Genomic DNA, 43,637 nt, shown 5'->3' with positions numbered 1-43,637 from the left:
GCGATGGCGATATCGAAGACGCCATCGCCGGCAAGCCGTGCTCCTACAAGTGATGGGCGAATCGAATTCAAAAGTAGTGGGGTTGTGATGAACGGTCAGGCTGAGTAACGTGGCGGCACTTGTCTGGAGACTCAAAGATGCGTGTTGCCCGTTCCTTAGTCCTTGTTGCCCTGCTTCCATTGTTTGCCGCTTGCCAGTTGCTCGACGGCCCGCGTGAAAGTGCCTCCCACGTGGGCCAGACCCGCATGCAGGGCCAATTGACGGCGGCCGACGGCAAGCTGTTGTTCCAGCCGTGCAATGAACAGCGCAGTTATGTAGTCAACGACACCGGTGGTACCAGCCTCCTGCAAGAGGCTGCGACCCTGGCCGATGACCAAGGCAAGCTGTTTGCTGACGTACGCGGGCGGGTCGTCGACAGCCGTCTCGACCTTGCGCAGCTGTACCGCGTCGAGCGCTCGGGCACTGCATGCAACGATCCGAATTTCAAAGTGCTGATTCTGCGCGCTGCCGGCCATGGGCCTGAGTGGAACGTGAAAGTCAGCGGCAAAGGCATGGTCATCGAGCGCGCCGGTCAGCCGCCATTGGCCGTACCCTACGTTGAAGAGCAACTGGGCGATGGCCGCTTCAACCTCAGCACCGAAGCCAATAACCAGCACATCGAACTGTGGGTCGCGCCGCAACGTTGCGTCGACAGCAGCACCGGCAGTGTCCAGCACATGAGCGCCGAACTGCGCATCGACGGCCAGGTTCAGCGTGGCTGCGGGTATTTCGGCGGATCGCGTAACGACTGATCGTTTTAGCCTCACGGGAATCATTCGTTGAGGCTTATAATCGCGGGCTTCAAACGCCTTGGCGCAGTTGTGCGCCCCGCGAACCGGATCCTGTCATGTTACGAATCACCGAACTCAAGCTGCCGATCGACCATCCCGAAGAAGACCTGCGTCCTGCCATCGTGCAGCGCCTGGGCATCAGCAGTGATGACCTGCTCGATTTCACCTTGTTCAAGCGCAGCTACGATGCGCGCAAAAAGTCCTCCGAGCTGTGCTTCATCTACACCATCGACCTCAACGTTCGCGATGAGGCGGCGGTGCTGCGCACGTTCGCCGATGACCGTAACGTCAACGTGGCGCCGGATGTCAGCTACAAAGCGGTCGGCCAGGCGCCGGCTGATCTTGAGCAACGTCCTGTCGTCGTGGGCTTCGGTCCGTGCGGGATTTTCGCCGGGCTGCTGCTCGCGCAAATGGGCTTCAAGCCGATCATCCTCGAGCGCGGCACCGAAGTGCGTCAGCGCACCAAGGACACTTGGGGTCTGTGGCGTAAAAGCGTGCTTAACCCGGAATCCAACGTGCAATTCGGTGAAGGCGGCGCGGGGACGTTCTCTGACGGCAAGCTTTACAGCCAGATCAAGGACCCGAAATTCATCGGTCGCAAAGTCCTGCACGAGTTCGTCAAAGCAGGTGCTCCAGAAGAAATCCTCTACGTCAGCAAACCGCACATCGGTACGTTCCGTCTGACCGGTGTTGTGGAAAACATGCGTGAGCAGATTCGCGCGTTGGGTGGCGAAGTACGCTTCCAGCAGCGGGTGACCGATGTGTTGATCGAGGATGGCCAACTGGTCGGCGTCGAGCTCAATGGCGGCGAGCAGATTCACTCGAAACACGTGATTCTGGCCCTCGGCCACAGCGCTCGGGACACCTTCCGCATGCTGCATGGCCGTGGTGTGTTCATGGAAGCCAAGCCGTTTTCGGTCGGTTTCCGCATCGAACACCCGCAATCGCTGATCGACCGCGCACGCTTGGGCAAGTACGCCGGCCACCCGAAACTCGGGGCCGCCGACTACAAACTGGTGCACCACGCCAGCAACGGACGTTCGGTCTACAGCTTCTGCATGTGCCCGGGCGGTACCGTGGTGGCGGCGACGTCCGAGCCGGGCCGCGTGGTCACCAACGGCATGAGCCAGTACTCGCGTAACGAGCGCAACGCCAACTCCGGGATCGTCGTCGGGATCACCCCGGAAGTCGATTATCCGGGCGGCCCGCTAGCGGGTATCGAGTTGCAGGAACGCCTGGAATCCCACGCCTTTGTGTTGGGCGGCAGCAACTACGAAGCGCCGGCGCAACTGGTCGGCGACTTCATTGCCGGCAAGCCGTCCACCGAGTTGGGCAGCGTCGAGCCGTCCTACAAACCGGGAGTTGCCTTGGGTGATCTGGCGTTGGCCTTGCCGGCGTTCGCCATCGAAGCCATTCGCGAAGCGTTGCCGGCGTTCGAGAAGCAGATTCGCGGTTACTCGCTGCACGACGCGGTGTTGACCGGGATCGAGACCCGTACGTCGTCGCCACTGCGGATTACCCGTAACGAGTCGATGCAGAGCCTGAACGTGAAAGGCTTGTTCCCGGCGGGTGAAGGCGCGGGTTATGCGGGCGGGATTCTGTCGGCGGGTGTCGACGGGATTCGGATTGCAGAAGCCGTGGCCCGCGACATCCTCGGCCTCGAGGCCTGATACGCGACGCCTGAAACAACGCAATACCCTGTGGGAGCGAGCCTGCTCGCGATAGCGGATTAACATTCAACAGAGATGTTGACTGATTTACCGATATCGCGAGCAGGCTCGCTCCCACATTGGTTTTCAGCGTGTCAGATATTGGCGCGCAGCACGCTGGCCGGCAACGGCTCGCCGCGCTCGACACTCGCCGCCACGGCATCCATCAAACCGCTCAACTCATACCCCTGGCCCTTGAGCCAATCCTGATCGTAGTAAGTGGTGGCATAGCGCTCGCCGCCATCACACAGAATCGCCACGATTGACCCCGACTCCCCCGCCGCCGCCATCTGCTGGGCCGCCATCAACGCGCCGATCAGGTTGGTCCCGCTCGACCCGCCGACTCGACGTCCCAAACGCTGCGCCAGGTAATGCATGGCCGCCAGAGACAACGCGTCCGGCACTTTGACCATCGCATCGATCACTTTGGGCAGGAACGACGCTTCGACCCGAGGCCGGCCAATGCCTTCAATCCGCGAACCACAATCCAGGCGCAGGCTGGCGTCGCCGGTCTGGTAGTAATCGAAGAACACCGAGCGCTCGGCATCGGCGCAGAGCACGCGGGTGCAATGTTGTCGGTAACGCACGTAACGGCCCAGCGTCGCGGTGGTACCGCCGGTGCCGGGGCTGGAGATCAGCCAGCTCGGCTCGGGGTGCAGTTCGAAGCGCATTTGCTGGAAGATCGACTCGGCGATGTTGTTGTTCGCCCGCCAGTCGGTAGCGCGCTCGGCATAGGTGAACTGGTCGATGAAATGCCCATCGTGTTCACGGGCCAGGCGCTCGGATTCGGCGTAGATCTGCGTCGGATCGTCGACCAAATGACTCTTGCCGCCGTAGAAAGCGATCTGCGCGATTTTCTCTTTGGACGTGCTCGCCGGCATCACCGCAATGAACGGCAAGCCCAGCAAACTGGCGAAGTAGGCCTCGGAAATCGCCGTCGAACCGCTGGACGCTTCAATCACCGGCGCCCCGGGCTTGAGCCAGCCGTTACACAGCGCATACAGAAACAGCGAGCGCGCCAGGCGGTGCTTCAGGCTGCCGGTGGGATGACTGGACTCATCCTTGAAATACAACTCGATGCCCGGAAAACCCGGCAGCGGCAAGGGAATCAGGTGGGTGTCGGCGCTGCGCTGGAAGTCGGCCTCGATGATCCGGATGGCTTCGCGGGCCCACTGTCGGTTGTCGCTCATGGTGGTTTTCTCGTTGAGTCGGCCTTGTTGCAAGGCTCAGCTAACAAGCTTAGGAAAAAACCTACAGCACGCACAGGTACAGCTGACGTTCAATACGCCCGACAACTGCTAGGCTCAGGTCCCTGCTGATCGTTCACGTTGTAACGGCATATAACAAAAAAGAATATAACTTTTGTTTTAACAACTAACGGTACGGGTTAGGGTGTGCCACCTTTTGAATTCATCGATGGAGAGCGACCTTGCCTCTGCGTAGCACTTTCACGCGTTTCTTCCAGTTGGAAGCTGCCAGCGGACTGTTATTGATCGCCGCTGCTGCCCTGGCGTTGATCATCAACAATTCCCCGCTGTCGTGGCTTTACAGCAGTTTTCTCGACACTCCGGTCGTGGCGCAGGTCGGTGCGTTGCAAATCGCCAAACCGGCGCTGCTGTGGATCAACGACGGCCTGATGGCCCTGTTCTTCCTGTTGATCGGTCTGGAAGTGAAGCGCGAAGTCCTCGACGGTCAACTGTCGAAACCGTCGCAAATCGTCCTGCCCGGCGCGGCGGCGATTGGCGGCATGGTGGTTCCGGCGTTGATCTACTGGTTTCTGAACCGCGATGACCCGGCAGCCCTGGGTGGCTGGGCCATCCCGATGGCCACCGACATCGCCTTCGCCCTCGGCGTACTGGCCCTGCTGGGTAAGCGGGTACCGGTGTCGCTGAAGCTTTTCCTGATGACGTTGGCGATTATTGACGACCTCGGCGCAATCATCGTCATTGCGATCTTCTACTCGGGTACGCTCTCGACCCTTTCTCTGTCCCTGGCCGCGACGTGCATCGTGGCACTGATCGCGATGAACCGGCTCGGGGTGGTCAAGCTCGGGCCGTACATGATCATCGGCCTGATTCTTTGGGTTTGCGTGCTCAAGAGCGGTGTCCACGCGACACTGGCCGGTGTGACCCTGGCCTTCTGCATTCCCCTGCGCACGAAAAACGCCGAACCTTCGCCGCTGCTGACCCTCGAACATGCCCTGCATCCATGGGTGGCCTATGGCATCCTGCCACTGTTCGCCTTCGCCAACGCCGGCCTGTCCCTGAGTGGCGTGACCGTCGAAAGCTTCACCCACCACGTACCGATGGGCATCGCAGTCGGTCTGCTGCTGGGCAAAACCCTCGGCGTCTTCGGCCTGACCTGGCTGGCCGTGAAAATCGGCATTGCCGCCCTGCCCCAAGGCGCCAACTGGGGCCAGGTAATGGGCGTGGCAATCCTCTGCGGCATTGGCTTCACCATGAGCCTGTTTGTCGGCTCCCTGGCGTTTGTGCCGGGTGCCAGTGAATACGCAGGGATGGACCGGATGGGGATTTTGACCGGTTCGATACTGGCAGCATTGATTGGTTATGCGGTGACGGCGGCGGCGAGTCGCAAGAGTGCCACTCTGCAATCCTGATAAACAGAGACAACTCTTAGCGTCATTCAAGACTCGTCCTACAGCCACGATCAGCCTCGTTCGTTAACGTCGCACAGCCCCTTTGTTGGGGGCTGTCGATGTTCGAACGCAAGGAAGATCAGTGGCTGGCAATAAGGACATTCCCCGGGTCAAGAACCCTCCGTCAGGCGACGGTCATCACGTCACTCACCGCTTTATGACGGCCACCGAACTGGCCGCGCGGGATGCCCGACAAAACGCTTACGACGCCATGCTCGCGAGGCAAGACGCCTTCGAACGGAGTCGTGAGGTCGTCGCGAAAAAGCACGAAGCCGTTCGCGCGGGCTGCGTCTTCGCCAAGTCCTGCAAGCTTCCCGACGCCATCATCGATTACTCGAATCCTTCGGGGATGGTGCCCACCGACAACCTCAAGGACTACGGAGAAGTCGCCTGGCTCGGTGCTCGCGAGGCAGACGAAGCCGGGCTGCTGAATCTTGAAACCATCAGCGGCAGTACCGTTTCGCTTGGTATCGGCCGAATGGCTCTTCGCGCCCCGGCTATCGCTGTTCCCACCGCAGCACTCGGTGCTGCTGGAACCACCCTATTGGCCGGCCTGGTCGCGTTCTTCTGGACGCCGAGTCTCGGCGATAGCGCGCTCTATACCGAAGATCAGTTACGCGCCCTGAAACAGGCTCGAACTCGTGTTCGGCTAAGAGTCGAGCAACAGGCTGACGGCAGTCTCAAGGGATACGGTTTCTACACCGGCAAGAACCGTGATTGGGAAATGGTTGATGTCGTGCAGTTCAGCTTGCGCGGCAGTCAGCAGGTGGCGGATCTGGGGGATGGTGTTGAGCTGATCTGGACACCGGCTGTGGATGGTTCCGACATCCTTGGTATTCCAGCGCTGGAAGCAGCTCCGCAAGCGCCGCACATTTGGGTTTATCCGCCGACGAAAGCGGCGGATAGCATCATCGTGAATCCGGTTTACCCGCCGGAGTACAAGGATTTCATTCTTGTGTTTCCGCTGGGTTCAGGGGTAAATCCGGTTTATGTAGTGATGAGCATGCCGGGGGATCATAAGTACTACGATGATCCAGAAACCCTCCCAGGCTTCCCTGATGCACTCCCCGTAAAACCGAAGGTTTCAGTTCGAGGTGGAGGTAAAAAACGAGCCCGATGGCTAGACCGCAGAGGCCGTATATATGAATGGGATTCCAAAAGCGGTGCTGTAGAGCTTTACGATAAATTCGGAGTGCATTTGGGCGAATTCAATCACGTAACTGGCGAGCGAACTAAAAAGGCAAAACCTGGTAGAAAAACCTCAAGAAACTGAAGAGAAAACTATGCGCTATCTATCCATCACCGGTTTTTACCCTGATGAAAAACAAGATGATTCATTGCAGTTCCAACTGACCATCAAAGACTATGAGATGAACCAGGCATTGGCTCAATTGACCGAGTCAAAAAAACTGGAAGAAATAGAGCCTGGAGAACTGGAACTGACAGGTGCTCAAATCCTACAGGTTGCAGAACTATTAGAAATCGACTTCCCCGAGGGGCTGGAATATTTTATAGGCCCCCGCACCGCGCAGTGACAATCCTTAACAAACAAAACCCCGACCAGTCACCTGATCGGGGTTTTCTTTTACCCGTATTCCCGCTTAGTGCGAAACGCGGCTCGTCCCATCAACAGTAGCAATCCGCACACGTTCGCCAACACGGAACACTTCATTTTCCTGAACCTGTTGCACGTAGGCGCGCATGCTGCCGTCGTCTTCGCGCACGGTGATTTCCACGCCCTGAGTGCGGGTCAGGCCTTCTTCGGCTGCAGAACCTGCCAGGCCACCGGCGACTGCGCCGATAACGGCAGCAACGATGCTGCCGCGACCGCCACCGATGGCGCTACCGCCGACACCGCCCACGACGGCGCCAGCCGCGCCGCCGATTGGGGTTTTGGTGCCTTCGATTTTGACCGGCCGCAGGGATTCGATGGTGCCCATGCGAACGGTCTGCACGCGACGCGCTTCGTCACGGGAGTAGGAGTCACCGGTCAGGCTCGATTGGCAGCCAGTGAGCAACATCGCCATCGTGGAAAAGGAAGCAACCAGCAGAACAGACTTACGCATAGCATCAACTCCAAAGGACAAGTATTCATTAAACTCCGCAGCTTGACGCCTGTCACGGCCTCGCCCGGATAAAATTGGTTTGATTCAGGCCCGGTACAGGCACCTCCACGAACTCACCACACAGTAGCGGCAAATTCCGGAATCTGCGCCGCTGCCCCAAGGATTGTCATGGATTACTTCATCATTGTCGTCACTACCGTTGCCGGATTGTATTTCCACTGGTGGCTATACGTGCGGATCAAACGCTGGATGGACCGCGATCTGGCGTTGTCACTGGCGGGTAAAGACGAGCAGAAAAAGGCGTTCATGCTCCAGCAACTGGCGAACGCTCAAGCGCAGAAGATCAAGCGCCGAGACCTGCCGCAGTGGCTTGAAGCCGCTGCGGCAGGCTATCCCGATCGGTAGATGGCTTAAGGTGCCAGACGTTCAAGAGTCCAGTCGGCGCCCTGAAAGCGGTAGTTGAGGCGATCGTGCAGGCGGCTCGGACGGCCTTGCCAGAACTCGATGCGCTCCGGTAACAAACGGTAACCACCCCAGTGCTCAGGGCAATGAGGTTGTGTGTCGCTGAAACGTTGCTCGGTGTTCTTGAGCAGCGCTTCCAGCTCGGCACGATCGGCGATCACCCGGCTCTGGGGCGAAGCCCAGGCACCGAGACGACTGCCCAGCGGCCGAACCTGGAAGTAGGCGTCGGACTCCTCGGGCGTAACCTTCACCACCCGCCCTTCGATGCGCACCTGACGCTCCAGGGCCGGCCAGAAAAAGGTCATGGCCGCGAACGGGTTCGCGGCCAGGTGCTGGCCCTTGGCGCTGTCGTAGTTGGTGAAGAAGGTGAAACCCTGCTCGTCCAGCCCCTTGAGCAGCAGAATGCGGCAATGCGGCCGACCGTCCTGATCGACGGTGGCCAGGGTCATGGCGTTGGCTTCCACCGGCGCCTGCTCGGTTTTCACCGCGTCGGCGAACCACTGATGGAACAGCGCGAACGGCTCGGCCGGGGCTTGCGCCTCGGTCAGGCCATCACGGGTGTAGTCGCGACGCATATCAGCCAGGCCCTGGGTCATGGCGCATTCCTTTTGGTTAACGAATCACTTTTTTACAGTATCGGCGGCGTCGGCGACTTTTTTCGTGTCGGCAGCGGCTTTGGCCGGGGCAGTCTTTTTCGCCGGCGTTGCAGTTTTAGCCGGCGCCTTCTTGGCGGCGGCTTTCTTGGCCGGGGCTTTTTTCGCCGCAGGCACATCGGCTTTCTTCGCGGCTGGCGCCGGGGTGACCGGTTTGACTACTGGCTTGACGTCCTGGGCAGCGACCAATTTCACTGGCGCCGGGGCCGGCATGTTGTACTTGCTCAGCAACGCGACCATGGTGTTTTGCGGAGTCACCAGCAGTTCGACGCGACGGTTCAAGGCACGGCCTTCATTGCTGTCGTTGGCAGCACGCGGGGCTTCGCCACCCATACCGCGCAGCATCAGGCGATCACGCTGCAGACCGCTGAGGCGGAAAATCGCTGCCACGGCCTGGGCACGCTCCTGGCTCAGTTTCACGTTGGCCGGTGCGGCACCCGACGTATCACTGTGGCCCAGAATCAGCACGGCAGTTTTCGGATCGACTTCAAGAATTTTCGCGACGCGAGTGAACGGGCCGAGGGTCACCGGCAGCAGCATGGCCGGACGGTCAGGGTTGAACGAGCCTTCTACCGGCGCGGTCACCACCAATACGTTTTCACGGCGTTCGAGTTGCAGGTTGCTGCCCTTGACCGCTTCGCGCAAGCGCGGCTCGTAGTCGTCGAGCCAGGCTTGGGTAACTTTAGGATCAGGCATCGGCACGGCTTTGGCAGTGCTTTGCTCTTTGCCGCCGAACGGCCACCACCAATTGCCACCTGCATCGGCCTCAGCCTTGGCCTTGGCCACCTCGACCGGTTTGGCTTCGGGCTTGGCTTCAGCTTTCACCTCTGGCTTCTTGTCGAGAACTTCATCGGAACCGAATGGCCAGTACCAAGGGTTGGAGCTTTCAGCCTTGGCCACCGGAGCGGTCGCGGCAGGCTTCAAAGGTGCCGGGGCTGGGGTCGGAGCCGGAGCCGGGCCTTTAGCGGCGACTTTGTCGGAAGAGCCGAACGGCCACCAGCTGCTGCCATCCGAGTCACTTTGTGGAGTTTGTGCGCAACCGGTAATAGCGAAGCACAGAGCCAAAGCGAGGGTTTTATTGGAAGACATTGGATATCCACAAAATGAAGTAATTAACTATCAGGCCGGATTGACCCGGATAAACAGACGCTTGGAAATCAAAAAGGCCTTGGGGTTCCGGCCCTGGAACCCCTGAGCGCGTTTTACAGACAAGTGGCCAGTGCTCGCACAAGCTTTTGTGCGCGCGGATCCATCAAGACGTACGGTCCCAAGGTATTTGTCACAAAGCCGAAGGCCACATCGTGTTCCGGGTCAGCAAAGCCGGTGGAACCGCCCGCCCCTGGATGACCGAACGCACGAGGGCCGAGGCCGTAGGTGGCGTTGGGGACGTCCGGTTGATCGAGCATGCAACCCAGGCCGAAACGGGTCCGGGTCAGTAAAGTCTTGTCCTCGCCGAGGCTGTGCTCGCGGGTCAGTTCCTCGAGCATTTCGCTTTCCAGCAAGCTGCCATCGAGCAGACCGGCATAGAACCCGGCCAGGCTGCGGGCATTGCCGTGGCCATTGGCGGCCGGCTGCTGCATGCGTCGCCACTCGGGTTTGTTGGTGCTGGTCATGATCGACGGCGGGTTCGTGAACGCCCTCGTGGTCATGGCCGTCGGCTCGCGCAGGGTCACTTGCAGCAAGCGCTGGGCGGCGGCATCGCCGACATTGCCCTTGCCACGGGCGATGTGCGCCACGCGATGGAACTCTTGATCCGCCAGGCCGACGTGAAAGTCCAGGCCCAAAGGCTTCGCGACTCGCGCCACGATGGCCTCACCCGGCCCACGACCGTCGGCACGCCGCAGCAACTCACCGATCAGCCAGCCGTAGGTGATAGCCGCATAACCGTGACCATTTCCCGGCGTCCACCACGGTTCTTCGGCGGCCAGGGCGTCAACCATGGTTTGCCAGTCGTAAAGGGCTTCCGGGGCCAATAGCTCACGCAGCGCCGGCAGACCGGCCTGATGGCAGAGCAATTGACGCAAGGTCACGGACTCTTTGCCGGCGGCGGCGAACTCGGGCCAGTAGCGGGCAACCGGGGCATCCAGTTGCAGCTTGCCTTCGGCTACCAGTTGCAGGGCGGTCACCGCGGTAAAGGTCTTGGTGCAGGAGAACAGATTGGCGATGGTGTCGCTGTGCCAGGCTTCGGTGCCGTCCTTGTCCGCGCTGCCGGCCCAAAGGTCGACCACGGTTTCACCGCCGATCTTGACGCACAACGCTGCACCCCGTTCCTGAGGATCGTCGAACAGCGCCGCGAAAGCTTCACGCACCGCTTCGAACTTCAGCTCGTAAAAACCCTGAATCTGCACCCGCAACTCCTCTGGATAATGTTCTACAAAGTGGCCGCATTGTTCCAGCCCTAGAGGGTTTTGGGAACTATGGCGGGCTGGGCGGTCGCCCACCTATGGATTGGATCAGATCTTTAGCGTGCCTTGGCGGACGCCTTCGCGAGCAAGCCCGCTCCCACATTCGACCGAGTTCTTTCAGAAAGAATGCGATTGAATGTGGGAGCGGGCTTGCTCGCGAAGAACGATGACACTGTTTCAGCTATTTAATGCCCATTACCGGAATGCCCACCCGCATGGCCAGCGCCCTGCCCTGCGCCTTTGCCAGCCTCGCCTTTTCTGCCGCCCTGAGCTGCTTGCCCGGCTTTATCCGCCTCAGTCTTGGCCTTCTCGGCCTCTTTACCGAGATCGACGGTCTGCAAATTGCTCTTGCGCACGGTATCGACGAAACCCTGGAACGGCAAATCGGTAATGCCCACCAGCCCGAAGTGACCGTTCTCGCCATCCAGCAGACGACCGCTAACCGGTTGGTCAAGGTATTGGAACCAGTGAACGCCGACGATCGACGGTTCGCTCATCGCCTGTTTGAGGAAATTGGCGTAAGCGGGCCCACGGTCTTCTTCCTTGGGCAATTGCGTCACACCGCCCCAGAACGGGCCACGATCGGCCGAGCCGAAGTTAAACTCGGTAATCAGCACCGGTTTGTCCAGGCTGCGCAGCTTGGCGAAGTCGTAACCGTCCTGCGGTTGCAGGGTGTACATGTTGAAGCTCAGCACGTCGCAATACTGAGCGCAGGACTCAACTGCTTCGGGGGTGCTGATGGCAAACCGGCCGCCCAGCAACAGCTGATTCGGCGAGTGCCACTTGAGCGAGTCGGAAATGGTCTTGAAGTAAGTGTCGGCGAAGACCTTCTGGAAGTATTTGAAGTCGGCTTCGATTTCCGGGTGCTCGGCACTTGGCAGCGGCGCTTCGAAGCCCGGATCTTCCATCAATTCCCAGGCTGGCAGGTCAATGCCCCAGGCTTTCGACAGGCCTGCCTGGTTGCGGTACTTGTCGCGTAATTGCTTGAGGAACGCGCGTTTGGCCGGCACGTCGGTGGTCATTTTCAAGGTGCCGTAGGCCAAGGCGTAACGGGCTTTCGGGTCGTCGCCGGGACCGGCCCAGGCCAATTCGTTGTCGGCAAAGTAACCGATCAGCCATGGATCATCGCGATGGTCGCGCGCGGCGATGGCCACGGCACGTTCGGTGGCCATGGCGAAACGCGGGTCGAACGGATCGGGCATGCCGCCCCACCAGTCGGTGCCGGTGCTGATGCTGGCGTAATCGCCGACGATCGACAGCGGCAAGGTGTACGGCACGCGATCAGCGTTGGCCAGCGCCGGGGCGCTCCAGTTGCCGATAGTGTTGAAGCCCCAGGCTTGCAGGCGATCAAGGGTGTGGCTGGCCCAGCGCTGTTCATCAACCGCCGCTTTGCAGGGTTCGGCAGGCGTTTGCTCAGCTGCTTTCGCGGCGGTCGCTTCAACAGCGTCGGTCTTGGCGGCTTCGGCGATACCGGATTCGGCCGTCGAAGGAACGACCGGTTGCTCAGCAGCCTTCTCCACCGTTGCCGCAACCGCGTCAGCCTTGGCCGCTTCGGCGACACCGGCCTTGGTGTCGCTGGTCACCACACACGGCGGACCATACAGACGCTGCAAGTTGGCGCCATAGAAGTCGTACCAGCGACCGGCATTGTAGCCTCGGCCCTGATCGACGCCGTTGCCGCCACGGTTATCGCCTTCGCCATAATGGCTGGCCAGCGGCTCGTCCGGTTTGGGCAGGGACTCGAACATCCACTCGCGGCCGGCGACGTAGGTCTGGTCGACATCCGGGGTGATGGTGTTGACCCCGAGCGAATAGAACGGATGGCCTTCCGGGGTCACCAGGTACCAGCGACCGTCGCGCTTCTCCGTGCGAAAAAAACCGCTGGCCTTGAATGACGGGCCTTTGTTCCAGCCACCAAACTTGTCCAGGGACGACTTCTCGCGCTCGGCCAGCCAGGTTTTCAGTTGCTGACGTTCCTTGGCGGCCGCGCTTTTCAGTTGCTCGTCGCTGCTGACTTTCTCTGGCCATTTGGTTCGGGTCGACTGACCGTAAGCATCTACAAGCCCGCCGAAAGCCGCTTGGGTAACCGCATCGCCGTCCTGCACGCCAAAGCGTTCCAGCAGGATGCTCTGGGCGACTTTCGGCTGATCCATCGACAAGGTCACCGACACCACCTGGCTGCGCTCCAGCTCTCCGGCGCTGCTGGCCAGCAATACGCGTTGGCCATCGAACGTCATCGGCATTGGCGGGCCGGCTTTCAGGCCCAGGCTCAATGGCGTAAAGGGTTGCAGCGGCACCAACAAGGTTTGCGCAGGGCCGGCCGGCAAGTCGACGCGGCTGACCAGCGTCTTGCCATCGTTGCTCTGGATTTTCACGTACAGGGTCACGGCCCAGTCCATTGCGCTCTGAATCCGCAAACTCATGAAGCCCGATTGCGACCAGTCCCAGGCGCCCGTCTGCGGGGTCAGACGCAAGTTCGGTTGTGCCACCGGGTTGAACGTCACCCGACGCAGCACTTCGCCTTCGGCCGTTTGCTCGGCGTTGGATTGCGGCAGGCTGGCGTCCTGAGTCGCCACCTGGACCACATCGGCGGGGCGCACAAAGTTGAACAGCGTCTGTTGGCCGGCAGGAGCCGCCAGCAAAGGGGCTGCGAACATCAGAGCGAATACAGCGGGCAACGAACGGCGAATCATGAGAACGAAATTCTCCCTAACGACCAACAATGGCCAGTGGAAAAGCGATGGTAGAGAGATAGACAACGGGTTGGGCAAAATTGCCCAGCCCTGTATCAGGAAATTTCACGTCGGAAGGGTGGCAACGCATTGAGGATTGCCTTGCCGTAACGCTGGGTGACCAGGCGTCGATCGAGCAAGGTGATGGTGCCGCGGTCTTCTTCGGTACGCAGCAAGCGACCGCAGGCCTGGACCAGCTTCAGCGAAGCATCCGGCACGGAGATTTCCATGAACGGATTGCCACCCCGAGCCTCGATCCACTCGGCCAGGGCCGCTTCGACGGGATCATCGGGCACCGAGAATGGAATCTTCGCGATCACCACGTGCTCGCAGTACGCCCCCGGCAAGTCCACCCCTTCGGCAAAACTCGCCAGGCCGAACAACACACTGGAATCGCCGCCATCGACCCGCGCCTTGTGCTTGTTCAGGGTTTCCTGTTTCGACAGGTTGCCTTGAATGAACACTTGCTTGCGCCAGTCGCGGTCGAGGCCGTCGAACACGTCCTGCATCTGTTTGCGCGAGGAGAACAGCACCAGGGTGCCGCGCGAACCTTCCACCAAGGCCGGCAAGTCGCGAATGATCGCTGCGGTATGGGCCGGCGCATCACGCGGATCGGCCTTCAGGTCCGGCACCCGCAGCACACCAGCGTCGGCGTGATGAAACGGGCTCGGAACCACCGCGGTCACGGCTTTTTTCGGCAGGCCGGCGCGCATGCGGAAGCGGTCGAAAGTGCCGAGCGCGGTCAGGGTCGCGGAGGTCACCAGAGCGCCGTAAGCCACGTTCCACAAATTGCGACGGAGCATTTCCGCCGCGAGGATCGGGCTGGCGTTGACCTCGATGTCGAACAGCGAGCCGCTTTCGGCCAGGGTCAGCCAGCGGGCCATCGGCGGGTTGTCTTCCGGGTCTTCAGCGGTGAACGCGACCCACAACTCCCAGTTGCCCGAAGAACGGGACAACAGACTGCCGAACAGCGGGTACCACTCCTCGGCCTGGTTGCTGGCGATGCCGATGTTGACCTCGCCGTCCATGCCTTCCTTGAGCAGTTCGGTGAGACGGGTAAACAGATCGGTCAGACGGGCGAAACCCTTCTTCAGCTCGACACCCATTTCACGCATGTGCTCGGGAATCACCCCACCGACGAAGCGATGACGCGGCCGCTCGCGACCTTCGACGTCTTCACCCGGTTTAAAATCGGCGACCTGCTCGCAGGCGCTGAACATGAATTGCTGCTGGGTCTTGATCTCCCGCGCGAGTTCCGGCACCTGCTCGATCAACTTGCCCAGGTCGCCCGGCAGCGGATGTTGAGCCAGCAACTTGGTGAGGTTCTTGGCGGTGGTTTCCAGCCAGTCGGCGGTGGAACGCAGACGCGTGTAATGGGCGAAATGGCCGATGGCTTTGTCCGGCAGGTGGTGGCCTTCGTCGAACACGTAGATGGTGTCGCGCGGGTCCGGCAACACGGCGCCGCCGCCCAGTGCCAGGTCGGCCAGTACCATGTCGTGGTTGGTGACGATGACGTCGACCTTGCCCATGCCTTCCCGGGCCTTGTAGAAGGCGCACTGGCCGAAGTTCGGGCAATGGCGGTTGGTGCACTGGCTGTGATCGGTGGTCAGTCGCGCCCAGTCGGCGTCTTCCAGGGCAGTGGACCAGCTGTCACGGTCGCCGTCCCATTTATTGCCGGCGAGTTTCTCGATCATGCTGGTGAACAGCTTCTGACTGGCCTCGTCGACCTCGATTTTGAAGCCTTCTTCTTCAAACAACTGCGCCGTGGCGGTTTGTGCGTGACCTTCCTGGAGCAACATGTCGAGCTTGGACAGGCACATGTAGCGACCGCGCCCCTTGGCCAGGGCAAAGCTGAAATTCAGCCCGCTGTTGCGCATCAGGTCGGGCAAATCCTTGTAGACGATCTGCTCTTGCAGGGCCACGGTGGCCGTGGCAATCACCAGGCGTTTGCCGGCAGCCTTGGCCGTGGGGATGGCGGCCAGGCTGTAGGCCACGGTTTTGCCGGTACCGGTGCCGGCTTCCACCGCGACGATCGCGGGGTCGCCACTGCGCCGGCCTTCGTCGTCGGTGTCGATGTCACCGAGGACCTTGGCAATTTCGGCGATCATCAGGCGTTGGCCGTAGCGCGGCTTGAGGCTCTTGGCTTCGAGAAAACGCGAGTAGGCGCCCTGGATCGTGGTTTTGAGTTCAGTGCTGATCATGGATTGTCGGGCGCAAAAAACGCTGGATAAATTTTCAGTGGTTCGGTTCGGCGGCTATCATACCGCGCTAATTAATCCCGCGCAGAACGGAGTACCCCAATGACACCTTTTGGCCTTGTTTATACCCTGCATGTACTGTCAGCCCTGGTGTGGGTTGGCGGCATGTTTTTCGCGTGGATGGTCTTGCGGCCCGCGGCGATGAAGGCACTTGAAGGCCCTGCCCGCTTGAAGCTGTGGGTAGAAGTGTTTCAAGGTTTTTTCCGCTGGGTCTGGGTCGCGGTGGTGCTGTTGCCGATCAGCGGTGTGGGCATGATTCATTTGCAGTTCAGCGGTTTTGAAGCGGCACCGCGGTATGTGCAGGTGATGATGGGGTTGTACGTGGTGATGACGGCGCTGTTTATCCGGATTCAGGCGTTGTTGTTGCCAGAGTTGCGCACGGCAGTGGCGGCGCAGGATTGGCCGACCGGGGCGGCGACGCTTGGGAAAATTCGCAAGTTGGTGGGGATTAATCTGATTGTCGGGTTGGTGTTGGTGGCGATTGCTGCGGCGCGGCCGATGTTTTGAGGCGACGGGGCTGACCCTATCGCGGGCAAGCCTTGCTCCTACAGGTTTAATGTCGTTCATAAAAGTTGTGAACAACGCAAAATCTGTAGGAGCAAGGCTTGCCCGCGATAGCGATCGATCAGACGACACACATTCCAGAAACCTCTTACAGACGCTGCACGGTCACCGAACCTGCCGCACCGGCAGGCCCCGGCTGGCCATCAGCACCTGGACGACCATTTTTTCCGCCATCGGCCTTGTAAACGAAACAGCCCTTGGCCTTGCCACCCGCGCCCGGTTTACCGCCAGGCCCGGCCACACCGCCGTCACCCCCGGCCACCTGAACCTTGATCAGCTCCGCCGGGTAATCGCGTGGCACTTCCAGACGAACCATTGCACCCGGCGCGCCGGGCTGACCGTCGCTACCATCACTACCATCGGCACCACGACCGGCCTGGCCCCAGGTACAACCCGGAGCCTGACCGTTGGCCCCATCGAGACCGACGAAACCCGGTGCGCCCGCACCGCCACGAGCGTCCACCCACAATTGCGGCGCACTCAATGCCTTGATCTGCAAGTTCAGGTTACGCCCGGAGCGGGCTGCCTTGAGGTAAGTCCCCGGCGCACCGCGAGCCGTGATCTGGCTGCCTTCCGACAATTGCGCACGACTGACCTTCAGCTCAAGCGGCTGTTCGCCGGGTACGATGGCGATCCGCGCTTCACGACCCAGACGCAATTCACCGACAGAAACCTCCGTCACGTTCGAGGGAATCAATAACGTGCCGTAGTCGGCCACTTCCAGGCGTTCCAGCTGCAAGGTGCTGGCGGTGTTGGGCAAACGCATCAGCGAGTTGGTTTCGACGCTCACCACCTGGGCGCAGGCCAATGGGCTGATGAGTGCAGCGAGCAGACAGAGTTTACGCATGGGAAGCCTTAGGAGCGGTCGGAGCCGGGAGGGTTTGCAGGTGGAAAACGCCGAAAAAGAGGATATTCAGGCGATCAAGCCAAGGGTGAGCGCGACCTCTGAGGCTGCGGAAACAGAACACCGCCTCAAGAAGATGAAGGCAGGCCAGCAGGCCGCCGGCCAGATCCACCAGCAGATGCAGAGGATTGACAAACGGCATGAGCTGATTGGTCAGCACCACCAGCCAGAACAGCAGGGTCAACAACTTCCCCAGCCCCCAAAACACGTTCATACGCTCCCCCGCTGAGAATTATTCTTTGCGCGCACAGTACCGGCTTACACGCGGGTTAAGCCAGAGGGCAACGGAAAATTCTTCATGAAGGCCGCCGAATGGCCGTCAGACCGACTTCAATTGTGGCCCGACGGCTCTATCACGGGGCTCAGCGATTGATGTGCAACTCCACCCGACGGTTTTTCGCCCGTCCTTCTTCCGTTTCGTTAGCGGCCACCGGCTGACTTTGGCCCTTGCCCTCGCTGGTGAGCTTGTTCGGCGCCAGGCCCTGGCTTAACAGGTAGGCCGCCACGCTACTGGCGCGGCGTTCCGAGAGTGCCTGGTTATAGCTGTCCGAGCCGACGTTGTCGGTATGACCGACCACCTTGACGCTCACCACATCGGCGCTTTGCAGTTTGGGCATCAGCGAATCCAGCTTGCTCTGCGCGGCCGGGGTCAGTTCGGATTGATTGAAGGCAAACAGCACGTCGCCCGCGTCGTTCAGGGTGATGACCTCCGATTGCGCAGGTTCAGGTTTCACGCTGGCCGGGTACTGCGGCAATGGGCAACCATGATGTTCGACGGGAGTATTGGCGGGCGTATCAGGGCAGCGATCACGTCGATCGAAAACTCCATCATCGTCTTCGTCGCCATCCTGGGCATAACAGATCAAGCCACCGGTCAAGATACCAAGCGCCGCGCCACCGGCCGCCCAACCGCCATTTTGGAGAGCACCCAGACCGCCACCGACCAGGCCGCCGATAACGCTGCAGATTGGCCAGGTTCGTTGATTGAGGGGGGCGGTGCCATCGCTGTGTGTAGCGCAACCGGTCAACAGGCTGCCCAGCAGCACAACCGGCAAGACGGTCCGTGTGAGAACACTCATGGTGAAAGCTCCTGTGTTACCGGCCAATGCCGGTCACACAGGAGTAAAGACGCGCAACCGCGACTGCACAAGCCGCGGAGTACGAGAGGTTAGCGGTTGATTTTGATTTCCGTGCGACGGTTCAACGCGCGGCCGTCAGCGGTTTTGTTATCGGCAACCGGCTGGCTCTCCCCGGCACCGGTCACAGACACGAATTCACTGCGGGGTACGCCTTGGGAAATCAGGTACTCAACCACCGCGTGCGCACGACGATCCGACAGCTTCTGGTTATAGTTATCGCTGCCCACGCTGTCGGTGTAACCGGTTACAGTCAGTTGGGCCGTGCTCGATTCCTGCTTCAGGCGAGTGGCGATTGTGTTGAGTACCTCTTTATCGGAAGGGGTCAGTATGGCCTTGTCAAACTGGAAGTGAACATCGCGAATGACGATGACTTCTTCTTTAACCACGGCCTTTTCTTCGACCACTGGCGCAGGCACCGGTGGAGGGCAACCGTCGGCATCGACCCGTACGCCTCGAGGTGTTCCCGGGCACTTGTCGCGGCTATCCGGCACGCCATCGCCGTCTTCGTCGCCATCACCGTGAACCCAGCAATAGGCCGCAGCCGTGCCGCCGACAAGCAGCGCGCCATACCCCGCCCATGCCGAGCTCTCGGTCGCGCCGAGACCGGCACCCACGACGCCACCGACCGCCGCACAGGTCGGCCAGTCGGTTTTCTGCAAACCTGCGCAACCAGTCAACACACTGGTTAGCAGAACCAAGGGTAATGCTGTGCGAACTATGCTCATCTAGTTTTCTCCTGAGGGGATCGGCTTAAAACCGATTTCAGGTAGTAAAGACCCGAGTTTTAATCTCCGCCAGCAATAGGCCATTGCAGTTTTGTCCTGTGTTCACGGTAGATCGACGCTTTTGCGACAAACCACCTCTAGGCCCGGCCCTTTGAGCAGGCTAGTCTTGGCAGCTCTGATTGAGGATCTTCGATGATTGCAGGTATTTCTTCGCGCACGCCCCAGCAGGCGTTGGCCGCTTTGCTTGATCGTTACGCCCCCGCGCGCCTGTTGCTGATTGGCGCCAGCGAGTTCCCCGCGCTGGAGGCCTTCAAGCTGGCGCACCCGGAAACATGTGTGGCCCATGCAGCACCCGGAGTGTTGCCGGCCGAACTGGCGGCGCGCCGGTTTGACCTGGCGCTGGTGGTCGATTGCCTCGAACACTTGCCCAAACGCGAGGGCCTGAACCTGCTGGGCGGGATCCGTAACCTCAACGCCAGTCGCATCGCGGTGCTGGCGGACTTGCCGGCCAGCGGCTGGCAGGAAACCGATTTTTTCTCCCTGGCCCTGCAAGCCAGTGAACGCTTCCAGCGCGACGATCAAGTGCTGACCCTGTTCACCTATGATCTGCTTGACTACAAACAAGTCCCCGACTGGCTCAACTCACGGTTCTGGGCCAATCCGGAAAACTTCGGGAAATATTGGTGGTAACGCCATGAGTACATCCATTTGCCCCTGCGGTAGCGGCATCCCGCTTGATGCCTGCTGCGGCCATTACCATGCCGGCCATCCGGCGCCGTGTGCCGAAGCCTTGATGCGTTCGCGCTATAGCGCCTACGTACTGGGGCTGATCGATTATCTGGTGGCGACCACCCTGCCCGCACAACAGGCAGGCCTGGATCGGCAGTCCATCCGCGACTGGAGCGCCCAAAGCACCTGGCTGGGCCTTGAAGTAGAAAGCTCCGAGGTCTTGGGCGGTCAGCCGGAACATGCATTCGTGACATTTACCGCGCGCTGGCACGACGGCAGCGGTGAACACAGCCACCGCGAACGCTCGTCGTTCGTGCAGAACGCCGGCCACTGGTACTTCATCGACCCCACCGTACAACTCAAGGCCGGGCGCAATGATGCGTGCCCTTGCGCCAGCGGACAAAAGTTCAAGAAGTGTTGTGCGGGTTATTTCAGCAGTTGAGGTAATCGCAAGAGACTAGACTGGGCATCAAAGGGAGTCACTCCATGCTCAGTCAGCGGCGCGTCTTACAGATGCTCACCTTGTTCCTTTTTCTGGGGCTTGGCGGTTGTGTGTCCTGGTTCAGCGATGATGAACCGGAACCGCAGGTGCATCTGGTCAAGGTCGAAGTGGTCCAGGCCAAATTGATGCAGCAAAAATTCTTGCTGCACTTTCGCGTCGACAACCCCAACGACAGTGACCTGACGGTGCGAGGCATCGAGTACCGCATTCACTTGGGCGACATGTTGCTGACCGAAGGCGAGCACGAACATTGGTTTACGGTCGGCCCCAAACACAGTACCTACTTTAAAGTGCCGATCCGCACCAACCTGTGGCCCAAGGTGCGGGATCTGGTGAAACTGCTGAAAAAACCCGACCAGCCCATTCCCTATCGTCTGGAAGGTGAACTGGAAACCGGTTTATTCATCGCGCACTACGTGCACCTGGCGCGCAATGGCGTGATAATCCCCGCCGATTTAATTCCGGAGCAAAACCGATGACCCAGCAACCCCATGTCCATGGCCCTGACTGCAACCACGATCATGACCATCACGACCACCATGATCACGACCATGGCCATGTCCACGGCCCGAACTGCGGCCACGCCCACCAGGAACCGGTGCGCAACGCCCTGAAAGACGTCGGCCGCAACGACCCTTGCCCCTGCGGCAACGGCAAGAAATTCAAGAAGTGCCACGGCGCTTGATGCTTCGGGCGAAGAACTTCTTCGCCTGTTGAGCCGCCTTCGCGAGCAAGCCCGCTCCCGCAGGGTTTTGCATTGAACACAAACTATGTGAACACCCGAATTCCAATGTGTGCGGGCTTGCTCGCGAATGCGGTCCGTCAGGCACCACCATTCAAGGGCTGTAATACCCGACAGCCACAAGAAAATGCCCGACCTTTTTCAGGTAGGCATGTTTGTCCTCAACCTTGCCGGTCACCGGGTTTTTCCAGCGGTACTCGTATTCGCCATCGTCCTGCCTGGCCATCAGCGCCAGGATCGGCTCCCCAACCGGCTTGCCTTCCGGATCCTTGATCTTGCTGAAATCGGTATTGATCAACCGCAGGTTGGTGCCATGGGCGACATAACGCTGGTTATCCAGGTCGACGACGAAGACGTACAGGTCATCCTGCAAGTAACCGCCCTTGAGGGAGTTGATGGCCGTGAGCGTGCCCTTCTCGTCCTTGGCCAGATCGGCCGCCGCTTTGTTCAGCAACGCCATCGCCTGTTCCGCTGAGGCCCGTGGCAAGTAATAACCGACCGCCAGGATCCGCTGACCGACGCGCTGGTAAAACACATGCTTGCGTTCGACCTTGCCGTCAGACCAGTTCTGCCAGCGATACTCGGCTTGCTGGATGCCATTGCCCTCCGGCACTTTCAAGGCGTCTTTGAAGGCTTTCTGCAAATCCGGCCCGAGCACATCGGACACATCACGGCCAATCAACGCCGAAGACGGCCCGCCGCTGGCGAGCATCACGCCTTTGGTGTCGACCACGAACACGTAACGATCCTTGTCGACAAACTCGCCCTGACGGCTGAAAGCAGCGAAGGCCTTGTCGCCATGGTCGTGGTAGTACGCCAGGGCTTTTTCCAGCAAGGCTTTGGCAGCCTGGCTGTCGTCCTTTTCCGTGCCGGCGGCTTGAACCTGGCCCAGACACAGCAAAAGCATCACGCCCAGCAAGGCCAACCTATGCAAAAACCCCATTGCGCATCCCTCGTTCTTGTTGGTGTTTCAAGAGCGTAGACGGCTTGGGGATATGTATGAATATTCAGGAAAGCACAGAACATGATCATGCAGCCTGCGGGGCGGGGTGAGGTGTGGTGAGGGGATTTATCCCCGTTCGGCGGCGAAGCCGTCGTAATCCATTGGACGCGGTATGGTTGGAAAAACAGGGGCCGCTTCGCAGCCCAACGGGGATAAATCCCCTCGCCACAATCCCCCTCTTCTCACCTCACCTCACCTCACCTCACCTCACCTCGCCAGCTGCTAAAGCAGCTTGGTGTAGCTGGTTGGTTCTTACGGCCTTGCGCGCAGCTGCTGCTGCAGATTCTGGATCTGCGCTTGAAGGGAGTTGATGGTGCGGGTGACCTGGCTACGGAAGGCGTCGAATTCGGCGGTATTGGTCCCGCCCGACGTCGCGGCCGAGCGATTGTCCTGTTGGCTTTTGAGGATAATGACTTCCTGCTCCAGGCGCTCGATGGCGGCGCTCGGGTTGCCTTGTTTCTTCAGGGCAACGATGTCGGAGCCAAGGCTTTTAAGTTGCGCGTCGAATTTGTCGGTGTCCGTCAGGTTGCTTTTCAGCACGGCTACATCGCTGTTCAAGACTTTGACCTGAGCCTGCAATTGAATGGTGGCGGTCTGTTGTTCGCTACCTTGCCCGGTTATCTGCGCCAGGCGCTTATCCAGCTCGGTGGTCTGTGCACTCATCTGCGCCAGGCGCTTGTCCAGATCGGTGGTCTGGCCGACAACGCCCTGCTGTTGTTTGCTTTGATCCTGGAGTTTGCTTTCCAGCTGTTTGATTTGCAGTTTCAAGGCTTCGCTGTCGCTGTTGACGTTGGTCTGACTGGCGACAACCTTGCCGGAAATGTCCTGCAAGCGCCCCGCCGCTTCTTCACTGATACGCGCGAAACTTTCCTGGGTCGCCACCAATTGCTGTTCCATCAGCGAGAGCTGCTGAAAGCTCCACCAGGCCAGGCCTGCAAACGCAAAGAACAAGGCGCCGACCAGCGCCCACAGCGGGCCGGTGCTCGAACTTTTGACTTTGACGACTGGCGTGGTCCGCGAATGCACGGAGGTGCGAGCGGTGGTCGGAAAATCATCGTCGTCGAGGCTGTCGGCACGCAGGCTCGGCAGATCGAAGTCGTCGTTGGCATCGTTACGCATGGACATTGAGTCAACCTTTGTGGAACGCGGTGATGGCTTGATGCGGCGCAGTATAACTCCCCACTGCCGCATCGATTGACCCTCAACCCCGAACTCGGTTCAGTGTGGCGGCGCTAACCCGTGCGTCAGCGGATGTCCTGGGCCTTCCACCAGCCGCAGAATTCATCGAGGGCGGTCCAGAGACTGACTTTGGGATCGTAGTCCAGATAATGCCGGGCGCGGCTGATGTCCAGGGTGAAATTTTTGTTCATCACCTGCATGCCCAGGCGCGACAGGGTCGGCTCGGGACGACCTGGCCACAGTTTGCACACGCCCTCATTGAGCGCCGCCACGGTGTAGGCCAAACCGTAGGAACGGTGGCGCGTGACCTGTGGGACATCCATCTTGCGCATCACATAATTGATCACGTCCCACAATGGCACCGGCGTGCCGTTGCTGATGTTGTAGGCCTTGCCCAACGCCGAACCGCTGGCCAGCAAACTGCTGAGCAATGCTTCATTGAGGTTTTGCACGCTGGTGAAATCAACCTTGTTCAGGCCGTTGCCGATGATCGCGAGCCGTCCTTTGCGCTGCATTTTCAGCAGCCGCGGAAAAATGCTCATGTCGCCAGCCCCCGTCACGAAACGCGGGCGCAGGGCCAGGGTTTCGAGGCCGAACTCCTGAGCGCCGAAAACCTTTTGCTCGGCCAGGTATTTGGTCGCGGCGTAGGGATGCTTGAAGCGCTTGGGCACCTGTTCTTCGGTCAGTCCCAGGTGATCGCGGCCATCAAAGTAGATCGACGGCGACGACAAATGCACCAGTCGCCGAACCCGCTGTTTCAGACAGGCCTCGACCACGTTTTCCGTGACCTGCACGTTGCCTTGATGGAAATCCTGATAACGCCCCCACAAACCGACCGCACCGGCGCAATGCACCACGGCTTCAACGTCTGAGCACAGGTCACGTGCCAGTTCCGGGTCGCTCAAGTCACCCTGGATGAACTCGGCGCCACGGCGCACCAGATGCTCCACACTTTCGGCCCGGCGACCGTTGACCCGCACGTCCAGGCCCTGCTCCAGGGCAAAACGCGCAAAGCGCCCGCCGATGAAGCCGCTTGCGCCGGTAACCAGAATCTTCATGAATTGCTCCGAATATTTCGTTTTGCGTTTTGCATTTTGCGTGAGGTCTTGACGCTGCCCGTCAGTCCAACGGCACCAGCCATTGCTTCGACGAACGCACCAGCTGATCAGTGAGCAGCCCCAGCAACTGACCGCCATTGCGCCAATGATGCCAGTACAGCGGCACATCGATCGGCTTATCGGGCAAAAGCTCTACCAATACGCCACGTTCCAGTTGCTCGCGCACCTGCAGTTCTGGCACCAGGCCCCAACCGAGTCCCGCTTCCGTGAGACGGATGAAGCCTTCGGACGAGGGGCATAGATGGTGTTCGAATCCGCCATCGACGCCAAGGGACGCGAGGTAGCGATGCTGTAGGAAATCATCCGGGCCAAACACCAGCGCGGGCGTTTTCGACAACAGATCGGCGCGCACACCTTCAGGAAAATGCCGGGCGATAAATGCCGGGCTGGCCAACGCACGGTAGCGCATGGCCCCCAGCAAAACGCTGCGTGCGCCGGCCACCGGTCGCTCGCTGGCGCAGATGCACGCGGCCACTTCGCCAGCGCGCATGCGTTTGAGGCCCACCGTCTGGTCTTCGACGACCAGATCCAGCAGCAGGTGTTGCTCGGCGCAGAAATCACTGACGGCTGCGGCCCACCACGTGGCGAGGCTGTCGGCATTCAAGGCGATGCGCAGACGTTCCGGCAGACCTTCTTCATCGAGTGCCGGCACCAGTGTTTGCAGGTCCCGTTCAAGTAAACGCACCTGCTGCACATGGTTGAGCAGCCGTCGGCCGATTTCGGTCGGGGCCGGCGGTGTCACCCGCACCAGCACCGGTTGGCCGACCCGCGCCTCCAATAATTTGATGCGCTGGGAGATCGCCGATTGCGACAAACCCAGCACCTGAGCCGCACGTTCGAACCCGGCCTGCTCGACCACCGCGGCCAAGGCAGAAAGCAATTTGTAGTCGAACATCAGTTTTCCTAATGAGCGATCAGCATGATTGGTTTTTCTTATACAGCCTGACACCGGAGAATGGCCAGCAAGAACTCTTGAACAAGGATCATCGACATGGCTGGCGAAACTTCATTGGCAACCCTGCTGCGCAGCATGAGCCCGCAACTCAATGCCGGCGAATACGTGTTCTGCACCCTGCGCGACGGCAAATTGCCGGCAGGCCTGGAGATCGTCGGCAGTTTCCGCGAACAGGAAGGTCTGACGGTAATTCTGGAACGTTCCCACGCCGAGAAGGCCGGTTTCAGTTTCGATTACGTCGCGGCCTGGATCACCTTGAACGTGCATTCGGCCCTCGAAGCCGTCGGCCTGACCGCCGCGTTTGCCACGGCATTAGGCCAGGCCGGCATCAGTTGCAACGTGATCGCTGGCTATTACCACGACCATTTATTCGTCGGCCAGGCCGATGCTGAACGCGCCCTGCACGTGTTGCGGGATCTGGCGGCCAACGCGGAGTAAAAAATATGTGGCAAAGCTATGTGAACGGCCTGCTCGTGGCCGCGGGGCTGATCATGGCGATCGGTACTCAAAATGCATTCGTGTTGGCTCAGAGCCTGAGACGTGAACATCACCTGCCGGTGGCGGCGCTCTGCGTCACCTGCGATGCATTATTGGTCGCTGCCGGCGTATTCGGCCTGGCGACGGTGCTGGCGCAGAACCCGACGCTTTTAGCGGTTGCCCGTTGGGGTGGCGCCGTATTTCTGATTTGGTATGGCAGCCAGGCACTGCGCCGGGCCTGCTCGAAACAGAGCCTGCAACAAGGTGAAAACCAGACCGTGCGCTCGCTGCGCGCGGTGATGCTCAGTGCTTTGGCCGTAACGCTGCTGAACCCGCACGTTTATCTGGATACCGTGTTGCTGATTGGCTCTCTCGGTGCCCAACAAACCGAGCCCGGCGCTTATGTCGTGGGCGCGGCCAGCGCGTCGTTGCTGTGGTTTTTCACCCTGGCGCTCGGCGCGGCGTGGTTGGCGCCGTGGTTGGCCCGACCGAGTACCTGGAGAATTCTCGACCTGCTCGTGGCAGTAATGATGTTCACAGTGGCGGCCCAACTAATCACCAGCGCCTGATTTATTCCAAAAGGCTCTGGAACCTCTATCCCACACAGTTGTTGCGTGGTTATGCCGCACCCCCGGTGCTATGATCCGGTCCGATGCGCCGCAAAGAGTACAAACTCCCCGGCGCTTGTCTGGCCGCCCGTGATCGGCCTTGCGCTCACCGCAACTGACCTGATTAGGAGAATCATCATGGCTTTCGAATTGCCGCCGCTGCCTTACGCACACGATGCCCTGCAGCCGCACATTTCCAAGGAAACTCTGGAATACCACCACGACAAGCACCACAACACCTATGTCGTGAACCTGAACAACCTGGTGCCAGGCACCGAGTTCGAAGGCAAGACTCTGGAAGAAATCGTCAAATCTTCCTCGGGCGGCATCTTCAACAACGCCGCTCAGGTCTGGAACCACACTTTCTACTGGAACTGCCTGGCGCCAAACGCCGGCGGTCAACCAACCGGCGCACTGGCTGAAGCTATCAACGCAGCCTTCGGTTCGTTCGACAAGTTCAAGGAAGAATTCAGCAAGACTTCCATCGGCACCTTCGGTTCCGGTTGGGGCTGGCTGGTGAAAAAGGCTGACGGTTCCCTGGCCCTGGCCAGCACCATCGGCGCCGGCAACCCGCTGACCAACGGCGACACCCCGCTGCTGACCTGCGACGTCTGGGAACACGCTTACTACATCGACTACCGCAACCTTCGTCCAAAATACGTCGAAGCGTTCTGGAACCTGGTCAACTGGAAATTCGTGGCTGAGCAGTTCGAAGGCAAAACCTTCACCGCTTAAGATCGACGCCAGTCAAAAAAAACCCGGCTTTTGCCGGGTTTTTTATGGGCGAGGAAAAGTCTTGGGCCGGCAGTTGGACTGCCTTCGCGAGCAGGCTCCCACACAGGGATTTCAGCCAGGCTGCAAAATCTGTGTTGTGCTCACGACCGTCGCATACTCGCCATGCAAATTCCCTAGCGACATCGCATGCACTTCCTCGGCTGTACGGGCTTTACCAAAGTAGTCAGCCTTGTCGAAGGTAAAACACGCATCCTCCACGACCCACGTTTCAAACCCCAGATTCCCGGCCGTTCGCGCCGTGGATTCCACTGAGTTGTTGGTCGCTACGCCGACAATGACCAACTGATCGATCCCCGCCGTTCGCAAACTTTTCTCAAGCCCCGTCGCACAAAACGCATCCGGCACCTGCTTTTGAACAAGCTGCTCATCGGTCTGTGGCTGAAACCGTTCCTGAAATTCCACCCCCGACTGCGCCGGCCAGAACACCGATTCCGGCGACCGGGACAAGTGCTGCACATGAATCACCGGTCGCCCGGTTCGACGCCAATGCCCTAGCAAATCGAGGATTCGCTGCTCGGCCTGAAGATTATTTCGGCGACCGAGTTTGGGATGCAGGATGCCTTTTTGTTGATCGATGATGATCAGCGCCGCGTTTGTTTTGAGCTCCATGCCGGTTTTTCTCATGCGGGGTCATTGAATTTCCCGCACTTCAGCATCACCTGTTCCTACAGGCAAGCTATCGAACGCAAACAGGACGACCTGATGCCGGCGTTTGCTGTCCGCAAGTAACGACATCTTTTGATTTGGAGTACTCCATGATCGACCTGTATTACTGGACCACCCCCAACGGCCACAAAATCTCGATATTCCTGGAAGAAGCCGGCCTGCCCTACAACGTGCACCCGATCAACATCAGCCAGAACGACCAGTTCAAACCCGATTTCCTGAAAATCTCCCCGAACAACAAAATTCCGGCCATCGTCGATCCCGAACCGGCCGATGGCGGTGAGCCGTTGGCACTGTTCGAGTCCGGGGCGATTTTGTTGTACCTGGCAGAGAAAACCGGCAAGTTTTTGCCCAAAGACCTGCGCGGTCGCCAACAAGCGCTGCAATGGTTGTTCTGGCAGATGGGCGGCCTGGGGCCGATGGCCGGGCAGAATCATCACTTCAGCCAATTCGCGCCGGAGAAAATCCCCTACGCAATCAAGCGCTACATCGACGAAACCGCCCGCCTCTACGGGGTACTCGACAAGCAGTTGGCCGATAAAGACTTCGTCGCCGGCAGCGAATACAGCATTGCCGACATGGCGATCTACCCGTGGATCGTTTCCCACAAGTGGCAGAGTCAGAACCTGGAAGACTTCCCCAACGTGCTGCGCTGGTACAACCACATCCAGAGCCGTCCGGCGACGGTGAAGGCGTATGCGCTGGTGGCCAAGGTCAATCCGCCTAAATCCTGAAAAACGACGCACTTTCCTTGTGATGCTTTCAATGTGGCGAGGGGACTTGTCCCCGTTGGGTCGCGAAGCGCCCCCGGCATTCTTTCAGACAAACCACATTGAAAGTTGACGACTGCTACGCAGCCGAACGGGGACAAGTCCCCTCGCCACAGGGATGCATTGCCCAAGAAATTGTATTTATCGGACAAATCTTGAAATAACCCTATACCCCCGCTTGCGCGGGCACCTCCTGCTCACTAACGTAGCGCCTTTAATGACGCTACCCCCCCGCAGGAGCTTTGCCATGGCCTCGCCAGCCCTTACACATTTTCTTCCCCGGTTCGGCGTTGCCGCAGCAGTGGCCGGTGTTTTGAGCCTGACCGGTTGTCAGACCTGGAACACCCAGGACACCCTCCCGCCGACCACCGGCGTGCAGCCGCTCAAGGGCCTGGCGCAGAACGTTTCGGTACGCCGCAATGCCATGGGCATGCCGTTGATCGAAAGCAACACCTTCCACGACGCGCTGTTCACCCTGGGTTACGTCCACGCCACCGACCGCATCACGCAAATGGTCACCCTGCGCCTGTTGGCTCAGGGCCGTTTGTCAGAGATGTCCGGTTCGGACCTGCTCGACGCTGACCGATATATGCGCGCCGTCAATCTGAAGAAAAGCGCCGACGAGCTGTACAAGGCATCTTCGCCGCGCCTCAAACGCTTCTTCGAAGTCTATGCCCGCGGCGTCAACGCCTACCTGTTCCGCTATCGCGACAAACTGCCGGCGGACCTCGCAGCCACCGGCTACAAGCCTGAATACTGGAAGCCGGAAGACTCGGCGCTGATTTTCTGCCTGCTGAACTTCAGCCAGTCGGCCAACCTGCCGGAAGAGATTGCCTCGCTGATGCTGGCCCAGACCGTCAGCACCGACAAACTCCCGTGGCTGACCCCGTCCGCTCCCGATGAAAAACTGCCGCTGGCCGAAGCTGAAAAACTTCAGGGCATCAAGCTCAACGGGCAAGTCCCGGGCCTGGCCGAGATCAGCAAAGCCACGAGCCAACTCTCCGATCTGAATCTGCTGGGCGCCACCTCGTCGAACAACTGGGCGATCGGCCCGCAACGCAGCCGCAGCGGCAAAAGCCTGCTGGCCAGCGACAACCATGGCCCAATGGGCGTGCCATCGTTGTTCAGCTACGTGCAGATTCGCACGCCGAAGTACCAGGCTTCTGGTGTGACGATTGCCGGTTTGCCGATGGTGCTCGGCGGTTTCAACGGCAAAGTGGCCTGGAGCATGACCGCAGTCATGGGCGACAACCAGGATCTGTTCCTGGAAAAAATCAAACGCCAGGGCAATGGTCTTTCCTACGAGGTGGGTGGCAAATGGCAGCCGGCGATCGTGCGCAACGAAACTTACTTCGTCAAAGGCCAGCGGCCGATTCGCGAAGTGGTGTACGAAACCCGTCATGGCCCGCTGCTCAACAGTGCCCAAGGCACGACGCTGGCTAATGGTTTCGGCCTGGCCTTGCAGACGCCGAACTTCACCGATGACAAGAGCCTGGACGCGTTTTTCGACCTGTCCCGCGCCCAGACCGTCGAGAAAGCCTCGGACGCCAGCCGCGAAATCCGCGCGATCGCGCTGAACCTGGTATTTGCCGACGCCAGCAACATCGGCTGGCAAGTCACCGGTCGCTTCCCGAACCGTCGCGAAGGCGAAGGCCTGCTGCCGTCGCCGGGCTGGGAAGGTCGTTACGATTGGGATGGTTACGCCGACCCGATGCTCCACCCCTATGACCAGGATCCAGCCCAAGGCTGGCTCGGCACCGCCAACCAGCGAGTCATTCCGCATGGCTACGGCATGCAGTTGTCCAATTCCTGGTCGGCACCGGAGCGTGGCGAACGCCTGGCCGAACTGGCAGGCGTGGGCAAACACGACACGCGCAGCCTGATCGCCATGCAATACGACCAGACCACCACTTTCGCTGCCAAGCTGAAGAAGATGTTCGAAGCACCGGGCATGGCCAAGCCACTCAAGCAGGCCATTGAAGCGTTGCCTGAGGCGGATCGTGGCAAGGCTCGCGAGGCGTATACCCGCCTGATGGCCTTCGACGGCAAACTCAGCCCGACCTCCGCCGATGCCGCTATTTACGAGTTGTTCCTGCAGCAAAGCACCCAGCAAATCTTCCTCGACGAACTGGGCCCGCAAAGCAGCCCGGCGTGGAAAGCCTTTATCGCCAACGGCAAGTTGTCCTATGCGGCCCAGGCTGATCACCTGTTGGGGCGTGAGGACAGTCCGTTCTGGGATGACGCTCGCACGCCGCAGAAAGAAGATAAACCGGCGATCCTCGCCCGCAGTCTGGCGGCAGCGATCAGCGCGGGCGACAACCAGTTGGGCGGCGATCGCAAAGCCTGGCAATGGGGCAAACTGCACCGCTACGAGTGGAAAAACGCCAGCGGCCAGACGGTGCGCGGTCCACTGGCAGCCGGTGGCGACCACACCACGCTGAATACCGCAGCATTCGCCTGGGGGCAGGATTTCAACACCACCCTGGCGCCAGCCATGCGCTTTATCGTCGACTTCGGCCAGGCGGAACCGCTGATGGGGCAAAACGGTACGGGGCAATCCGGTAATCCGGCGAGCCCGAACTACCTCGACAGCATTGATCCGTGGCTGAAGGGGCAATACATGAGTTTGCCGATGCAGCCGCAGAACTTTGACAAGGTGTATGGCAGCAAGCGGTTGACTCTAACCCCTGGCAAGTAAGGTCACCATCGGCCCAATGTGGGAGCGGGCTTGCTCGCGAAGGTGGTGTGTCAGTTGACGATAATATTGACTGACACACCGCCTTCGCGAGCAAGCCCGCTCCCACATGGGTATATCAATTGCCGATGAAAAATAAATAGAACTTCTCGTCTCGCGCAAACCTCATAGCTAACAAGTACCTCGATTTTGGTAACAACATGGATCTTGTTATCGCGCGTCCTGAAGGTTTGTACTGCCCGGCCGGGGATTTCTATATCGACCCGTGGCGGCCGGTCGAACGTTCAGTCATCACCCACGCTCACGGCGACCATGCCCGCATCGGCAACCGGCATTATCTGGCGGCCGCTCCCGGCGAAGGGATTTTGCGTGCGCGACTGGGTCAAGACATCAACCTGCAAACCCTGCCCTACGGTCAACCCCTGACCCACAATGGCGTCACCCTGAGTTTTCACCCCGCCGGGCATGTCCTCGGCTCAGCACAGGTGCGCCTGGAATATCGCGGCGAAGTCTGGGTCGCCTCGGGCGACTACAAAATCGAACCCGACGGCACCTGTGCGCCGTTCGAACCCGTGCGCTGCGATACCTTCATCACTGAATCGACCTTCGGCCTGCCGATTTATCGCTGGCAACCCCAGGCGCATGTCTTTGCCGAGATCAATCAGTGGTGGCAAGCCAACGCCGCCACCGACAAAACCAGCGTGTTGTTCTGTTACGCCTTCGGCAAGGCGCAGCGAATTCTCCACGGCATTGACGCCAGCCTCGGCCCCATTCTGGTGCATGGCGCGGTGGAGCCGCTCAATCAGGTTTATCGCGAAGGTGGCATTTATTTACCGCCCACGATCTATGCCGGCGAAGTACAAAAAAGCGACCCCATGATGCGCAAGGCGCTGGTCCTCGCCCCGCCTTCGGCTGGCGGCAGCACCTGGATGCGGCGCTTCGGCGACTACAGCGATGGTTTCGCCAGCGGCTGGATGCGTTTGCGTGGCACACGGCGGCGACGTGGCGTGGATCGTGGCTTTGTACTGTCTGACCACGCCGACTGGCCGGGCTTGCTCTGGGCCATCGAACAGACCGGTGCTGAGCGGGTGATAGTGACCCACGGCTCGGTCGGGGTACTGGTGCGCCATCTGCGCGAACAGGGTCTCGATGCCATGAGTTTCAGCACCGAGTACGGCGACGATGAGCAAGAAAACGCAGCCGTCGAACCCGAGAGCGCCGAGGTGCTGCCATGAAGGCGTTCGCCGATTTGTATGCCGAACTCGATGCCACGACGTCGAGCAACGCCAAACTGGTGGCGATGCAACGCTACTTCGCCGAGGCAGCGCCGGAAGATGCCGCATGGGCTGTTTATTTTTTGTCCGGCGGGCGACCTCGGCAACTGGTGCCCGTGCGCATCCTGCGAGAGTTGGCGGTTGAGATCTCCGGCCTCGCGCCGTGGCTGTTCGAAGAGAGTTATCAGGCGGTCGGCGATTTGGCGGAAACCATTTCGCTGGTGCTGCCCGAAGCGCTTCACAGTTCCAACGAAGGATTAGCGGTCTGGATTGAACGCAAACTGCTGCCGCTGCGCGGTGAAACCCCGCAAGTCCTCGCCGAGCGACTGCCGGCCTTGTGGTCGCAACTGGACCGCCAGAGCCTGATGCTCTGCATCAAATTGATCACCGGCAGCTTCCGTGTTGGCGTCTCCAAGTTACTGGTGACCCGCGCCCTGGCGGCCATGGCCGGGCTCGACAGCAAACGCGTCGCCCAGCGTCTGGTGGGTTACACCGACCTGTCCAACCGCCCGAACGCGTGCGGTTATTTGAAGTTGATCGCCGCCGAATCGGCTGACGAACATGCCCAACGGGGCGGTCAGCCCTACCCGTTTTTCCTCGCTCACGCGTTATCTCAACCCGTTGAACAATTCGAAGCCCTGCTCGGCCCGGCCAGCCATTGGCAAGTGGAATGGAAGTGGGATGGCATTCGCGCCCAGGTGGTCAAACGCGACGGGCGACTGTGGATCTGGTCGCGAGGTGAAGAACTGGTCACCGAGCGCTTCCCCGAACTCGATAGCCTGGTTCACTGCTTGCCCGACGGTACGGTGATCGACGGTGAAATCGTCGCCTGGAAAACCGGACAACCCACCACCGAGGACGCCTTCAACCCTCATTCCCCGGCTGCACCTGCAGTAAAGCCATTCGCGCTGCTGCAACAGCGGATCGGTCGTAAAACCCTGGACAAAAAAATCCTCGAAGAAGTGCCGGTGGTGATCCTCGCCTACGACCTGCTGGAATGGCAGGGTGAAGACTGGCGCAACCAGCCTCAGTCCGAGCGTCGCACTCAACTGGAGCATGTCGTCGCCAGCGGCAACAACCCGGTGTTACTCGCCTCACCGGTACTCACTGGCGAAGACTGGTTCGACCTCGCCCGACAACGGCAAGCCTCCCGCAAGCTCGGTGTCGAAGGCATGATGCTTAAGGCCCGGGATGCGCTCTATGGCGTCGGACGGACCAAGGACATGGGCGTCTGGTGGAAATGGAAAGTCGACCCGTTCAGCGTCGATGCGGTGCTGATTTATGCGCAACGCGGCCATGGTCGCCGCGCCAGTCTCTACAGCGATTACACCTTCGCCGTATGGGACGGACCGCCTGACGCGAGCAAACGCGCACTGGTGCCGTTCGCCAAAGCCTATTCAGGGCTGACCGACGAAGAAATGCGCCAGGTCGACATCATCGTGCGCAAGACCACCGTAGAGAAATTCGGGCCGGTGAGCAGCGTGACGCCGAGCCTGGTGTTTGAACTGGGATTTGAGGGCATCGCCCTGTCCAGGCGCCACAAGAGCGGGATTGCAGTGCGGTTTCCGAGGATGCTGCGCTGGCGGCAGGATAAGTCGGTTGAGGAAGCTGACAATCTGGCGACGCTTCAGGATCTGCTCGGCTAAACCGATCCCCTGTGGGAGCGGGCTGGCTCCGGGCGGCGTTCCGACGAAAGCGGTATGTCAGGCACATTCATATCGACTGACACTCCCTCTTCGCGAGCAAGCCCGCTCCCACATGGATTTGTGCCATTCCGAACCAAGTTGGTGCAGCTGTTTCCAGGCGCCCGTTTTCGTGCACAAATCCCTCCTTGCCATTTCTTGAATCACCTTTTAAAACACTTGTTCGGGACTCTGGTTCGGAAATTGCTACTTTCATAGGGTCTTACGCTTTCCAGTAACAATAATTCTGCGCCACAAGCGCTCATATTGGTTTTTAGGGATTGAATAATGAAAAAAGCATTGCTGACCCTTTCTGCACTGGCGTTGTGCATGGCAGCCGGTTCCGCGCTGGCCAAGGAATACAAGGAATTGCGTTTTGGCGTTGATCCTTCCTACGCGCCGTTTGAGTCAAAAGCGGCTGACGGTAGCCTGGTAGGCTTCGACATCGATCTGGGCAACGCGATCTGCGCCGAGCTGAAGGTCAAGTGCAAATGGGTCGAAAGCGATTTCGACGGCATGATTCCGGGCCTGAAAGCCAATAAATTCGACGGCGTGATCTCTTCGATGACCGTCACCCCGGCCCGCGAAAAAGTCATCGATTTCTCCAGCGAGCTGTTCTCCGGCCCAACCGCTTACGTGTCCAAGAAAGGTTCTGGCATAACCGCAGACGTCGCTTCGCTCAAGGGCAAAACCGTCGGCTACGAACAAGGCACCATCCAGGAAGCCTATGCCAAAGCCATTCTGGACAAGGCGGGCGTGAAAACCCAGGCCTACGCCAACCAGGATCAGGTGTATTCCGACCTGACTTCCGGTCGTCTCGACGCCGGCATCCAGGACATGCTGCAGGCCGAACTGGGCTTTTTGAAGTCGCCACAAGGTGCCAATTACGAAGTCAGCAAGCCGGTCGACAACGAATTGCTGCCAGCCAAAACAGCTGTCGGTATCTCGAAAGGTAACAAAGACCTCAAGGCACTTCTTGATAAAGGTATCAAAGCGTTACACGACGACGGCACCTACGCCACCATTCAGAAGAAACACTTTGGCGATCTGAATCTGTACAGCGGCAAATAATGCCCGGCGCCCATCTCGCGATGGGCGCTTTTTTTATCCGATCAGGTTGCTGATTTATGTTCGAAAACCTCTTACAAAACCTGGGGCTCTCCGCCTTCAGCCTCAAGGGCTTCGGTCCGTTGCTGATGGAAGGCACCTGGATGACCATCAAATTATCGGCGCTGTCGCTGCTGGTAGCCGTGTTGCTCGGCCTGCTCGGCGCCAGTGCAAAACTGTCAAAAGTCAAACTGGTGCGCGTACCGGCGCAGGTCTACACCACGCTGATTCGCGGTGTGCCGGACCTGGTGCTGATGCTGTTGATCTTCTACAGCCTGCAAACCTGGCTGACGTCGTTTACCGACTTCATGGAATGGGAATACATCGAGATCAACCCGTTCAGCGCCGGGGTCATCACCCTGGGCTTTATTTATGGCGCGTACTTCACCGAAACCTTTCGTGGCGCGATTCTCGCGGTCCCACGGGGCCAGGTCGAAGCGGCAACCGCGTATGGCCTCAAGCGCGGCCAGCGTTTCTGGATCGTAGTGTTCCCGCAGATGATGCGTTTTGCCCTGCCGGGTATCGGTAACAACTGGATGGTGATGCTCAAGGCCACCGCACTGGTCTCGATCATCGGCCTCGCCGACCTGGTCAAGGCTGCGCAGGATGCCGGCAAAAGCACTTATCAACTGTTCTACTTCCTGGTGCTTGCAGCGCTGATTTACCTGCTGATCACCAGCGCCTCCAACTTCGTGCTGCGCTGGCTCGAACGTCGTTACGCCGCCGGTTCCCGGGAGGCCGTACGATGATCGAACTCCTGCAGGAATACTGGAAACCCTTCCTTTATAGCGACGGCAACAACATCACCGGCCTGGCCATGACCCTGTGGCTGCTCAGCGCGTCGATCTTCATCGGCTTCCTGGTGTCGATTCCGCTGTCCATCGCCCGGGTTTCACCACACTTCTACGTCCGCTGGCCGGTGCAGTTCTACACCTACCTGTTCCGCGGTACGCCGTTGTATATCCAGCTGCTGATTTGCTACACCGGCATCTACAGCCTGGCCGCCGTGCGCGCCCAACCGGTGCTGGATGCGTTCTTTCGCGATGCGATGAACTGCACGATCCTGGCCTTCGCCCTGAACACCTGCGCCTACACCACGGAGATTTTCGCCGGGGCGATTCGCAGCATGGCGCATGGTGAAGTCGAAGCGGCCAAGGCTTACGGTCTGACAGGCTGGAAGCTTTATGCCTACGTGATCATGCCTTCGGCCCTTCGTCGTTCGTTGCCTTATTACAGCAACGAAGTGATTTTGATGCTGCACTCAACCACCGTGGCCTTCACCGCGACCATCCCGGACATCTTGAAAGTCGCGCGGGACGCCAACTCGGCGACCTTCCTGACCTTCCAGTCGTTCGGCATCGCCGCGCTGATCTACCTGACCGTTACCTTTGCGCTGGTCGGCCTGTTCCGCCTCGCCGAACGCCGATGGCTGGCCTTCCTCGGGCCGACCCACTAGGACCCGCTTTAGGGATAAAGAGACATGCGCCACCAGATTCATGAGCTGCTGGCCCCGCTGCCGGGGACCGCGCGACAGATTCACAGCTTTCACTTCGGCCCCTCATCGGCCAAAGGCAAGATTTACATCCAGTCATCCCTGCATGCCGACGAAATGCCCGGCATGCTGGTTGCCTGGCACCTCAAGCAGCGTCTGGCGGAACTCGAAGCCGCCGGCCGTTTGCGCAGCGAAATCGTGCTGGTGCCGGTGGCCAATCCGGCCGGCCTCGAACAAGTGCTGATGGATGTGCCGCTGGGCCGTTACGACCTCGAAAGCGGGCAGAACTTCAATCGCTGGTTCGTCGACTTGAGCGAAGCCGTTGGCAACGAGATCGAAGGCCTGCTCGGCGACGATCCGCAGCACAACCTCGAACTGATTCGCAGCAGCCTGCGCAATGCCCTCGCCCAACAGACGGCCAGCACGCAACTGCAATCCCAGCGCCTGGCTCTGCAACGGCTGGCCTGCGATGCCGACATGGTGCTGGACCTGCATTGCGATTTCGAAGCGGTCACCCACCTTTACACCACGCCCGAGGCCTGGCCGCAGGTCGAGCCATTGGCGCGGTACATCGGCGCCGAAGCCAGCCTACTGGCGACCGACTCCGGCGGTCAGTCGTTCGATGAATGCTTCACCCTGCTCTGGTGGCAGTTGAAGGAACGCTTCGGCGAACACTTTGATATTCCGCTGGGCAGTTTTTCGGTCACCGTCGAATTGCGCGGCCAGGGTGACGTCAATCACCCGCTGGCCAGCCTTGATTGCCAGGCGCTGATCAATTACCTGACTCACTTCGGCGCCATTGCCGGCGAACCGGCGTCGCTGCCTGAACTGCCCTATCCGGCTACGCCGCTGGCCGGTGTTGAACCGGTAACGACACCGGTCGGCGGGCTGCTGGTGTTTACCGCGCTACCAGGGGAATACCTCGAAGCCGGGCAACTGATTGCTGAAATCATCGACCCGATCCTTGACCGCGTCACCCCCGTTCATTGCACCGTCGCCGGGTTGATGTACGCCCGCTCGCTACGGCGCATGGCCACTGCCGGCATGGTGATCGCCCACATTGCGGGCACCGAAGCCTATCGCAGCGGCTACCTACTTTCGCCTTGAGGATGCATGCCCCATGTACAAACTGACCATTGAAGGCCTGCATAAAAGCTATGGCGAACATGAAGTACTCAAAGGCGTTTCGCTCAAGGCCAACACCGGCGACGTCATCAGCCTGATCGGCGCCAGCGGCTCGGGCAAAAGTACCTTCCTGCGTTGCATCAACTTTCTCGAACAGCCCAACGACGGCGCCATGAGCCTGGACGGCAAGAATATCCGCATGATCAAGGATCGCCACGGCATGCACGTGGCCGATGCCAATGAACTGCAACGGATCCGCACCCGCCTGGCCATGGTGTTCCAACACTTCAACCTGTGGAGCCACATGACGGTGCTGGAAAACATCACCATGGCCCCGCGTCGGGTGCTGGGGTGCAGCAAGCAGGAAGCCGAAGACCGTGCCCGACGCTATCTCGACAAGGTCGGCCTGGCCTCGCGCGTAGCGGATCAATACCCGGCGTTTCTTTCCGGCGGTCAACAGCAACGCGTGGCGATTGCCCGGGCACTCGCCATGGAGCCAGAAGTGATGCTGTTCGACGAACCCACCTCGGCCCTCGATCCCGAACTGGTGGGTGAGGTGCTCAGGGTGATCCAGGGTCTGGCCGAGGAAGGCCGAACCATGATCATGGTGACCCACGAAATGAGCTTCGCCCGTAAGGTCTCGAATCAGGTGTTGTTCCTGCACCAGGGATTGGTGGAGGAAGAAGGTGCACCGGAGGACGTGTTGGGCAATCCGAAGAGTGAGCGGTTGAAGCAGTTCCTGAGCGGCAACCTCAAGTAACCCTAAAACCCTGTAGGAGCAAAGCTTGCTCGCGATGAACGAGAACTCGGTCGTTAATGGACCGCGTCGCATTCATCGTGAGCAAGCTTTGCTCCTACGTGCGTTTTGGTATCAGGCTACAGGCGCGGGAGGCGGCTCATCCGGCAAGGTAGGCTCACCGGGCTCGGTGGGTTGTTCGTTGGGGGTATCGGGATCAGGCTGACCGGGGATGCCCCCTGCCATGTTGATAGGTGGATGTGCCAACAAGGACCAGGCCAAAACGCCAACCTGATTGGGCTCAAGCCTTGCCAGTTCGGCACTTATTCGCGGATCGATCTTCATAGGGCACTCCTGAGCGATGGCCCGTCCGCGTTGCGCGAACCGGGCAGTACACCCAATAGAGTGTCTACCCGCTCAAGAATTCCCACGACTTCCCGGACGAACGGATCAGGTGCGTGGCAGGGTGACGCCGCGCTGGCCCTGATATTTGCCGCCACGGTCCTTGTAGGACACTTCGCACTCTTCGTCGGATTCAAGGAACAGCATCTGTGCCACGCCTTCGTTCGCGTAGATTTTCGCCGGCAGATTGGTGGTGTTGGAGAACTCCAGGGTCACATGACCCTCCCACTCAGGCTCAAGCGGCGTGACGTTGACGATAATACCGCAGCGCGCATAGGTGCTTTTACCCAAGCAAATGGTCAATACATTACGCGGAATGCGGAAATATTCGACGGTGCTGGCCAGGGCGAAGGAGTTCGGTGGAATGATGCACACGTCGCTGTGGATATCGACGAAGCTGCCGGCATCGAAGTTTTTCGGGTCGACGATTGCCGAATTGATGTTGGTGAACACCTTGAAATGATTTGTGCAACGCACATCGTAGCCATAGCTCGACACGCCGTAGGAGATCACACGGCTATCGTCGCTGCCGCGCACCTGGCGCTCTACGAAGGGCTCGATCATGCCGTGCTCTTGCGCCATGCGGCGAATCCACTTGTCCGATTTGATGCTCATGGCGGGTGTCCTGAATAGCGAGGTGGAAAAAATCTGTCCGGCATCTTACCGGGCGCGCGCTTCGGGTTCAAAGTCCGGGTCACAAATCTTGGCGATCCCCCGTAATTTCCGGCCCTTGGGGGAAAACCAGCGGACCGTCAGTCATGAAAACAGAGAAACCTTCACCGCAAGCATTGGCACGTTCCTGAAAAAGGGTTAAGGTGGCGCCACTGTGCTGCTTGTGTCACTGAGAATCTCTACACGATATGTTGAATTTCGATCCAACCATCTACAAGAATTTTTCCTGCTCTTTGCACTCAGTCTCGGCCAGGGTTCTTCCTGAGTCGCAGTTATCTTTGTTCAAGGAGTTACACCATGTCTAATCGCCAAACTGGTACCGTTAAGTGGTTCAACGATGAAAAAGGCTTCGGCTTCATCACTCCACAATCCGGTGACGACCTGTTCGTTCACTTCAAAGCTATCCAATCCGACGGCTTCAAAAGCCTGAAAGAAGGCCAACAGGTTTCTTTCATCGCTACCCGCGGTCAGAAAGGCATGCAAGCTGAAGAAGTTCAAGTTATCTAACTTGTACTTGCTTTAGTAAAAAGCCCCGCCCTCAAAAGCGGGGCTTTTTTGTGCCTGTCTGTTTTGCAGGCAAAAAAAATCGCAGCCCATGGCTGCGATTTTTTGCGTCTTACCAGGCCACACCAAACCCGGCGGTGTACCGAGTCTTGTCCAGATCAGCATCATCGGTGCCGCTGATGATGTCTCGTTCGGCCTTCAGGTTAAGCGATGCCCATTCGGTCACTTTGTAGCGCAAGCCCATTTCAGCATCGAGCGCGTAATCCGCTACGCCCGACAACGGCTTGCCCACTTCGCCATTGGTGAAGAATTCCACCTTCTTGCCGATCAGGTAGCGGTTGTAATCCCACTTCATTGCCACGGAATAGAAGTTTTCCTTGCTGCCGTCAGCGAACTCATAGTCCGTGCGGTTGACCAGCGACCCCAGCGAGAACGCGCCCAGCTCGTCGTCCCAGAATTGGTAACCGGGGCCGGTACCGACGGTGCGCTGACGAGAGAGCTCTTCGACCTTGTCGCGCTTATAGACTGCGCGGCCCTGCCAGAACCACTTCTCGGTCAGGAAGCGGTCGAGCGAGTATTCGCCCCGCCAGTTGTCGGTAGTGACCACATCATCCTGAAATTCGCGGTTGTACTCGCCTTCTGCGGTGTGTCGCCATCTGCCATGACGCGCAGTGGTCTTGAAGTCGATATCGTAATCGTCGGTGTCTTTTTCGGCCCGCTGATAATCCAGCGCTGCATCGACATTACCCTTCCACACCAAATCCTCGATGACAGGCTTTGGCTTGAGAATCTGCTGAATGCTGGCCAGCTCCACAGTCTTGGGAGCGTCGCCGTTGGCCAGGGTGACCTTGCCGTCTTCTGCCGCATGCAGCGCCTTGGCCTTTTCACCGGTGTAGGCGTCCTGCTTGACCAGCAACTGCTGATCGCTTTCCAGGGTTTTGACCTGCTTCCAGTCGATCGGGACGGCACCGGCGTATTCGGTCTGGATCAACAGCTTGCCGCCATCGAAAACGGTGATCTTGCCGCTCAGCTTGTCACCGTTCTTCAACCAGACGGTATCGGCGAGCAAGGGCGTGGAGGCACTGACGACAGCAAGGCACAGCAGGGTTCTGGACAACATAAGCAAATACAGGCTCAAGTTTGCGAAAAAAAGTCGGCATTACCCATACGAATAAGACCCTAGCAAGGACTGACCCGACTATTTCTAATGAGTTCATTTCTCAATAGCTGATCCAGGATTTACTCTACAGACGGTAATGCGAACTTTTTTTCAGGAACTGCCGACGTGACCGACTCCAGCACTGAAACCGATAGTCCGGCGCAAATCCGACGCACGGCGCTGTACCTGACTCTGGCGCAGGTCCCAGAGGGCAAAGTCGTGAGTTACGGTCAGCTCGCCGAGTTGGCGGGACTGGGTCGCGCCGCCCGCTTCGTCGGGCGGACACTGAGCCAACTGCCGGGCGACAGCAAATTACCCTGGCACCGCGTGCTCGGCGCCGGCGGGCGTATCAGCCTGCCTGCAGGCAGCCCTTCGGGGGATGAACAACGCGCGCGTTTGCGCATGGAGGGCATCAGTATCCTGAACAATCGTGTTGATATTCAGCGCCATGGCTGGCGCCCGGTAGAGCACAGCGGTTAGAGTGCGCGCTTTGTTTCCGTATTTCTTGAGGCAGACTCCAGCCCATGCCCCGTAAAACCTGGCGCGCCGCGCTCGCCGCCTATGCCAGCCCCTCGACGCTTGTACTGCTGCTGCTTGGTTTCGCCGCCGGCCTGCCCTACATGCTGGTGTTTTCGACACTTTCGGTCTGGCTGCGCGAAGCTGGCGTAGCGCGCGAAACCATTGGCTATGCAAGCCTGATAGGCCTGGCCTACGCCTTTAAATGGGTCTGGTCACCGCTGCTCGACCAATGGCGCCTGCCATTGCTCGGCAAGCTCGGTCGCCGACGTTCCTGGCTGGTGCTCTCCCAGGCACTGGTCATTCTCGGCCTGATCGGGATGGGTTTCTGCGACCCGCAAAAGCATTTGTCCTGGCTGATCGCCATTGCCGTGGTCGTTGCTTTCGCCTCGGCGACGCAAGACATCGCGGTCGACGCCTATCGCCTGGAAATCGCCGACGACACCCGCCAGGCCGCGCTCGCCGCCAGTTACATGTCTGGTTATCGGATCGCCGCGCTGCTGGCCACCGCCGGCGCCCTGTTCTTCGCTGAAGGCTTCGGCTCCACCGGTTTCAACTATAAGCATTCGGCATGGGCCGGCACCTACATCCTGTTCGGCGCCTTGATGGTTCCAGCGCTGCTGACCTCCTTTTTCATGCGGGAACCGCCAGTGCCGCTACGCACGCAGCTTCAGGCCGGGCGCTACAGCTTTGTGCATCAACTGGCATCGGTGTTTGTGCTGATCGTGCTGCTGGTTTCCGTGCCGGCCATGTTCACTCAGTTGTACAACACCGATTTCGCCAGCGTACTGTTCGAAGGCGTGAGCGTGCTCGACCTGCTGCTCGAAGACCGCGCGTTCCTGCGGGCGATCCTCTACACCACCCTCACCGCTATATGCCTGTCGGCCATTGGCCGCCGCGGCCTGGCGCCGGTGCTGACGCCGATCAACGACTTTATTCTGCGCTACCGTTGGCAAGCGTTCCTGCTGCTTGGGCTGATCGCCACCTATCGGATGTCCGACACGGTCATGGGCGTGATGGCTAACGTGTTCTACATCGACCAGGGCTTCACCAAGGATCAGATTGCCAGCGTCAGCAAGATCTTTGGCCTGATCATGACCCTGGTCGGCGCCGGCATGGGTGGCCTGCTGATTGTGCGCTTCGGCATCTTGCCGATTCTGCTCATCGGCGGCATTGCATCAGCCGGCACCAACCTGCTGTTCCTGATGCTCGCCGACATGGGCGCCAACCTGAACATGCTGATCCTCACTATTTCCCTGGATAACTTCAGTTCGGGCCTGGCGACCTCGGCGTTTGTCGCCTACCTGTCGAGCCTGACCAACTTGAAGTTCTCGGCGACCCAGTACGCCCTGCTCAGCTCGATCATGCTTTTGCTGCCACGCCTGATCGGCGGCTACTCCGGGGTCATGGTGGAGAAATTCGGTTATCACAATTTCTTCCTGATCACTGCCCTGCTGGGCGTTCCGACGCTGCTGTTGATCGCGCTGCACTGGTTCCAGGAAAGCCGCCGCGAAGGCCCGACGCCAACGTCGACACCCGAACCGGTTCCGACCCAGGTCGCGGAAGAATCGTAGGTTCTTCAGCAGGAAGCAGCGCAGAGGGCGGGGGGATTCCCGCCCTCTGCGC

Annotated in this window: 45 protein-coding genes; 26 read left to right on the top strand and 19 right to left on the bottom strand. The window is 59.5% G+C overall.

The window, feature by feature from the left end:
- The first annotated feature begins 137 nt into the window (after window positions 1-137).
- Entirely contained in the window at window positions 138-791 is a 654-nt protein-coding gene (locus KGB03_RS21600; protein WP_218536338.1) for a COG3650 family protein, read from the top strand.
- Between the two features lie 95 nt (window positions 792-886).
- Entirely contained in the window at window positions 887-2,500 is a 1,614-nt protein-coding gene (locus tag KGB03_RS21595; protein ID WP_218536337.1) for an NAD(P)/FAD-dependent oxidoreductase, read from the top strand.
- 134 nt (window positions 2,501-2,634) lie between these two features.
- On the opposite strand, the gene KGB03_RS21590 is transcribed toward KGB03_RS21595, so the two are convergent.
- A complete protein-coding gene (locus KGB03_RS21590; RefSeq protein WP_218536336.1) occupies window positions 2,635-3,729 on the bottom strand; it encodes a PLP-dependent cysteine synthase family protein in 1,095 nt (364 codons plus the stop codon).
- 239 nt (window positions 3,730-3,968) lie between these two features.
- Between KGB03_RS21590 and nhaA the strand changes: the two genes are divergently transcribed.
- From nhaA to KGB03_RS21575, 3 genes are all read left to right on the top strand, one after another.
- A complete protein-coding gene (nhaA, locus tag KGB03_RS21585) occupies window positions 3,969-5,156 on the top strand; it encodes a Na+/H+ antiporter NhaA (RefSeq protein WP_218536335.1) in 1,188 nt (395 codons plus the stop codon).
- A 121-nt stretch (window positions 5,157-5,277) separates the two neighbouring features.
- Window positions 5,278-6,468 (top strand): S-type pyocin domain-containing protein, encoded by a 1,191-nt coding sequence (locus KGB03_RS21580; protein WP_223528845.1) that lies wholly within the window; start codon window positions 5,278-5,280, stop codon window positions 6,466-6,468.
- Window positions 6,469-6,478: 10 nt separating this feature from the next.
- On the top strand, window positions 6,479-6,730 hold the full coding sequence (locus tag KGB03_RS21575) for a pyocin S6 family toxin immunity protein (RefSeq protein ID WP_223528840.1): 252 nt from the start codon (window positions 6,479-6,481) through the stop codon (window positions 6,728-6,730).
- Between the two features lie 66 nt (window positions 6,731-6,796).
- Here the strand turns inward: KGB03_RS21575 and KGB03_RS21570 are convergent, their stop codons facing one another.
- A complete protein-coding gene (locus KGB03_RS21570) occupies window positions 6,797-7,261 on the bottom strand; it encodes a glycine zipper 2TM domain-containing protein (RefSeq protein ID WP_056739294.1) in 465 nt (154 codons plus the stop codon).
- 168 nt (window positions 7,262-7,429) lie between these two features.
- On the opposite strand from KGB03_RS21570, the gene KGB03_RS21565 reads away from it, so the two are divergent.
- Window positions 7,430-7,666 (top strand): hypothetical protein, encoded by a 237-nt coding sequence (locus KGB03_RS21565; protein ID WP_192406499.1) that lies wholly within the window; start codon window positions 7,430-7,432, stop codon window positions 7,664-7,666.
- A gap of 5 nt (window positions 7,667-7,671) precedes the next feature.
- On the opposite strand, the gene pdxH is transcribed toward KGB03_RS21565, so the two are convergent.
- The 5 genes from pdxH to dinG form a co-directional block, all read right to left on the bottom strand.
- On the bottom strand, window positions 7,672-8,319 hold the full coding sequence (gene pdxH, locus KGB03_RS21560; RefSeq protein ID WP_111450948.1) for a pyridoxamine 5'-phosphate oxidase: 648 nt from the start codon (window positions 8,317-8,319) through the stop codon (window positions 7,672-7,674).
- Window positions 8,320-8,343: 24 nt separating this feature from the next.
- Window positions 8,344-9,465, bottom strand: a complete 1,122-nt coding sequence (locus KGB03_RS21555; RefSeq protein WP_218536333.1) for an OmpA family protein — start codon at window positions 9,463-9,465, stop codon at window positions 8,344-8,346.
- A gap of 113 nt (window positions 9,466-9,578) precedes the next feature.
- Window positions 9,579-10,724, bottom strand: coding sequence for a serine hydrolase domain-containing protein (locus KGB03_RS21550; RefSeq protein ID WP_223528837.1), 1,146 nt, complete (start codon window positions 10,722-10,724; stop codon window positions 9,579-9,581).
- A gap of 242 nt (window positions 10,725-10,966) precedes the next feature.
- The gene (locus tag KGB03_RS21545) at window positions 10,967-13,474 is read right to left on the bottom strand and encodes a beta-galactosidase (protein WP_223528834.1); all 2,508 of its coding nucleotides are present in this window, start codon (window positions 13,472-13,474) and stop codon (window positions 10,967-10,969) included.
- A gap of 95 nt (window positions 13,475-13,569) precedes the next feature.
- On the bottom strand, window positions 13,570-15,714 hold the full coding sequence (gene dinG, locus KGB03_RS21540; RefSeq protein WP_008153901.1) for an ATP-dependent DNA helicase DinG: 2,145 nt from the start codon (window positions 15,712-15,714) through the stop codon (window positions 13,570-13,572).
- 99 nt (window positions 15,715-15,813) lie between these two features.
- On the opposite strand from dinG, the gene KGB03_RS21535 reads away from it, so the two are divergent.
- Window positions 15,814-16,278, top strand: coding sequence for a CopD family protein (locus KGB03_RS21535; RefSeq protein ID WP_111450953.1), 465 nt, complete (start codon window positions 15,814-15,816; stop codon window positions 16,276-16,278).
- 145 nt (window positions 16,279-16,423) lie between these two features.
- Here KGB03_RS21535 and KGB03_RS21530 read toward each other — a convergent pair whose 3' ends face one another.
- The 4 genes from KGB03_RS21530 to KGB03_RS21515 all read right to left on the bottom strand — a co-directional run bounded on the left by KGB03_RS21530 (window position 16,424) and on the right by KGB03_RS21515 (window position 19,103).
- Complete coding sequence (locus KGB03_RS21530; RefSeq protein WP_218536331.1) at window positions 16,424-17,182, bottom strand: collagen-like protein; 759 nt, start codon at window positions 17,180-17,182, stop codon at window positions 16,424-16,426.
- Window positions 17,175-17,453 (bottom strand): DUF1145 domain-containing protein, encoded by a 279-nt coding sequence (locus KGB03_RS21525; RefSeq protein ID WP_218536330.1) that lies wholly within the window; start codon window positions 17,451-17,453, stop codon window positions 17,175-17,177. Before KGB03_RS21525 ends, KGB03_RS21530 begins: the two co-directional genes overlap by 8 nt.
- Before the next feature lie 148 nt (window positions 17,454-17,601).
- Window positions 17,602-18,318 carry an OmpA family protein gene (locus KGB03_RS21520; RefSeq protein ID WP_218536329.1) on the bottom strand — a complete coding sequence of 239 codons (717 nt, stop codon included), beginning with the start codon at window positions 18,316-18,318 and terminating at the stop codon, window positions 17,602-17,604.
- 89 nt (window positions 18,319-18,407) lie between these two features.
- Window positions 18,408-19,103: an OmpA family protein gene (locus KGB03_RS21515; RefSeq protein ID WP_218536328.1), complete on the bottom strand. Its 696-nt coding sequence runs from the start codon at window positions 19,101-19,103 to the stop codon at window positions 18,408-18,410.
- Between the two features lie 192 nt (window positions 19,104-19,295).
- On the opposite strand from KGB03_RS21515, the gene KGB03_RS21510 reads away from it, so the two are divergent.
- The 4 genes from KGB03_RS21510 to KGB03_RS21495 are packed head-to-tail and all read left to right on the top strand — an operon-like array spanning window position 19,296 to window position 21,019.
- Window positions 19,296-19,793 (top strand): DUF6231 family protein, encoded by a 498-nt coding sequence (locus KGB03_RS21510; RefSeq protein ID WP_111450958.1) that lies wholly within the window; start codon window positions 19,296-19,298, stop codon window positions 19,791-19,793.
- A 4-nt stretch (window positions 19,794-19,797) separates the two neighbouring features.
- Window positions 19,798-20,274 carry a YchJ family protein gene (locus KGB03_RS21505; protein ID WP_223528829.1) on the top strand — a complete coding sequence of 159 codons (477 nt, stop codon included), beginning with the start codon at window positions 19,798-19,800 and terminating at the stop codon, window positions 20,272-20,274.
- A gap of 44 nt (window positions 20,275-20,318) precedes the next feature.
- A complete protein-coding gene (locus KGB03_RS21500) occupies window positions 20,319-20,813 on the top strand; it encodes an LEA type 2 family protein (RefSeq protein WP_192406481.1) in 495 nt (164 codons plus the stop codon).
- Window positions 20,810-21,019 (top strand): SEC-C metal-binding domain-containing protein, encoded by a 210-nt coding sequence (locus KGB03_RS21495; RefSeq protein ID WP_007906737.1) that lies wholly within the window; start codon window positions 20,810-20,812, stop codon window positions 21,017-21,019. The genes KGB03_RS21500 and KGB03_RS21495 overlap by 4 nt, the downstream gene beginning before the upstream one ends.
- Before the next feature lie 151 nt (window positions 21,020-21,170).
- Here the strand turns inward: KGB03_RS21495 and KGB03_RS21490 are convergent, their stop codons facing one another.
- From KGB03_RS21490 to KGB03_RS21475, 4 genes are all read right to left on the bottom strand, one after another.
- A complete protein-coding gene (locus KGB03_RS21490; RefSeq protein ID WP_111451960.1) occupies window positions 21,171-22,019 on the bottom strand; it encodes a cache domain-containing protein in 849 nt (282 codons plus the stop codon).
- A 312-nt stretch (window positions 22,020-22,331) separates the two neighbouring features.
- On the bottom strand, window positions 22,332-23,204 hold the full coding sequence (locus tag KGB03_RS21485; RefSeq protein ID WP_223528826.1) for an ATPase: 873 nt from the start codon (window positions 23,202-23,204) through the stop codon (window positions 22,332-22,334).
- Between the two features lie 119 nt (window positions 23,205-23,323).
- On the bottom strand, window positions 23,324-24,316 hold the full coding sequence (locus KGB03_RS21480; RefSeq protein ID WP_218536326.1) for an NAD-dependent epimerase/dehydratase family protein: 993 nt from the start codon (window positions 24,314-24,316) through the stop codon (window positions 23,324-23,326).
- Window positions 24,317-24,377: 61 nt separating this feature from the next.
- Window positions 24,378-25,271 (bottom strand): LysR family transcriptional regulator ArgP, encoded by an 894-nt coding sequence (locus tag KGB03_RS21475; protein WP_076028448.1) that lies wholly within the window; start codon window positions 25,269-25,271, stop codon window positions 24,378-24,380.
- Between the two features lie 96 nt (window positions 25,272-25,367).
- Between KGB03_RS21475 and KGB03_RS21470 the strand changes: the two genes are divergently transcribed.
- The 3 genes from KGB03_RS21470 (at window position 25,368) to KGB03_RS21460 (ending at window position 27,151) form a co-directional block, all read left to right on the top strand.
- Window positions 25,368-25,769, top strand: a complete 402-nt coding sequence (locus KGB03_RS21470) for an ACT domain-containing protein (protein ID WP_008156081.1) — start codon at window positions 25,368-25,370, stop codon at window positions 25,767-25,769.
- Between the two features lie 5 nt (window positions 25,770-25,774).
- Window positions 25,775-26,377, top strand: coding sequence for a LysE/ArgO family amino acid transporter (locus KGB03_RS21465; protein WP_218536325.1), 603 nt, complete (start codon window positions 25,775-25,777; stop codon window positions 26,375-26,377).
- A 177-nt stretch (window positions 26,378-26,554) separates the two neighbouring features.
- Window positions 26,555-27,151 (top strand): superoxide dismutase, encoded by a 597-nt coding sequence (locus KGB03_RS21460; protein WP_008156084.1) that lies wholly within the window; start codon window positions 26,555-26,557, stop codon window positions 27,149-27,151.
- Between the two features lie 111 nt (window positions 27,152-27,262).
- On the opposite strand, the gene KGB03_RS21455 is transcribed toward KGB03_RS21460, so the two are convergent.
- Window positions 27,263-27,820: a cysteine hydrolase family protein gene (locus KGB03_RS21455; protein ID WP_218536526.1), complete on the bottom strand. Its 558-nt coding sequence runs from the start codon at window positions 27,818-27,820 to the stop codon at window positions 27,263-27,265.
- A gap of 146 nt (window positions 27,821-27,966) precedes the next feature.
- On the opposite strand from KGB03_RS21455, the gene KGB03_RS21450 reads away from it, so the two are divergent.
- The 9 genes from KGB03_RS21450 (at window position 27,967) to KGB03_RS21410 (ending at window position 38,782) form a co-directional block, all read left to right on the top strand.
- On the top strand, window positions 27,967-28,611 hold the full coding sequence (locus tag KGB03_RS21450; protein WP_218536324.1) for a glutathione S-transferase N-terminal domain-containing protein: 645 nt from the start codon (window positions 27,967-27,969) through the stop codon (window positions 28,609-28,611).
- A 283-nt stretch (window positions 28,612-28,894) separates the two neighbouring features.
- A complete protein-coding gene (locus KGB03_RS21445) occupies window positions 28,895-31,345 on the top strand; it encodes a penicillin acylase family protein (RefSeq protein WP_223528823.1) in 2,451 nt (816 codons plus the stop codon).
- A 197-nt stretch (window positions 31,346-31,542) separates the two neighbouring features.
- Window positions 31,543-32,577, top strand: coding sequence for a ligase-associated DNA damage response exonuclease (locus tag KGB03_RS21440; RefSeq protein WP_223528820.1), 1,035 nt, complete (start codon window positions 31,543-31,545; stop codon window positions 32,575-32,577).
- Complete coding sequence (locus tag KGB03_RS21435; RefSeq protein WP_223528817.1) at window positions 32,574-34,262, top strand: ATP-dependent DNA ligase; 1,689 nt, start codon at window positions 32,574-32,576, stop codon at window positions 34,260-34,262. Before KGB03_RS21440 ends, KGB03_RS21435 begins: the two co-directional genes overlap by 4 nt.
- Window positions 34,263-34,586: 324 nt before the next feature.
- Window positions 34,587-35,369 (top strand): transporter substrate-binding domain-containing protein, encoded by a 783-nt coding sequence (locus KGB03_RS21430; protein ID WP_218536320.1) that lies wholly within the window; start codon window positions 34,587-34,589, stop codon window positions 35,367-35,369.
- A gap of 56 nt (window positions 35,370-35,425) precedes the next feature.
- Window positions 35,426-36,154 (top strand): ABC transporter permease, encoded by a 729-nt coding sequence (locus KGB03_RS21425; protein WP_111450966.1) that lies wholly within the window; start codon window positions 35,426-35,428, stop codon window positions 36,152-36,154.
- Window positions 36,151-36,861, top strand: coding sequence for an ABC transporter permease (locus KGB03_RS21420; RefSeq protein ID WP_140892483.1), 711 nt, complete (start codon window positions 36,151-36,153; stop codon window positions 36,859-36,861). Before KGB03_RS21425 ends, KGB03_RS21420 begins: the two co-directional genes overlap by 4 nt.
- A gap of 24 nt (window positions 36,862-36,885) precedes the next feature.
- Window positions 36,886-38,004: a succinylglutamate desuccinylase/aspartoacylase family protein gene (locus KGB03_RS21415; RefSeq protein ID WP_223528814.1), complete on the top strand. Its 1,119-nt coding sequence runs from the start codon at window positions 36,886-36,888 to the stop codon at window positions 38,002-38,004.
- A 13-nt stretch (window positions 38,005-38,017) separates the two neighbouring features.
- Window positions 38,018-38,782 carry an ABC transporter ATP-binding protein gene (locus KGB03_RS21410; RefSeq protein ID WP_111450968.1) on the top strand — a complete coding sequence of 255 codons (765 nt, stop codon included), beginning with the start codon at window positions 38,018-38,020 and terminating at the stop codon, window positions 38,780-38,782.
- 111 nt (window positions 38,783-38,893) lie between these two features.
- Here the strand turns inward: KGB03_RS21410 and KGB03_RS21405 are convergent, their stop codons facing one another.
- Entirely contained in the window at window positions 38,894-39,103 is a 210-nt protein-coding gene (locus KGB03_RS21405; RefSeq protein ID WP_008153934.1) for a hypothetical protein, read from the bottom strand.
- Window positions 39,104-39,208: 105 nt separating this feature from the next.
- Window positions 39,209-39,775 (bottom strand): dCTP deaminase, encoded by a 567-nt coding sequence (gene dcd, locus KGB03_RS21400; protein ID WP_007904652.1) that lies wholly within the window; start codon window positions 39,773-39,775, stop codon window positions 39,209-39,211.
- Window positions 39,776-40,129: 354 nt separating this feature from the next.
- On the opposite strand from dcd, the gene KGB03_RS21395 reads away from it, so the two are divergent.
- On the top strand, window positions 40,130-40,339 hold the full coding sequence (locus tag KGB03_RS21395; protein ID WP_002554837.1) for a cold-shock protein: 210 nt from the start codon (window positions 40,130-40,132) through the stop codon (window positions 40,337-40,339).
- A gap of 109 nt (window positions 40,340-40,448) precedes the next feature.
- Here KGB03_RS21395 and KGB03_RS21390 read toward each other — a convergent pair whose 3' ends face one another.
- Window positions 40,449-41,456, bottom strand: a complete 1,008-nt coding sequence (locus KGB03_RS21390; protein ID WP_223528811.1) for a DUF481 domain-containing protein — start codon at window positions 41,454-41,456, stop codon at window positions 40,449-40,451.
- Window positions 41,457-41,621: 165 nt separating this feature from the next.
- On the opposite strand from KGB03_RS21390, the gene KGB03_RS21385 reads away from it, so the two are divergent.
- Together KGB03_RS21385 and KGB03_RS21380 are read left to right on the top strand one after the other, a co-directional pair.
- On the top strand, window positions 41,622-41,975 hold the full coding sequence (locus KGB03_RS21385; RefSeq protein WP_192406467.1) for an MGMT family protein: 354 nt from the start codon (window positions 41,622-41,624) through the stop codon (window positions 41,973-41,975).
- Window positions 41,976-42,019: 44 nt separating this feature from the next.
- Complete coding sequence (locus KGB03_RS21380; protein ID WP_223528808.1) at window positions 42,020-43,585, top strand: AmpG family muropeptide MFS transporter; 1,566 nt, start codon at window positions 42,020-42,022, stop codon at window positions 43,583-43,585.
- Window positions 43,586-43,637 lie beyond the last annotated feature (52 nt).

Origin of the sequence: Pseudomonas sp. BF-B-26, from assembly GCF_019956495.1 — a bacterium.
In the GTDB taxonomy this organism is placed as follows: Bacteria; Pseudomonadota; Gammaproteobacteria; order Pseudomonadales; family Pseudomonadaceae; genus Aquipseudomonas.
Note: the sequence above shows the minus strand (reverse complement) of the source record. Positions and strands in the feature narration are given on the sequence as shown.

What these genes read in the sequence shown, in the direction of transcription:
- KGB03_RS21600 (WP_218536338.1), top strand. Translation starts at nt 138, where the DNA reads ATGCGTGTTGCCCGTTCCTTAGTCCTTGTTGCCCTGCTTCCATTGTTT.
- KGB03_RS21595 (WP_218536337.1), top strand. Translation starts at nt 887, where the DNA reads ATGTTACGAATCACCGAACTCAAGCTGCCGATCGACCATCCCGAAGAA.
- KGB03_RS21590 (WP_218536336.1), bottom strand. Translation starts at nt 3,729, where the DNA reads ATGAGCGACAACCGACAGTGGGCCCGCGAAGCCATCCGGATCATCGAG.
- KGB03_RS21575 (WP_223528840.1), top strand. Translation starts at nt 6,479, where the DNA reads ATGCGCTATCTATCCATCACCGGTTTTTACCCTGATGAAAAACAAGAT.
- KGB03_RS21570 (WP_056739294.1), bottom strand. Translation starts at nt 7,261, where the DNA reads ATGCGTAAGTCTGTTCTGCTGGTTGCTTCCTTTTCCACGATGGCGATG.
- KGB03_RS21565 (WP_192406499.1), top strand. Translation starts at nt 7,430, where the DNA reads ATGGATTACTTCATCATTGTCGTCACTACCGTTGCCGGATTGTATTTC.
- pdxH (WP_111450948.1), bottom strand. Translation starts at nt 8,319, where the DNA reads ATGACCCAGGGCCTGGCTGATATGCGTCGCGACTACACCCGTGATGGC.
- KGB03_RS21555 (WP_218536333.1), bottom strand. Translation starts at nt 9,465, where the DNA reads ATGTCTTCCAATAAAACCCTCGCTTTGGCTCTGTGCTTCGCTATTACC.
- KGB03_RS21545 (WP_223528834.1), bottom strand. Translation starts at nt 13,474, where the DNA reads ATGATTCGCCGTTCGTTGCCCGCTGTATTCGCTCTGATGTTCGCAGCC.
- dinG (WP_008153901.1), bottom strand. Translation starts at nt 15,714, where the DNA reads ATGATCAGCACTGAACTCAAAACCACGATCCAGGGCGCCTACTCGCGT.
- KGB03_RS21535 (WP_111450953.1), top strand. Translation starts at nt 15,814, where the DNA reads ATGACACCTTTTGGCCTTGTTTATACCCTGCATGTACTGTCAGCCCTG.
- KGB03_RS21530 (WP_218536331.1), bottom strand. Translation starts at nt 17,182, where the DNA reads ATGCGTAAACTCTGTCTGCTCGCTGCACTCATCAGCCCATTGGCCTGC.
- KGB03_RS21525 (WP_218536330.1), bottom strand. Translation starts at nt 17,453, where the DNA reads ATGAACGTGTTTTGGGGGCTGGGGAAGTTGTTGACCCTGCTGTTCTGG.
- KGB03_RS21520 (WP_218536329.1), bottom strand. Translation starts at nt 18,318, where the DNA reads ATGAGTGTTCTCACACGGACCGTCTTGCCGGTTGTGCTGCTGGGCAGC.
- KGB03_RS21515 (WP_218536328.1), bottom strand. Translation starts at nt 19,103, where the DNA reads ATGAGCATAGTTCGCACAGCATTACCCTTGGTTCTGCTAACCAGTGTG.
- KGB03_RS21510 (WP_111450958.1), top strand. Translation starts at nt 19,296, where the DNA reads ATGATTGCAGGTATTTCTTCGCGCACGCCCCAGCAGGCGTTGGCCGCT.
- KGB03_RS21505 (WP_223528829.1), top strand. Translation starts at nt 19,798, where the DNA reads ATGAGTACATCCATTTGCCCCTGCGGTAGCGGCATCCCGCTTGATGCC.
- KGB03_RS21500 (WP_192406481.1), top strand. Translation starts at nt 20,319, where the DNA reads ATGCTCAGTCAGCGGCGCGTCTTACAGATGCTCACCTTGTTCCTTTTT.
- KGB03_RS21495 (WP_007906737.1), top strand. Translation starts at nt 20,810, where the DNA reads ATGACCCAGCAACCCCATGTCCATGGCCCTGACTGCAACCACGATCAT.
- KGB03_RS21490 (WP_111451960.1), bottom strand. Translation starts at nt 22,019, where the DNA reads ATGGGGTTTTTGCATAGGTTGGCCTTGCTGGGCGTGATGCTTTTGCTG.
- KGB03_RS21485 (WP_223528826.1), bottom strand. Translation starts at nt 23,204, where the DNA reads ATGTCCATGCGTAACGATGCCAACGACGACTTCGATCTGCCGAGCCTG.
- KGB03_RS21480 (WP_218536326.1), bottom strand. Translation starts at nt 24,316, where the DNA reads ATGAAGATTCTGGTTACCGGCGCAAGCGGCTTCATCGGCGGGCGCTTT.
- KGB03_RS21475 (WP_076028448.1), bottom strand. Translation starts at nt 25,271, where the DNA reads ATGTTCGACTACAAATTGCTTTCTGCCTTGGCCGCGGTGGTCGAGCAG.
- KGB03_RS21470 (WP_008156081.1), top strand. Translation starts at nt 25,368, where the DNA reads ATGGCTGGCGAAACTTCATTGGCAACCCTGCTGCGCAGCATGAGCCCG.
- KGB03_RS21465 (WP_218536325.1), top strand. Translation starts at nt 25,775, where the DNA reads ATGTGGCAAAGCTATGTGAACGGCCTGCTCGTGGCCGCGGGGCTGATC.
- KGB03_RS21460 (WP_008156084.1), top strand. Translation starts at nt 26,555, where the DNA reads ATGGCTTTCGAATTGCCGCCGCTGCCTTACGCACACGATGCCCTGCAG.
- KGB03_RS21455 (WP_218536526.1), bottom strand. Translation starts at nt 27,820, where the DNA reads ATGGAGCTCAAAACAAACGCGGCGCTGATCATCATCGATCAACAAAAA.
- KGB03_RS21450 (WP_218536324.1), top strand. Translation starts at nt 27,967, where the DNA reads ATGATCGACCTGTATTACTGGACCACCCCCAACGGCCACAAAATCTCG.
- KGB03_RS21445 (WP_223528823.1), top strand. Translation starts at nt 28,895, where the DNA reads ATGGCCTCGCCAGCCCTTACACATTTTCTTCCCCGGTTCGGCGTTGCC.
- KGB03_RS21440 (WP_223528820.1), top strand. Translation starts at nt 31,543, where the DNA reads ATGGATCTTGTTATCGCGCGTCCTGAAGGTTTGTACTGCCCGGCCGGG.
- KGB03_RS21435 (WP_223528817.1), top strand. Translation starts at nt 32,574, where the DNA reads ATGAAGGCGTTCGCCGATTTGTATGCCGAACTCGATGCCACGACGTCG.
- KGB03_RS21430 (WP_218536320.1), top strand. Translation starts at nt 34,587, where the DNA reads ATGAAAAAAGCATTGCTGACCCTTTCTGCACTGGCGTTGTGCATGGCA.
- KGB03_RS21425 (WP_111450966.1), top strand. Translation starts at nt 35,426, where the DNA reads ATGTTCGAAAACCTCTTACAAAACCTGGGGCTCTCCGCCTTCAGCCTC.
- KGB03_RS21420 (WP_140892483.1), top strand. Translation starts at nt 36,151, where the DNA reads ATGATCGAACTCCTGCAGGAATACTGGAAACCCTTCCTTTATAGCGAC.
- KGB03_RS21415 (WP_223528814.1), top strand. Translation starts at nt 36,886, where the DNA reads ATGCGCCACCAGATTCATGAGCTGCTGGCCCCGCTGCCGGGGACCGCG.
- KGB03_RS21410 (WP_111450968.1), top strand. Translation starts at nt 38,018, where the DNA reads ATGTACAAACTGACCATTGAAGGCCTGCATAAAAGCTATGGCGAACAT.
- KGB03_RS21405 (WP_008153934.1), bottom strand. Translation starts at nt 39,103, where the DNA reads ATGAAGATCGATCCGCGAATAAGTGCCGAACTGGCAAGGCTTGAGCCC.
- dcd (WP_007904652.1), bottom strand. Translation starts at nt 39,775, where the DNA reads ATGAGCATCAAATCGGACAAGTGGATTCGCCGCATGGCGCAAGAGCAC.
- KGB03_RS21395 (WP_002554837.1), top strand. Translation starts at nt 40,130, where the DNA reads ATGTCTAATCGCCAAACTGGTACCGTTAAGTGGTTCAACGATGAAAAA.
- KGB03_RS21390 (WP_223528811.1), bottom strand. Translation starts at nt 41,456, where the DNA reads ATGTTGTCCAGAACCCTGCTGTGCCTTGCTGTCGTCAGTGCCTCCACG.
- KGB03_RS21380 (WP_223528808.1), top strand. Translation starts at nt 42,020, where the DNA reads ATGCCCCGTAAAACCTGGCGCGCCGCGCTCGCCGCCTATGCCAGCCCC.